The organism is Bradyrhizobium sp. AZCC 2176 (assembly GCF_036924645.1).
In the GTDB taxonomy this organism is placed as follows: Bacteria; Pseudomonadota; Alphaproteobacteria; order Rhizobiales; family Xanthobacteraceae; genus Bradyrhizobium.
In genome coordinates, this window is record NZ_JAZHRX010000001.1 from 4,222,322 (window position 1) to 4,279,863 (window position 57,542).

The 57,542-nt window shown below is 57.5% G+C and carries 53 protein-coding genes and 1 riboswitch (1 of these 54 cut by a window edge); of the genes, 25 read left to right on the plus strand and 28 right to left on the minus strand.

What is annotated here, in order from left to right; translation table 11 throughout:
• Positions 1-883, plus strand: partial view of an O-antigen ligase family protein gene (locus tag V1288_RS19950; RefSeq protein ID WP_334358659.1) — the 3' portion only. Its footprint begins 566 nt before the window's first position; the window shows 883 of its 1,449 coding nt (coding positions 567-1,449); its start codon lies beyond the left edge, outside the window; its stop codon occupies positions 881-883.
• 38 nt (positions 884-921) lie between these two features.
• Here the strand turns inward: V1288_RS19950 and V1288_RS19955 are convergent, their stop codons facing one another.
• The 6 genes from V1288_RS19955 to V1288_RS19980 form a co-directional block, all read right to left on the minus strand.
• Positions 922-1,554: a transglutaminase-like cysteine peptidase gene (locus V1288_RS19955; protein ID WP_334358660.1), complete on the minus strand. Its 633-nt coding sequence runs from the start codon at positions 1,552-1,554 to the stop codon at positions 922-924.
• 280 nt (positions 1,555-1,834) lie between these two features.
• Positions 1,835-2,041, minus strand: a complete 207-nt coding sequence (locus tag V1288_RS19960; RefSeq protein ID WP_334358661.1) for a hypothetical protein — start codon at positions 2,039-2,041, stop codon at positions 1,835-1,837.
• Between the two features lie 183 nt (positions 2,042-2,224).
• The gene (locus tag V1288_RS19965) at positions 2,225-2,896 is read right to left on the minus strand and encodes a sugar transferase (protein ID WP_334358662.1); all 672 of its coding nucleotides are present in this window, start codon (positions 2,894-2,896) and stop codon (positions 2,225-2,227) included.
• A 776-nt stretch (positions 2,897-3,672) separates the two neighbouring features.
• Complete coding sequence (locus V1288_RS19970) at positions 3,673-4,419, minus strand: hypothetical protein (RefSeq protein WP_334358663.1); 747 nt, start codon at positions 4,417-4,419, stop codon at positions 3,673-3,675.
• A gap of 11 nt (positions 4,420-4,430) precedes the next feature.
• Positions 4,431-6,689, minus strand: a complete 2,259-nt coding sequence (locus V1288_RS19975; RefSeq protein WP_334358664.1) for a polysaccharide biosynthesis tyrosine autokinase — start codon at positions 6,687-6,689, stop codon at positions 4,431-4,433.
• Between the two features lie 29 nt (positions 6,690-6,718).
• Complete coding sequence (locus tag V1288_RS19980) at positions 6,719-7,324, minus strand: hypothetical protein (protein ID WP_334358665.1); 606 nt, start codon at positions 7,322-7,324, stop codon at positions 6,719-6,721.
• Positions 7,325-7,615: 291 nt separating this feature from the next.
• Here V1288_RS19980 and V1288_RS19985 point away from each other — a divergent pair, with 291 nt between their 5' ends.
• The 6 genes from V1288_RS19985 to V1288_RS20010 all read left to right on the plus strand — a co-directional run bounded on the left by V1288_RS19985 (position 7,616) and on the right by V1288_RS20010 (position 15,292).
• Positions 7,616-8,419: a metallophosphoesterase family protein gene (locus tag V1288_RS19985; RefSeq protein ID WP_334358666.1), complete on the plus strand. Its 804-nt coding sequence runs from the start codon at positions 7,616-7,618 to the stop codon at positions 8,417-8,419.
• Positions 8,420-8,722: 303 nt separating this feature from the next.
• Positions 8,723-9,880, plus strand: coding sequence for a glycosyl transferase family 1 (locus V1288_RS19990; RefSeq protein ID WP_334358667.1), 1,158 nt, complete (start codon positions 8,723-8,725; stop codon positions 9,878-9,880).
• A gap of 3 nt (positions 9,881-9,883) precedes the next feature.
• Positions 9,884-10,924 carry a glycosyltransferase family 2 protein gene (locus V1288_RS19995; protein WP_334358668.1) on the plus strand — a complete coding sequence of 347 codons (1,041 nt, stop codon included), beginning with the start codon at positions 9,884-9,886 and terminating at the stop codon, positions 10,922-10,924.
• Positions 10,925-10,936: 12 nt separating this feature from the next.
• Positions 10,937-13,174, plus strand: a complete 2,238-nt coding sequence (locus tag V1288_RS20000; RefSeq protein WP_334358669.1) for a glycosyltransferase — start codon at positions 10,937-10,939, stop codon at positions 13,172-13,174.
• 41 nt (positions 13,175-13,215) lie between these two features.
• The gene (locus tag V1288_RS20005; RefSeq protein ID WP_334358670.1) at positions 13,216-14,349 is read left to right on the plus strand and encodes a glycoside hydrolase family 16 protein; all 1,134 of its coding nucleotides are present in this window, start codon (positions 13,216-13,218) and stop codon (positions 14,347-14,349) included.
• Positions 14,327-15,292, plus strand: a complete 966-nt coding sequence (locus tag V1288_RS20010) for a glycosyltransferase family 2 protein (RefSeq protein ID WP_334358671.1) — start codon at positions 14,327-14,329, stop codon at positions 15,290-15,292. The genes V1288_RS20005 and V1288_RS20010 overlap by 23 nt, the downstream gene beginning before the upstream one ends.
• Positions 15,293-15,330: 38 nt before the next feature.
• Here the strand turns inward: V1288_RS20010 and V1288_RS20015 are convergent, their stop codons facing one another.
• From V1288_RS20015 to V1288_RS20025, 3 genes are all read right to left on the minus strand, one after another.
• On the minus strand, positions 15,331-16,548 hold the full coding sequence (locus V1288_RS20015) for an O-antigen ligase family protein (protein ID WP_334358672.1): 1,218 nt from the start codon (positions 16,546-16,548) through the stop codon (positions 15,331-15,333).
• Positions 16,549-16,847: 299 nt separating this feature from the next.
• Complete coding sequence (locus V1288_RS20020; RefSeq protein ID WP_334358673.1) at positions 16,848-17,996, minus strand: glycosyltransferase family 2 protein; 1,149 nt, start codon at positions 17,994-17,996, stop codon at positions 16,848-16,850.
• Between the two features lie 152 nt (positions 17,997-18,148).
• Positions 18,149-19,753, minus strand: coding sequence for a glycosyltransferase family 39 protein (locus V1288_RS20025; RefSeq protein WP_334358674.1), 1,605 nt, complete (start codon positions 19,751-19,753; stop codon positions 18,149-18,151).
• A gap of 709 nt (positions 19,754-20,462) precedes the next feature.
• Between V1288_RS20025 and V1288_RS20030 the strand changes: the two genes are divergently transcribed.
• The 3 genes from V1288_RS20030 to V1288_RS20040 are packed head-to-tail and all read left to right on the plus strand — an operon-like array spanning position 20,463 to position 23,554.
• The gene (locus V1288_RS20030; protein ID WP_334358675.1) at positions 20,463-21,023 is read left to right on the plus strand and encodes a polysaccharide deacetylase family protein; all 561 of its coding nucleotides are present in this window, start codon (positions 20,463-20,465) and stop codon (positions 21,021-21,023) included.
• A gap of 6 nt (positions 21,024-21,029) precedes the next feature.
• Positions 21,030-21,986: a glycosyltransferase family 2 protein gene (locus tag V1288_RS20035; RefSeq protein WP_334358676.1), complete on the plus strand. Its 957-nt coding sequence runs from the start codon at positions 21,030-21,032 to the stop codon at positions 21,984-21,986.
• 8 nt (positions 21,987-21,994) lie between these two features.
• Positions 21,995-23,554: a lipopolysaccharide biosynthesis protein gene (locus tag V1288_RS20040; protein ID WP_334358677.1), complete on the plus strand. Its 1,560-nt coding sequence runs from the start codon at positions 21,995-21,997 to the stop codon at positions 23,552-23,554.
• Positions 23,555-23,653: 99 nt separating this feature from the next.
• On the opposite strand, the gene V1288_RS20045 is transcribed toward V1288_RS20040, so the two are convergent.
• The 6 genes from V1288_RS20045 to V1288_RS20070 form a co-directional block, all read right to left on the minus strand.
• Positions 23,654-25,294: a glycosyltransferase gene (locus V1288_RS20045; protein WP_334358678.1), complete on the minus strand. Its 1,641-nt coding sequence runs from the start codon at positions 25,292-25,294 to the stop codon at positions 23,654-23,656.
• A gap of 15 nt (positions 25,295-25,309) precedes the next feature.
• Positions 25,310-26,470 carry a DegT/DnrJ/EryC1/StrS family aminotransferase gene (locus V1288_RS20050; protein ID WP_334358679.1) on the minus strand — a complete coding sequence of 387 codons (1,161 nt, stop codon included), beginning with the start codon at positions 26,468-26,470 and terminating at the stop codon, positions 25,310-25,312.
• Positions 26,467-27,432 (minus strand): NAD-dependent epimerase/dehydratase family protein, encoded by a 966-nt coding sequence (locus tag V1288_RS20055; protein WP_334361354.1) that lies wholly within the window; start codon positions 27,430-27,432, stop codon positions 26,467-26,469. Before V1288_RS20055 ends, V1288_RS20050 begins: the two co-directional genes overlap by 4 nt.
• Before the next feature lie 25 nt (positions 27,433-27,457).
• Positions 27,458-28,573, minus strand: a complete 1,116-nt coding sequence (locus V1288_RS20060; RefSeq protein ID WP_334358680.1) for a DegT/DnrJ/EryC1/StrS family aminotransferase — start codon at positions 28,571-28,573, stop codon at positions 27,458-27,460.
• Positions 28,570-29,598, minus strand: coding sequence for a Gfo/Idh/MocA family protein (locus V1288_RS20065; protein ID WP_334361355.1), 1,029 nt, complete (start codon positions 29,596-29,598; stop codon positions 28,570-28,572). The genes V1288_RS20060 and V1288_RS20065 overlap by 4 nt, the downstream gene beginning before the upstream one ends.
• 101 nt (positions 29,599-29,699) lie before the next feature.
• The gene (locus V1288_RS20070) at positions 29,700-30,203 is read right to left on the minus strand and encodes an acyltransferase (protein WP_334358681.1); all 504 of its coding nucleotides are present in this window, start codon (positions 30,201-30,203) and stop codon (positions 29,700-29,702) included.
• Between the two features lie 235 nt (positions 30,204-30,438).
• Here V1288_RS20070 and V1288_RS20075 point away from each other — a divergent pair, with 235 nt between their 5' ends.
• Positions 30,439-31,386, plus strand: a complete 948-nt coding sequence (locus tag V1288_RS20075) for an FkbM family methyltransferase (protein ID WP_334358682.1) — start codon at positions 30,439-30,441, stop codon at positions 31,384-31,386.
• A 218-nt stretch (positions 31,387-31,604) separates the two neighbouring features.
• A complete protein-coding gene (locus V1288_RS20080; RefSeq protein ID WP_334358683.1) occupies positions 31,605-32,162 on the plus strand; it encodes a cold-shock protein in 558 nt (185 codons plus the stop codon).
• A gap of 820 nt (positions 32,163-32,982) precedes the next feature.
• Here the strand turns inward: V1288_RS20080 and V1288_RS20085 are convergent.
• The 3 genes from V1288_RS20085 to V1288_RS20095 all read right to left on the minus strand — a co-directional run bounded on the left by V1288_RS20085 (position 32,983) and on the right by V1288_RS20095 (position 35,079).
• Positions 32,983-33,333: a hypothetical protein gene (locus V1288_RS20085; RefSeq protein ID WP_334358684.1), complete on the minus strand. Its 351-nt coding sequence runs from the start codon at positions 33,331-33,333 to the stop codon at positions 32,983-32,985.
• A gap of 184 nt (positions 33,334-33,517) precedes the next feature.
• Positions 33,518-34,219: a PEPxxWA-CTERM sorting domain-containing protein gene (locus tag V1288_RS20090; protein WP_334358685.1), complete on the minus strand. Its 702-nt coding sequence runs from the start codon at positions 34,217-34,219 to the stop codon at positions 33,518-33,520.
• A 452-nt stretch (positions 34,220-34,671) separates the two neighbouring features.
• Complete coding sequence (locus V1288_RS20095; protein WP_334358686.1) at positions 34,672-35,079, minus strand: hypothetical protein; 408 nt, start codon at positions 35,077-35,079, stop codon at positions 34,672-34,674.
• Positions 35,080-35,352: 273 nt separating this feature from the next.
• On the opposite strand from V1288_RS20095, the gene V1288_RS20100 reads away from it, so the two are divergent.
• Positions 35,353-35,700 (plus strand): hypothetical protein, encoded by a 348-nt coding sequence (locus V1288_RS20100; protein WP_334358687.1) that lies wholly within the window; start codon positions 35,353-35,355, stop codon positions 35,698-35,700.
• 47 nt (positions 35,701-35,747) lie between these two features.
• On the opposite strand, the gene V1288_RS20105 is transcribed toward V1288_RS20100, so the two are convergent.
• Entirely contained in the window at positions 35,748-36,011 is a 264-nt protein-coding gene (locus V1288_RS20105; protein WP_334358688.1) for a hypothetical protein, read from the minus strand.
• 193 nt (positions 36,012-36,204) lie between these two features.
• Here V1288_RS20105 and V1288_RS20110 point away from each other — a divergent pair, with 193 nt between their 5' ends.
• The 3 genes from V1288_RS20110 to V1288_RS20120 all read left to right on the plus strand — a co-directional run bounded on the left by V1288_RS20110 (position 36,205) and on the right by V1288_RS20120 (position 38,625).
• Positions 36,205-37,668, plus strand: a complete 1,464-nt coding sequence (locus V1288_RS20110; RefSeq protein ID WP_334358689.1) for an undecaprenyl-phosphate glucose phosphotransferase — start codon at positions 36,205-36,207, stop codon at positions 37,666-37,668.
• A 298-nt stretch (positions 37,669-37,966) separates the two neighbouring features.
• Positions 37,967-38,341: an H-NS histone family protein gene (locus V1288_RS20115; RefSeq protein ID WP_334358690.1), complete on the plus strand. Its 375-nt coding sequence runs from the start codon at positions 37,967-37,969 to the stop codon at positions 38,339-38,341.
• Between the two features lie 41 nt (positions 38,342-38,382).
• Positions 38,383-38,625 (plus strand): hypothetical protein, encoded by a 243-nt coding sequence (locus tag V1288_RS20120; RefSeq protein ID WP_334358691.1) that lies wholly within the window; start codon positions 38,383-38,385, stop codon positions 38,623-38,625.
• 49 nt (positions 38,626-38,674) lie between these two features.
• Here V1288_RS20120 and V1288_RS20125 read toward each other — a convergent pair whose 3' ends face one another.
• The 4 genes from V1288_RS20125 to rfbF are packed head-to-tail and all read right to left on the minus strand — an operon-like array spanning position 38,675 to position 42,012.
• On the minus strand, positions 38,675-39,601 hold the full coding sequence (locus tag V1288_RS20125; protein WP_334358692.1) for an NAD-dependent epimerase/dehydratase family protein: 927 nt from the start codon (positions 39,599-39,601) through the stop codon (positions 38,675-38,677).
• Complete coding sequence (rfbC, locus tag V1288_RS20130) at positions 39,598-40,164, minus strand: dTDP-4-dehydrorhamnose 3,5-epimerase (protein ID WP_334358693.1); 567 nt, start codon at positions 40,162-40,164, stop codon at positions 39,598-39,600. Before rfbC ends, V1288_RS20125 begins: the two co-directional genes overlap by 4 nt.
• A gap of 19 nt (positions 40,165-40,183) precedes the next feature.
• Positions 40,184-41,227 carry an NAD-dependent epimerase/dehydratase family protein gene (locus V1288_RS20135; RefSeq protein WP_334358694.1) on the minus strand — a complete coding sequence of 348 codons (1,044 nt, stop codon included), beginning with the start codon at positions 41,225-41,227 and terminating at the stop codon, positions 40,184-40,186.
• 14 nt (positions 41,228-41,241) lie between these two features.
• A complete protein-coding gene (rfbF, locus tag V1288_RS20140) occupies positions 41,242-42,012 on the minus strand; it encodes a glucose-1-phosphate cytidylyltransferase (protein WP_334361356.1) in 771 nt (256 codons plus the stop codon).
• 492 nt (positions 42,013-42,504) lie between these two features.
• Between rfbF and V1288_RS20145 the strand changes: the two genes are divergently transcribed.
• Positions 42,505-42,705: a hypothetical protein gene (locus V1288_RS20145; RefSeq protein WP_334358695.1), complete on the plus strand. Its 201-nt coding sequence runs from the start codon at positions 42,505-42,507 to the stop codon at positions 42,703-42,705.
• Between the two features lie 17 nt (positions 42,706-42,722).
• Here V1288_RS20145 and V1288_RS20150 read toward each other — a convergent pair whose 3' ends face one another.
• On the minus strand, positions 42,723-42,890 hold the full coding sequence (locus V1288_RS20150; protein ID WP_334358696.1) for a hypothetical protein: 168 nt from the start codon (positions 42,888-42,890) through the stop codon (positions 42,723-42,725).
• Positions 42,891-43,316: 426 nt separating this feature from the next.
• Here V1288_RS20150 and gspD point away from each other — a divergent pair, with 426 nt between their 5' ends.
• From gspD to V1288_RS20165, 3 genes are all read left to right on the plus strand, one after another.
• Positions 43,317-45,479, plus strand: a complete 2,163-nt coding sequence (gene gspD / locus V1288_RS20155) for a type II secretion system secretin GspD (protein WP_334358697.1) — start codon at positions 43,317-43,319, stop codon at positions 45,477-45,479.
• The gene (locus V1288_RS20160; RefSeq protein WP_334358698.1) at positions 45,476-45,913 is read left to right on the plus strand and encodes a hypothetical protein; all 438 of its coding nucleotides are present in this window, start codon (positions 45,476-45,478) and stop codon (positions 45,911-45,913) included. The genes gspD and V1288_RS20160 overlap by 4 nt, the downstream gene beginning before the upstream one ends.
• A 339-nt stretch (positions 45,914-46,252) precedes the next feature.
• Positions 46,253-47,512, plus strand: a complete 1,260-nt coding sequence (locus V1288_RS20165) for an alpha/beta hydrolase family protein (RefSeq protein ID WP_334358699.1) — start codon at positions 46,253-46,255, stop codon at positions 47,510-47,512.
• 284 nt (positions 47,513-47,796) lie between these two features.
• Here the strand turns inward: V1288_RS20165 and V1288_RS20170 are convergent, their stop codons facing one another.
• The 3 genes from V1288_RS20170 to V1288_RS20180 all read right to left on the minus strand — a co-directional run bounded on the left by V1288_RS20170 (position 47,797) and on the right by V1288_RS20180 (position 51,172).
• Positions 47,797-49,011, minus strand: coding sequence for a Bcr/CflA family efflux MFS transporter (locus tag V1288_RS20170; RefSeq protein ID WP_334358700.1), 1,215 nt, complete (start codon positions 49,009-49,011; stop codon positions 47,797-47,799).
• 221 nt (positions 49,012-49,232) lie between these two features.
• Positions 49,233-49,907, minus strand: coding sequence for an O-methyltransferase (locus V1288_RS20175; protein WP_334358701.1), 675 nt, complete (start codon positions 49,905-49,907; stop codon positions 49,233-49,235).
• Positions 49,898-49,993: riboswitch (TPP riboswitch) on the minus strand. It overlaps the preceding gene by 10 nt.
• Positions 49,994-50,323: 330 nt before the next feature.
• A complete protein-coding gene (locus tag V1288_RS20180) occupies positions 50,324-51,172 on the minus strand; it encodes a hypothetical protein (protein WP_334358702.1) in 849 nt (282 codons plus the stop codon).
• Between the two features lie 224 nt (positions 51,173-51,396).
• On the opposite strand from V1288_RS20180, the gene V1288_RS20185 reads away from it, so the two are divergent.
• Genes V1288_RS20185 through V1288_RS20205 form a run of 5 tightly spaced genes read left to right on the plus strand, consistent with a single transcriptional unit; the run spans position 51,397 to position 55,981 of the window.
• Positions 51,397-53,178 (plus strand): GspE/PulE family protein, encoded by a 1,782-nt coding sequence (locus tag V1288_RS20185; RefSeq protein WP_334358703.1) that lies wholly within the window; start codon positions 51,397-51,399, stop codon positions 53,176-53,178.
• Positions 53,179-53,194: 16 nt separating this feature from the next.
• Positions 53,195-54,460, plus strand: coding sequence for a type II secretion system F family protein (locus tag V1288_RS20190; protein WP_334358704.1), 1,266 nt, complete (start codon positions 53,195-53,197; stop codon positions 54,458-54,460).
• The gene (locus V1288_RS20195; protein WP_334358705.1) at positions 54,457-54,897 is read left to right on the plus strand and encodes a GspH/FimT family pseudopilin; all 441 of its coding nucleotides are present in this window, start codon (positions 54,457-54,459) and stop codon (positions 54,895-54,897) included. The genes V1288_RS20190 and V1288_RS20195 overlap by 4 nt, the downstream gene beginning before the upstream one ends.
• The gene (locus tag V1288_RS20200) at positions 54,894-55,340 is read left to right on the plus strand and encodes a type IV pilus modification PilV family protein (protein WP_334358706.1); all 447 of its coding nucleotides are present in this window, start codon (positions 54,894-54,896) and stop codon (positions 55,338-55,340) included. Before V1288_RS20195 ends, V1288_RS20200 begins: the two co-directional genes overlap by 4 nt.
• Positions 55,337-55,981 carry a prepilin-type N-terminal cleavage/methylation domain-containing protein gene (locus V1288_RS20205; RefSeq protein WP_334358707.1) on the plus strand — a complete coding sequence of 215 codons (645 nt, stop codon included), beginning with the start codon at positions 55,337-55,339 and terminating at the stop codon, positions 55,979-55,981. The genes V1288_RS20200 and V1288_RS20205 overlap by 4 nt, the downstream gene beginning before the upstream one ends.
• Positions 55,982-56,118: 137 nt before the next feature.
• Here V1288_RS20205 and V1288_RS20210 read toward each other — a convergent pair whose 3' ends face one another.
• Positions 56,119-57,156: an acyltransferase family protein gene (locus V1288_RS20210; protein ID WP_334358708.1), complete on the minus strand. Its 1,038-nt coding sequence runs from the start codon at positions 57,154-57,156 to the stop codon at positions 56,119-56,121.
• Positions 57,157-57,542: the final 386 nt, after the last annotated feature.

Sequence of the window (57,542 nt, forward strand, 5' to 3'; positions counted from 1 at the left end):
CACGGCGACCTTTGTCAATAAGAATACCGCTGCAGCCTTCTTTGGCTGCGGGGCGATTCTTTGGTCGTGCTGGACATATTTTGCCGTGCAATCGATCGAGAAGTCTTCGCTTCGGGTATTGCTGCTCAACTCGCTCAATGAGCGGGTCGCGATTAGCCTCATACTCCGGGCGTCGGCCGCGCTTACCTGTTTCTTTGCTTTGCTGCTGACCAACTCGCGCGGAGGCTTGATCTCATCGTCAGTTGGTTTGCTCGTTGCTCTAGGCGTTCTGGAGATCGACAGATTCAAGCGCCGAACTGGCTATGCGATTGCTTTGAGCATATGCGCGCTGATTGCTCTTGCCGCCTGGCTCACGCAAATGGGTCGGATTGCAAGCGAAGGTGTCATCGATGACGGAAGATGGCATGTTTACAGTCTTGCGGCAGAAGCAATTGGGCGCCGACCCTTGCTTGGCGCGGGGGCAGGAAGCTTCGAAATCCTGTTTCCGTCCCTGCGGACGACGGATCTCAGCAACTGGGGAGTTTGGGATTACGCACATTCCACGATTTTGGAGATAGCCTTCGAGATGGGTCTCCCGGTTGCCGGAATGGTTACGCTGGCCGCGCTCGCTTCGATTTTCCTTTTGGTGCGGCGCGCGCTTAAGGCGGATCAGCGCTATCGGGTATCCCTTGCCGCGATCGTTGGCGTCGCCGTGATGACTTACCTTCATTCATTGATCGACTTTTCCCTCCAGATACCGGGCTACTCTATTCCCTTTGGCATTCTCATTGGCTGTGGTTTGGCAGGCGCCACGGCCGATCGATCCAGCCGCAGGAGGAAGCCATCTGGAGTAACGCGCGACAACGGGTCAACGTCCGCCGAGAAGGCAGGGGAGGCGGGCTGAGCACGCGTAAGCAAGCTAACGCGCCAAACCGTTATCTATCAGCCGATCCCGATCTTTCGATCGATCTGCGACAGCACCAATCCAGGCGGCTTGATCTCAAACCAATATCGGGCGTCGCTGCTCGACTGTATTTTCACCCAATGATATTTGGTGAGCTGCCAAGGCAGAATTGTCTCAGAGAGATTGTCGAGCACCAGATTGCCCTTATTCGTGGAGACTACCAGAACGAGGTGGCCGATGCCTGATGGAGTCTTCACAACGGCTAGCCGCACCGCTTTTGCAGGAAACCCGTTCTGCACGAGTTCGTGACGCTTGGTAACTGCGTAATCATTGCAGTCCCCAGAGGCAGGAGAAATTGTCCACCCGCCATCGGCAATCGCGTTGCTCCTGGCTACGGGCATAATCGATGCGTTAACGTCGCGATTGACGCGATGCATCGTTTCGAGTGTCTCTGCAGTGAGTTCAACCGTCGCGGTCTCTGTCGGGTCGGACTTGCAGTCGGCTGGATAACGCAAACAGAAACGAACGTGCTGAAACGGAGAAAGCGTCGGTGATGCTTCGGTAATTGGCATTACGACGCTAGTTTCGTTCAACGAACGACCTTGCGCCGGAGCAAGCAAAATGAGGAGGACCATCGAGGAAAGCGAAATTGCAGAAGCGCTTCGCGCCATAACACAGCCACCCCAAGGGAATGATGGGGCTGCACGACGCCCCATCGACCGGTGAAGTGTGTCATCACGAGGTTAAGTCTTCATTCTCACTCAAAGTTAACAGGTATTTATGTTCTTGCGTGAATAGACCATGGGTCCACAGAGGGTGATCTCACGCCTGCAGCCAATGGGTATGCTTTCCAATAGATCGGGGATCAGAGCGGTTTGGTCGCGAACGGAGCCGAGCGATGCAGCGATGCGCAAGAGATTGTCGTTGCCGCCAAAGCCGCTGCGAAGTGGCCTAAATTATCGACCAAAGATGTCTGACGAAGCCGACCAGCGACAGCAGGAGTTCGATCAATCCCCATCCAAGGAAGCCGAACCATGCGGTCATTACGGACACAATAAATGCTGCAAGGAGCGCAATAGCCAGCCCGCGTCTTGTGTCAGTGAGCGAGTAGCGCGCCTTCGCTTGCTTGTGCGGCTCTGCTTGTTGATGACCGTTCATTGGCTCACCTGGTCGGTAAGCCTATGACTAGCTGCCATCAATTAGCCAAGCAATCTCAAGCCCAAATTAACGTAAAGGACATCTGTCGCTTTACAAACAATTCAGCACTTGCTTGACGAGGTTAATTCAGTCGCCGTTCATATTTCGGCCTGCTGGACCCGGCCCCGAGGCATCGTGCGCAGGCTAGAATGCCGTCTCGGACAACAACGAGGGGAACGTCACGATCAAGATCTTGACGTCGAGAGCAATCGACCAATTCTGCGCGTAAAACGCATCGCATGCCACACGCTTGTCATACGTCGTCGTGCTTCGGCCGCTGACCTGCCACAAGCCCGTGATTCCGGGCCGGCACGCAAGATAAGCGCCCACGGAGGCCGTATACAGCCCCAGTTCTTCGTCGGTTATCGGCCGCGGTCCTACGATGCTCATGTCGCCCTTGAGGACATTGAACAACTGCGGCAGTTCGTCCAGGCTAGACTTGCGAAGAATAGCACCAATTGCGGTTACGCGGGGGTCTCGCCGCAATTTCCGGGTCTCTGCCCACTCTCTCGCCGCTGTGGGATCGGACTCAAGCAGATGATGGAGGCGCTCTGGCGCATCGACCAACATCGTGCGGAATTTCAAGCAATCGAAATGCTTGTTGTTAAAGCCGACCCTGCGATGACGAAACAGTGCGGGCCCCGGCGACGTCGTAATCGTCAGGAGGTAACATATCACCAGCAAGGGCGCGAGGAGGATGATTCCCGACAGGGCCAACGCGATGTCGATTATCCGCTTAGGCAGGGCTCCGATAGGCGCTGACAGATCACTTTGAGCAATTTTTAGTTCGCTATTGAGGTCAGCCAAGCCGTCCATTTCGGCACTCCGAAAAACATACATTTAAAATATCTACCACTTTTTCTTTTATATTCCGGTCGGTTCTTTATTGTTCTTTAACCCACTTTATGGAGGAGCTGCGATCAAGGCAAGCGCAGTGTATTGAAAACCGCTCGTTAAGCTGAATTTCGCGCGGCGAGACGGCTTTTGTATTATTTTGGAAAGATTCGCGCGCCGTTAAGGTTACCGCTGCTGGCGGCCGTATACGCGCAAGGTATGGAGCCAGAAAATCCGACTAATCTATTTAATATATTGAAGTTTAAACGAGTACGCCGGGCTCGACCTGTGAGCCAGGTGCGTCATATTCCGATACGCGGCGTTCTATTTCGAGCTTGGTACCGGGACAAAATCGCCCGGCTGACGGCTCTCTGAGTTACCTACAAACATTTCGAAGCCCCTATCGGTAGCCACGATATCCCCTTGTCGCAAGGTGGGGTCGCGCGTGGCACGCTCTATCGCCTCCTTTTTCCGATCGCTCGCCGAGAAAGGGTCCCCCTTCCGGCTGCGCGCATTTGCGATGAAGTCATCGCTCCGACGACGCGCTTCGTTTACCCGTTGGCGCCACTCTTCTCGCGACAGGTTCGCGCCAGCAGAATCCGCCGACTCTTGCCCCAGGCAACGGGCAGAAGCTGCGAGGAAGCAAACGAGAAGCAGAGCTGCGACAGGAGCATTCATCTTCCACTGCCATGACAGGTCAAGTCGCCTAGCTGGGCTAGCAATAGACGCGCTGGATTGACGAGGCAAGACAGGGACAGTTAAGAGAGTCTCTTCAACGCGGCTGCGAAGGCTTCCTTGTCCTTGGCACCAAGTTGATCGATGCTGGCCTGTAGCAAGGAACGCACAGCTGGCGGCGAGTTGAGATAGGCGCGCACCGGCATTTCAATAAAACGCTTTTGTATCAGATATTGAAACTCCGCCAGAATTCGCTCTCGAAGCGTTTCGGGTGCGGACAGGATGACCGGTACCGCGACAGTCACGCGGCGGACGGCAATCCATGCTTCGTACGGCGAGGTCTCATAGGACATCCTCAGCAGATCGAATGAGCTCTCGTCGACCTGCCCACGACCTGTATGTAGACCAAACAGCACCAGCCAAACAAATGAATCGCGTGGGCTGCAGCCCAGCGTCTGCCGAGCGCGTGCTTCGAGCGAGCGGCTACGCCGGTCAAATTCCTGAACGGCACCCGATTGCAGAGCGGCGTACGCAAGCGGAATTTCCAGCAGCAGGAGCGCGCGCTGGGCATGAGCGTCACAGGCGCTCAGCTTCTGCGCCGCGGCACCGTCCAGCGTGGCGGCCGCGGTCGCCGGGCTGAACGTTTCGAACTTCAGGAGGTGAGTCTCGATATCCAGAAAGACGTCGGAGGCCGCGCCGCGCTTCGCATTCAGTGCTCCCCAAGCCAGGCCCGCGCAGACAACGACAAGGATCAGACTGGTGCGGGCCAGCCTGCCGATAAGAGGCTCGGGCTTCGAGAGTGTTGCGACGCAAGGTCTCGAGCCCGGCATGGCAGACCAGATCAGACCGTTTCGCTGTGTGGCTTCTCATCGCTGTAGTAACCGTAGCTTCGATCCGAATAACCCTCGAAACGTCGCATAACGGCTTCGTCTGCCTTGTTTAGAACCGCGCCTAACAAACGCTCCGACACGATCGAGGAAGTGCCCACGGCCTTGATCACTTCGTCTGTGGAAGTTGCTCCCCATTCGACAATCAACAGGAATGCTTCGAAAAGGTGCGCGGTGGCCTTAACGTCCACGACCGGCAGAATAGGCGGCAGATCGATCAGTACATAGTCATAGTTGCTTTTTACCGACTTCAGCAGCTGCTTCATCGCAGGCGAACTCAGGATATCCGAGCTGTTGGATGGCTTGATGCGCGTTGCGGATGGCAGGAAGTCGAACTTGTGTTTCGAGTCAGTGATGACAAGATCGTCAAAAGACGTTTGATTTGCGACCACATCGAGAAGACCCGGCGCATCCGCATAACCGAGCATTTTGCTCAAAGACGGGTTTCGCAAGTCTGCGTCGATCAACAGCGTGCGATTGCCGCTCTTTGCCAGAAAATCGGCGAGGCTCGCGGCAACAGTAGTCTTTCCTTCACCAGGAAGAGCCGAGATCATTCCAACGACCTTGCCCCCCTTGGGATGCAAGTCGATAGCAACCTTCAAGTAGCGCAATGCTTCGGCGGTCGCAGAGAAGGGGGCAACGCTCGTGATCTGTTGGAATGCTGCAGAGCTCACCGCAGATGCGGCCTTTCCGGCAGGCGACCGTTTCTTGGCAAGTGCCGGAAAAACGGCCAGGCAACTGGTTCCAAGCAGCTCTTCCAGCTGTGCACGAGTATGAACCTGGCGACTCATCCGTTCACGAGCTACTGCCATTGCCGTCCCAAGGCTCAGACCGCAGAGCGTGGCCAGTGCAAGGGTCAAGCTCTTCTTGGGCGCACTAGGCCCTGCAGGCGCCGAGGCATAAGTAACTACACGCGCTTCGGTAGAAGGGAACGATTGCTGCTGGACTGATTGGGTAAATCGCGACAGGAAGGTCTCATAGATGTTGCGGTAGGTGTTTGACGCCGTTTCGAGTTCCCGCAACCGCACCTGCGACTGCCGCAGTGAACCGGACTGTTGGAAGACTTCATTCATGCGCCGTTCGATGGAGTCTTCTTGAGCCCTCGCAATCTGGACCTCGCTTTTGTAGCTTTCGGCGATGCGGGAAATTTCGTCCCAGATCGCACGCTGCAAGGCGGCCATTTCTGCTCTAAGGTTCCGGGCAGCCTGGTGGTCTACCCCGTAACGGGCGCGCCATTCCGATTCCTTGTTCTGGTCATCAAGGAATTGCTGTCGAAGCTTGGTAATTACCGGATTACTCAGTGCGTCGGTGACGATGGGGTCAGGTATGTGGAGGCTTTCCTGGCTCGGATCCGGTCGCAATGTGAGCACGTGTTGGATACGATCCAATTTTGCCTTCGCCTGGCTTGTTTCCGCTCGCGCCTTCGCCAATGCTACCCCAAGCTGATCCAACTCCACGTCACTGGCCAACTTGCCGTCGACGCCAATGATAATGCCGTGCTGCGATTTGAAGTCCTGCACTTCCTTGAACGCGTCGCTAGCCTGTTTGCGCAGCTCACCGATCCGCTGCTCAAGCCAAATGCTGGCGCGCCGGGTGGCTTCGAACTTCGCCTCCAGCTGATCCTCGATGTAGGCATCGGCGAAAGCGTTGGCGATTCTCGCGGCCTTGTTCGGATCAAGAGAAGTGTAGGAAATCTGCTCGATGTAACTGCGCCCAAGACGGCTAACCCTCAGGTTACCCCTGAGCTGGCCAATCACACCGCGGAGGATTTCCTCGCTCGAGGGTTCTGGTGCTGGAGCGGTTGACCAAATCAACGAAAAGATGCGCTGCTTGAGGCTTTCGCCGGAGCCCACAAATTCAGGATCTGTGGCAAGTTGCAGCCGCTTGGCGACAACGCTCGCGACCTTTTCGGACTTGGTGGTTTCGATTTCACTTTCGACCGATGCGTCCTCGACTATGCGGTTCTCCGTCGCAAGTTCCGACTGCGAGAAGCTCACCCGCTTGGTGTCTATGATCATATCGGCCTGAGCCGTATACTTGCGCGGAGTGAGCGCCAGATAGGCGATTCCCACGATGATGGCTAAAGCCGTGACCAGCGCGACGAGCCGCCATTGCCTGGTGACAAAATCGCGAATCTGCAGAAGCGAAAGCCCCCCGGCATGCGGCGCGGTGATCGAGGCGGCATAACGCGGAAATTGCCCTGACACGTTCATCGATAGTCCTCGAACTCGATCCGCGACATCTAGCGTGTCGGGCTGACCGGATCGGCCGCAGTTGTGGTGCCGGCGTCGGGGGTACCCGCCGCGTTGATGACGATAGTGCCCGACGTGATCTGGACCACTGCCGACCTGCCGCCACCGCCTCCCGGATTCGATGTCAACCTGGTGGATCTGTTCGGATTTACGATAACAACGCTGCCCGCATTGCCTGAAGCCGAATAGGCAGCCGCGGCGGTTGCCGAAGTCGATAGGTCGCCTGCCACAGCAGCAAAAGAAGCCTGGAATTGCCCATTCTCAAAGCTCGCCACGGCTTGCTGAATTTGAAGCGCAGCCTGCTGGTCAACGTTACTGCAAGCCACGGCCGCTTGAGCGAGACCAGCAGCAATCGCCGTGCGATGTCGGGGCGTCGCCCCCTGGGCTAGATTTACCAAGTCGGGCGCAAGGCTCGCAGACGTTCCTGCAAGTTCGCGCACGCGGGCCTCGATCGAGCGGGTATCGGCGTTGGGTGCGACAAGGGCGTCCGGATTTAATTTAAATTCTGCAATCGAATCAGGGGAAGCCGGTGGAGCAACGCAGGGCGCGGCCCACGCCATACCCGCCCAAGATGCCAAAACAATCTGTGCGAACAAGAGCCTTGTTACACAACCATAACGCATTTTACACTCCGACCTGAACGGCCTTTAAAATTCGAGAAAAATCCACCCCTTACGGTATCGTATGCTTATGACGGTATCAACCGAACAGGGTTGGTATGGTTGACGGTTAAGTGCCTATCCGGGCCATGGCAATAAGGTTAATAGATTGAAAATGTTGCGATTTCCAGTCCACCATTAAATATCTGCCGGCTTGGTTGTTATCGTCACCTGAAATGTGATCGGCTGGCACAGGTCCCAATGCAGAACGTGGCTAAGGTAGTATATGTGCGCAGCAATTTCCCCTTTTGTCGTTACGAGAGTACGTTAAGTATGCGAGCCTCCTTAGCGGGTGCCGAGCAACTCGTGGTGCAGGGGCGCCGTCCTTCGTTGCCAGCAGGGATACGGATCTACGCGATCGGTGACGTTCATGGGCGGCTCGACCTCCTCGATGAACTTTTGAGCGAGGTCGATGCGGACCTGGCCGGGCGTCCAGCGGACCGGGCACTTTTCGTGTTTCTTGGCGACTACATCGATCGCGGAAATCGCTCGCGCGAGACGATCGATCGATTGATCGCGCGCCGCGAAATGAGCGAACATGTATTCCTGAAAGGAAACCATGAGCAACTCGCGCTGAGATGTTTGAGCGATCCTGGCTTATTTGATCGATGGCTGCGTCTTGGGGGGGCAGAAACGCTGGCTTCATATGGGGTCGACTTGGGCAGCAAAATCAAGATTGCCGAATTGCAAGCAGCCTTTCATCGAGCATTGCCAAAGACACACATTAAGTTTTTCCGAGGCTTGCAGTCGTCATTCGCATGCGGCGACTTTTTTTTCGCCCATGCCGGAGTAAAGCCGCGCACGCCGCTGGCGCGCCAAGCGGAAAAAGACCTGCTCTGGATTCGCGAGGAATTTCTCGATTCAAACGAGGATTTCGGCAAGACAATCATACATGGTCACACGCCTTGCCACGAAATCGAGGTGAGACGGAACCGCATCAATATCGATACTGGCGCCTATGCAACAGGCAGATTGACGTGTCTGGTGATAGAGGGCTCGTCCCTGTCGTACATGAATACGCCGCAGCCTTGAGCTCATCGGACGCTCAGATCCATTGATTTGGGTACGGCCGCCATGTGGGATTGCCGGGCGTGCGATCGCGATCAGCTTCGTGACCGGATCCGGGGCCTTCTGTTCAGAAAGTTTCGTTGGCGAATAGCCGAGTTTCGTCTTCGCTGAATTCGCGGAGAACTGTGCGCGGCTTATTCCGACCGCAAGTCTTATGCGTGGCACATCTATTAGTGTTAAGAAATTATAAGGGTCGAACAGTTGCGGCATTTATTCTATTTTGGGCGGCCTCGCCCGGCACGTACGGCGATCCGCAGCGCATTTCAAATGGAGCAGATTCTGAAGATCGCCTACCTCGTTCACGATCTTTCGGATCCTGCCGTTCACCGACGCGTCAGGATGCTGAAGGCCGGCTCCGGTCAGATCAAGGTTGCCGGATTCACCCGGGTAACCGCGCCACCGAAACACATTGAAGGATGCGAAGCCATAAGTCTTGGTCTGACCAAGGATGGACATCTCCTGGAGCGGATCGGTTCGGTAGCGGTGGCGGTCCTGCGGCTGGAGCGCCTAAAAGAGATTCTAGGCGGTTGCCAACTGGTGCTGGCAAGAAATCTTGAAATGCTGTTTCTGGCTAGCGCGGCGCGGAGACGACACGCCGCGGATGCGGCACTGGTGTTCGAGTGTCTTGACATTCATCGTCTGCTTCTGCGTGACACATATCTGGGTCGACTTTTGCGCAAGACGGAAAGCAGGCTCGTCGGGGGCGCCGATTTGATCATGACGAGTTCACCTCGTTTCATTTCTGAATATTTCAAGCCTCGCAACTTGACTGCGCCGATCAAAATTATCGAGAACAAGGTTCTGCTTCCGGACTATGGGAGCGTCCGTCCCGATCGTCCGAGGTGTCGCAACGGCCCGCCCTGGAAAATCGGCTGGTTCGGAATGATAAGATGCCGGCGAAGCTTTGATATCTTGAGCTCTGTGGCCCGCAGCTGCGGCGGCGACTTGCAGGTTGTGATCGCTGGTCGTCCGTCCGTAAAAGAGTTTCCTGACTTCGAGGGGCTCGTAGCCCGGTCGCCTCACGTCACGTTCACCGGATCGTATCGTTTTGATGAGTTGCCTGCTCTTTATGACAGCGTGGATTTTTGCTGGGCCGTGGACTATTTCGAGAAAGGCCTGAACTCCTCGTGGTTGCTGCCCAATCGGATCTACGAGAGCGCGTTTTTTGGTGCTGTCCCAATTGCGGTCGAAGGCGTCGAAACAGCTCGCTGGCTGGCGGAAAAGCATATTGGACTCGCCTTGAACGGCGAGCCCGAAGCAGCGCTCATCACCATTGTGATGGCCATGACCGATGGACATTATCAAGAGTTGTCCGACGCGCTGAAGAGGATCCCGACGCCAGAGCTGGCCGACACCGTGGACAGTTGTCGCCAGTTGATCGGGGATCTCGCGGCACTCAACACCTCCAGCCGACAGAGGCAGTGATACATGCCGATCGCTTCAGCTGAGCTTGCGAGCTTGCCATCGTCTGCCGTCGTCGTCATTCCTTGTCTGAACGAGGAAGGCTACATTCAAAGAGTCATAGATCATTTCGCGGCGGAGTGTCCGCGTACGGTTCGAAAGATCGTCGTTGCGGATGGTGGGAGTACCGATCGAACGATAAAAATAGTTGAGGAGTGTTCTCGCCGCGATGGCCGAATTGTTCTTCTCAACAACACTCGACGGATACAGAGCAGCGGGATCAACAGGGCCGTTCAGCAATATGGTGATCTGGCTCCCTTCATAATCCGGGTCGATGCGCATGCCGATTATCCTGCCGGCTTTTGTGGAACATTGCTTGCTGCGCAGGAAAAGACAGGCGCCGAGTCGGTCGTTGTAAGCATGACCGCAGGGGGCGTGACATGTTTCCAGAAAGCAGCGGCTGCGGCACAGAATTCCAAGCTGGGCAACGGAGGGGCGGCCCATCGCAGGTTGGCAGAGGGACGATTTGTGGATCATGGCCATCACGCCTTAATGAACATAAATGCCTTTCGCTCTGTCGGAGGATACGACGAAACTTTCTCGCACAACGAGGACGCCGAACTCGACTTCCGGCTGATCGCGGCCGGATATCGCATCTATTTGTGTCCAGGCGCCGACATCACCTATTACCCGAGGACGAGCCTTACTTCGCTCTTCCGCCAATATCGAAATTTTGGCAGGGGACGAGCCATGACCATTCTGAAGCATCGAATGAAGCCGAAGTTGCGACAGACGATCCCCGTTATGATTGGTCCTGCCGTTGCGCTTTCGGCTTTGGGGGCCGTCGCACCCCCGCTTTCGATACCAGCCGCACTTTGGGCTGCGGCCAGTTTGTTCTATGGGGTCTTTCTGGGCGTCCGCAGCAGGAATGGTTGTGCATGCGGCTCAGGGGTTGCCGCGATGGCCATGCATCTAGGGTTTTCGGTTGGCTTTATTTCTCACCTTGTGACCCGAAAAGTTCTCGGCAAGCCTGCGGCACGGTGCCGCGCGCATGTGGACATGGGCTGAGCTGGAAGCGGCATGGCCGAGGTGCAAAACGGCGGACAGGCGGTAGTCGAAGCTAGTGTGATTATCGCAAATCATAACGGCGAGAAGTTTATTGCCGACGCGATTCGCTCTGCATGTCGCCAAACTCTTCGCAACATCGAGATCATCGTTTCAGATGACGCATCGACGGACTCGAGCGTTAGAATCGTCGAAAGCTTGATCGCTGAAGATGATCGCATTCGTCTCATTGGGTCGGATGTAAACGGCGGACCGGCAGCGGCGCGCAATCGAGCACTCGGTATTGCCAGAGGTGAATGGATCAGCGTACTCGACAGTGACGACCTTATGCACCCAGGGCGGCTCCAATCGATAATCGAGGAGGCCATAAAGAGCCAGGCTGATATCGTAGCCGACGATCTGCTGCTGTTCGACGCAAGCAGGCAGATATCTCCACAGACGTTATTCTCAAATCGGTGGGCCAAAAGTCCGCAATGGGTATCACCCGAAGAATACGTGCTCACCAACAATCCATACGGCAGAGGGCCGGCGCTGGGTTATCTCAAACCGGTCATCCGAAGCTCTACAATTTCGCAACACAAGGTCCGCTATGACGAGCGATTGACCATCGCGGAGGACTATGACTTCGTTTTCCGGCTGCTAATAGCCGGCGCAAAGTTTCGTACGCTTCCGCAAATCGGTTATTTCTATCGCAGGCACAGCGGGTCGATATCTCATCGTCTGAGCTCCGACGCCCTGCAGCGGATTGTGGACGCTGAAAGGGGGTGGCCGAAGCGATGTCCGCAGCCTTTGTTGCAAAGCGCACTTCGTGCTCGGGAGCGCTCCATCAGGCGTGCCATCTCGTTCGACAAGCTGGTCCAATACATCAAGTCGGGTCAGATGGTGACTGCGGTGCGGAAGGCAATGACCGACCCTGCAGCAGCGTTCCTGCTGTATCTGCCTGCCTGGCAGTTCATCAAAAGACTTGTTCGAACGCACGAGAACAATTCCAACGAACGGCGTCGTCAGATCTGTATACTCACGCGTCAGCGCATCAGTGGACGAACCAACGGAAGCTCTCGGTACTTGTTGGATATTGCCGCTTATCTGATGGAGCAAGGAGCCGATGTGCACCTTGTCGTTCCGTCGCCAATCACCATGGGACGATTGCCATTCCTAAGGCTTTCCGATGATATGGCGATCTTCAAGTCCATAAGGTTCCGTGGCACAGTCCGTATCGGCCGCTACATTGTCGCGTGCGATCCTCGGATCGCAGTAAAAAGCGTGATGGGGGTTGTGGACCGATTTTTGTATCGCAGAGGGCTGACTGCCCGCCTAATTTTTAGCCCGGCTCCGTATGCGATCGCGCAGCCGTTGGCTCGAAAAGACCAGCTGTTCATCGCGCAGGTAGCGCCATCCGTCGGCGACGTTCTGATCGCGGACTACTGCTTTCTGACTGACGCGTATCCTTACGCTCTGAGGTCGGACGCGCGGCGCCTGGTGATCATGCATGACCTGTTTTCCAGCCGCTCGTCCCAGTTTGACCGCCTGAATGCGTCGGACTCTGTTGCATCCGTTTCTCTGGCCGAGGAGGTGCAAATGCTGTCTGCAGCCGATACCATCGTGGCCATACAGCGCGATGAGGCGGCGGTGCTTCAGCAAAAACTGCCAAGGCACGAAATACTGGTTGCTCCGATCGCGGCGCTGCCGGTGAACAAAGCTCAGCCAGGGAACGCTGATATTGTCTTGTTTGTTGGCAGTTCAGCTGCTCCAAATGTCGACGGGATAAAGTGGTTCATCGACTTTTGCTGGTCGACAATCCGGCAGCGCCGGCCTAATGCGGTGCTCCACATTGCCGGCAGCGTTTGCAGCGGGCTGGCGCGAGTACCTCCCGGGACGAGGCTGCTGAACGTCGTAGAAAATCTGGACGATCTGTATGCGGAGGCTTCGGTTGTCATTTCACCGCTGCGTGCTGGATCCGGACTAAAGATCAAGTTCATCGAAGCCCTGTCAAAGGGGAAGGCCGTCGTCGCAACTACGACGACGTTGCAAGGCGTCTCAGATATCATGGACGGCTGCGCAGTGATCAGCGATAGTGCACCGGACTTCGCCACAAAGGTCGTCGAGTTGCTGGCAGACGACGGAATGCGTGTGGAACTGGGGGCCAAAGGACTTTCAGTCATCTCAGCGCATTTTGCGCCAGACCGCGCGTATGGCGGAATTGTAGCCGCCGCCGGGGCGGGGATTGAGGTTTTCCACGCTTCCCAGGTATGAAGCGAGCGGGCATGGTTCCGTCCTGATGGAGGAGCAAGTTAATGCGAAAGGCAGTCCGGGCGCTCACGCTCTTGGCCTTGGCCACAGCATCCCTGCAGATGCCAGGTCCTTATGGCGCCCGTGCTGAAGACGCTGCGGTGGAGACGCTCTTCAGCCAGCAGAAGGATTTCGTCTTTGAGGTGCGCAAGGGGCAAGGCAGCAAGGTCATCAAGGGTTTCGACGCGCGTGCCGGCCAAAAAATTCGACTCGTCGGATTCGGATCAATGAGCCTGGACCAACTTCGAGCAGAACTGAGAGTGGACGCAGGCGACACGTTGCTGGATCTAGGCAGTCGACAGCAACTTCGGATCGCCGGTGCCAACGCTGATGTTGTCTCCGCGATCCAGATACAGCTCGACCGGTCGCAATACTCGCTGACATTTACCGATGAATTCGATGCACTCAGTCTGGATCTTGAAGACGGTCAATCGAAGGGAGTGTGGCGAACCAGTTTTGGGTACGGAGGCGTTCACAGCAGAACGTTAGTCAATAATGGCGAGCTGCAGGTCTATACGGATCACCTCTTTTCCGGAACAGGCGCGACGAGCCTGAAGCTGGATCCGTTCAGGATCGCTGATGGCAAGCTCGAAATCGTGGCGGAGCCGCTGAACGATGATTTGCGTCAGTTTACCTGGGGGCGCTCGTATTCTTCAGGCTTACTGACCAGCAAAGCATCGTTTTCGCAGATCTACGGGTTGTTCGAGATCAGAGCAAGAATGCCCAAGGGCAAAGGTTTATGGCCTGCGTTCTGGTTGTTACCGGTGAACCGAGCCTGGCCGCCAGAACTCGACGTTCTGGAGATTCTCGGAGATAATACAAGGAAGCTGTATGTCTCCTGGCATAGTAATGTGGGCGGAAAGCACACGGCGGATTCAAAGGCGATCGAAGTCCCCGATACGTCCGCAGACTTCCATACATATTCTGTGGTGTGGGAGAAGGATACGCTTATGTGGTTCTTCGATGATGTGCAGATCGCGAGTAGGCCTACTCCAGCGGACTTTCATCTGCCGATGTACATGCTGATCAACCTCGCAGTCGGAGGCGGGTGGCCCGGCGCACCGGACAAGACAACGCAATTTCCAGCCAAGTACACCATCGATTGGGTTCGGGCATATGCACGAAGAGATGCGAAGTAAAGCCTGTGTGGATGTGCTTATCGCTGTCTGGAACAACGCAGGCACGATCGAAAGGGCGGCACGTTCGGCGTTATCCGACGCCCACGTCAACAATGTTATCGTGATCGACGACGGATCTACGGATGACACGGCCTCAGTTGTAAGTTCGTTGAAGGATCAAGCTGGAGACCGACTGATCCTCCGCCGAGTGGAGCGAAATGGCGGGCCTGCAGTGGCGCGTAACCACGGCCTCGAATTATCCACGGCGCCCTGGGTCGCAATCCTCGATGGCGACGACTATTTCTTGCCGAACCGAATGAAAGCGCTGCTGGATGCTTCAGAAGGAGCCGACTTCATCGCCGACGATCAGGTTCAAATCAAGGAGGAAGGGGGGAATGCTGAATTCTTGATCGGACACAGTGCCACGATGACAATCGACTTGGCGACGTTTGTGACCGAGAATCTAAGCAATGGGCCGCGGTTGCGAAAGGAATTTGGTTTTCTCAAGCCTATCATGCGAAGGTCGTTCCTGGATTCGCATCAATTGCGCTATGATGAACAATTGCGCTTGGGCGAAGACTTTGCGCTTTATACCAGGGCGCTGGCCGCGGGCGCGATCTTCAGGATTGTTCCCGCCCGGACATATGCTTCCATTGTTCGATCGGGTTCAATCAGCGGTCATCACACGAAAGTGGATCTGGAGCGCCTGCGTGATAGCAGCAGATCTTTAGGACAGCTGCCGCGTCTCACAGACCGGGAGAGGGTGTTGCTTCGAATGCACTATGAAGCAATCGACGCACGTATTCAGTGGCTCAACGTCATCGATGCGGTCAAATGCCGGAGCATAGCGGCCTTTCTGCCGCCCTTCTTTGTTCGGAGGACGACGTCTATCTATCTTGCAGGCCGACTTTGGGAGCAAGTCGTTCTGCGAAGCAAGAAATCGCTGGGGCTGGTCGGCAGTTAGTCGCACTGAATGAAACTTCCCTCGATGGTGTTGTTCGCTCAACGTGTTTGAGGGAAGGAATCCCCCTGAACATGCGGGTTGGTTCGTGCGCCATCGGCATAGCAATAAGCAGACATAAAGATGAGTGATGTCAGGTTGAATTGAGTAAATAATTCGACCTCACCGACGGTTCTCAGCGTGATAAGCGTGACGAATCCGACAAAAAAGCAGCTTTCCGGTCCCGGGTCGCGAAGTGCCCATCTCCAAACGCTGAAGACCACAATGATCGTTGTTGCGGCAGCGATAAATATTCCGATAAGTCCCAGTTCGACTCCGATTTCCAGCCAGAGATCATGAAAATGAAATCCGGCGTGGCCATAGATGTAGAACATCTCCCAAAAGCGTGTCGCTTCCGCGTTACTCTCGACCCAGAACGCTTGAAGTCCGACACCCCCCCAAGGGTGATCTGCAACGATGCTGGCGGCGCGCGACCATAGAACCGTGCGCCCGGTGAGGCTGGTATCCTTGCCGATTGACATCAGAAACATGTCGAACAAATTGTCAATTGACAGGAACGCAATACCTAGCGCGATGAGAGAGACAATAATGCCGAGCCAAAACAGAAATATTCGCGCCTCGGTATGCAGCCGGCGCAACAGAAAGATCGCTACGGATCCCACGATCGCCATCGTGCCAGTCAGCAGGGCTCCTTCTGAACCTGCGGAAAGCAGCATGTAGGGAGCACCGAGCAAGGCTGAGAGCGCGATTGCTCTTGCGTATTTCGGCTGATTTCCGTCGAGCAGGACCCACACACTGGACAGCAACGTCAGGGCAAGTTGAAGCCCGAGGCTATTCTTTGCGCCAAATATGCCGGGTATGAAGAAGCTCGCGACTATCGAAGAAATTTGAGCATACATCAGCGCCGCTATGAAGGCTCGGGCAGGCAATCCCTGCGCGAACATGATCGCTGCGAGTACCGTAATCCCGATTTGCGGTGCCGCGCGGGCTGATTGCATTGGCTCCATGGACCAGAGAACGGAAAGCATTCCGTACGCCACAATTGCCCACGGAACAAAATTCCAGGTAGCCGCTAAGTAGGCGCGACGCGGGAAGAGGGCGCAGTAAGCTAAAGCAGCTCCCAAGAAAGTAATCGCAGGTATCGTTGGTACGGACTGAATGAACGCGAGTGAAACCGCACAGCACAGCCATAACAGCCATGTTGCGCCGTGTACCCAGCTAGCTTCGTGTGAACTGGAGCCAATGGTGGCAGAGATCATGGCCCGCTGACCCTGGTCATTTCGTCATAGCGAACGGCTTCGGTGCTTGGCAGGTCATGTCGAAAAATGTCCGGGCGAGGACGGATCGCAAGCCCGCGCTTCCGGATCAGGTCCTTGACCGGTCGTTCTCGGCCGGGATGCCGCCAATCCTCCATTTTTCATTGGGGACCGTCAAGAGAGGAAAGCCGCGGATGCAGCGTCGCCGGCATAACGCCGGCTGACCTGCCGAACCCTCAAATCTCGCGCGCAAAGTTTCAAGCGGCACAACTTCCATCCGATGTGTCGTCGATCGGGTTCCATCACCGCTTGCGCCAGACGAAAAGGCCAGACATCGCGTAATTCCAAACGACGCCCATCAGTGCGCCGGCGGCTCCCGCGACCCACCAAATCGGCTCATGGTCATAGATTGAGAACGCGACGCCTACATTGGCAAGCAGGCCGACGCTGCACACGAAATAGAAAGCTAGAAGCCCGCGAAGAATGGCAAATCCTTTCAGTCGCTGGTCGCGATAGGTGAGAAAATTGTTCAGGATGAAATTTGTGGTCATTGCGACGAGCGCACCACAGCCTTGCGCTTCCGCAAACGGCAAGTTGAATAGCTTGAGCGCGATAAATAGCGTGGCAAGGTGCACGACGAGGCCGGTCGAACCTACCAGCGCAAACAAGAGAAAGCGCAGCGATACCGCGTCGTTTGTCAGCTTCGCTAGCACGAGTCCGAGAAAGTCGAGAGCCACCATGGAATCGAGCTTGCTCTCGCCATGCAAGCGCGAACCGAAACTGTATGGGATTTCTACGGTGCGAAGATTTCCTTGAGCGGTGGCGACGATGTCGAGCAGGATCTTGAAGCCTTGTGTGGAGAGCTGGGGAGCCAGCTGCTCGAAGCGATCCCGGCGGATCATAAAGAAGCCGCTCATGGGATCGGAGATGCTAACGCGCAGCAGGCGCTTGGAGATTTCGGTTGCAAGGGCGCTGGCGCCGGCCCGCTGCTTGTTGAAACTGTCCGCGTTGCCACCCTCGACATAGCGGCTGCCAACAGCGAGCTCTGTTTGCCCATCCTGCAGCAAGGCAAGCATCTTCGGGAGCTGTGTTTCATCGTGCTGCAGGTCGGCATCCATCACGGCCACGAAGGGGGCGCTCGATGCCAAAATGCCTTCAATGCACGCCCCGGAAAGTCCACGGCGTCCAATTCGCCTGAGACAGCGGACACGAGCATCCTGTCCGGCGAGACGGCGCACAACATCCGAGGTTCCATCCGGAGAATTATCGTCAACGAATATGACTTCCCAATCGATGCCGGTCAGTGCGGTCTGAAGCTTTTCGAACAACTTCGTTACGTTCACACGCTCGTTGAACGTGGGCACTATGACCGAAAGCCGAGGAATGTACTGCGCAGCCTCAGCAGACGTCTCAAGGTCGTTTTCGAGAACTGAAATAGTATGCTTGTTCATGGGATGGAGAATATGCGAGAGCCGCCTGGCAAGCCAGCCTCGAATGATTTCAGAGTTAAGTGTCAGAACCCCGCATTAACGATATCGCGAGCAGATCGTAAAAAGTCGTTAACTCTCATGTCCGAGACGAGATCAATGATGCCGGCTCGGTATCATTGCTTGCTAGGGCGCTTCCAGAGAGAAATATTGGTCGAGAGCGGTTGAAAGATAAGCTGTCGGGGGCTCGTGAGTGGTGGCGTATCGACTTCGGTGAATCCGAGCGACGCTAGTAACCGCTTCTCACGCAAATCCTTGCTCGCGCTGATCAGGGCAACCTGCTGGACCGAAGTCCAATCTTTCTCTGGATCGACGACCAATCCATTGTCAATCAACATGCGTCGCATCTGACCGTCTTCGATATGGACGCGTTCGGCAGCTGACAGTGAATAGGCAGCCAACATTCTGTCGTTGAATCGAATTAGTTCACGATCCACGCCAGGAAACAGGATTTCCCTGTTCGGCGCATAAAAATAGGCTGTCCCGGCCGTCCAGAAGTTGCTGCAAAGGATGGGTGCCTTTCCGAAGCCATGTGCGTCTATGAGGGCGAGCGCTTGCGGCGTATCTTCTGTCTTCACCTGCAAGTGTTTGGCCTCAATTGCCGACCAGGCGGCGAGCAACAGTGTGGCCGAGAGTAGCGCGGTTCGGGTCAGTGGCTGTTTAAGCATCGCTACACAGCAACCGAACAGCATGGCCGCGGGAACCAGGTTGGGAATGAAGATGCGGTTCGCAAGGATTGGAGTGTTGAGGTTAAGGAGGGCAATTGCTGCCGGGTAAATGAGGAGGGCGCCCGCGCTCAGAGTTGCAAACGCTCTTCGGCCGCTATTCCAGAGGAGTACGGCGCCCAGCGCATAGGCAAGCAGTAGCAGCGTGTCGGCCAATTGCTTGATCGGAAAGGGCAGGCCGGGAAATCCCACAATGTTACGAAAGAACCATTGCACCAGAAGCGAGCTGTCGGTGGGTAGGCCTTGAAAGCTCTGAGTCGCTTCGTAGAGCGAGACGAGCCACGGCAGGCTGATGACGAATAGCAGCAGGTTGGCTACCAGCCAGTTGCGGAGAAAGTTGGCTCTCTGCTTGGGCATTAGGCAGCAGCAGGCGAGCGCAAGTCCATTCAGTATTGCGAGGTAAATCAGGGCGACTGCCTGAGAATAGACTGAAATACTGGCTCCGACCAGGTAAACTGCAGCATAGAGTCTCTTCCTGTCCCGGTCCATGAGCCCGAGAAGGCCCCATGTGGCGATGGCCAAGCCGAAACAAAGAAGCGTATACATTCTTGCTTCTTGGCTGAAATAGACGTGGCCGGTTGAAAGTGCGAACAGCGCCCCTGCAGCCAAGCCAGAAACGCGATTGAGCAGATCGCTGGTTGCAAGCGCGACGACCAGGACGGTAAGGCTGCCGATTGCTGCGGCCGGAAAGCGAATTAGTTCTGCATTCGAATTCAGTTCGTTCCAGAAATGCTGCAGAACGTAAAACAGCGGAGGGTGATTATCGATCTTGTTGAATGCGATATGGCCGAGGGGTTGCGTCGATACAAAGTAAGAGTAAGCCTCATCCATCCAGATCGGGGTGTGATCCAATTGATAGAAGCGTGCGATGCATCCGACCAAGAATACTGTCAGCAGTCCAATGATGAACGGCCCATCGGCCAAGTCATGCCGAGAGCCGACGTCGTCGGCTGTTGCGTTGGTACCCTCAGATGGCGTCAATATTGCCGTAAGCAACCAGAATTCCCTTATGATCTTCCGCAAGCGCGAGCCCAACGATTGACATCCGGTGTGCCCGGTGGGCAATTCGTCTCCACAGGCGCAACATGCTCAACCTTTCGTTGCCGCATGCAGGCCATTTATCTCGCCAGCTGCCAAGCCCGAAAGCTCATCTTCATGATACCGCCCGGATATGGGCGAGGCTAGTGCAAGGGTGATGGTAGACTCTTGAAGCGCACGATCGTGGGCGAAATGATAAATTTGGCTCGGCGCAAGAACTCAGTGCCCGCAAGTCGGCCCGCAGGGCGCGAATTTGCTGCGCAGGGATCGGGTTTTTTGTGCTGTTCAACATGTTTGAGAACGTTAGGCTTAATACGCGGCGGTTGACGGGGCGGCGAAATATCTGAGCGCTTTTCTCGTCTGAAACATAGTTCACTTATCGTTTTCGTCGATTACCACGACTATGATCAGTCGTAGGCCAAGACTTGACAGTTGGTTAAGGACAATGGGATTTGTAGATAGACTGAGGCTGCGTGAACGCCTCGCGAAGGCGCGAATGTACTGCGAGAGGCAGGCAATTGCGTCCTTCGGTCCTCACCATGCGAAGTCGCATGGCCGTTTGCTTTGCTATCACTCGGTCGGGCAGCCAGATCTCGGCGTGAACGATTGCTCACCGTCGCGGTTTCGGCGACACATTGATCTGGCAAGGCAACTGGGATTTCGATTTGTGCCTGCCGCCCAGATTGCGAGCGGTATCGGAACGTCCCGCGATCTTGCGATTACTTTCGACGACGGTTGGAAGAGCGTTCTTACCGTGGCCGCACCGCTCCTTGGCGAGTACAAAATTCCATCCACTTTGTTCGCTACAACAGGCTTGATCGAAAGTTCTTCAACGTGGCATCGGCCACGCATGCTCGACTGGGGAGAACTCGCTCAACTTCACAAGATGGGCGTTGAGATTGGCAGCCATTCCGTCACGCATCCGGATTTTGGGGTAATTGACAAGCCTAGGGCCGTCGATGAGCTGAACAGGTCGCGAGAGGCGCTGAAATCGCGGCTTGGCATTAACCCTGATTGCTTTGCAATTCCATTTGGGCAGTCCAGGAACTGGACTTCCGTCGCTCACGAAGCTGCCAGTGAAGCCGGTTACAGGTTCGTCTATGCTCAGGCGGAAAATACCAGGCCGCCGGGCACCATTCCCCGGACGTTCGTTACCTGGATGGACGACGAGCGGATCTTTACCGCATTATTAAACGGGGCTTTCGATAATTGGGAGGAGTGGTATTAAGGGATTATGACAGAGGCAAAACTGGTTTCGGTGGTGGTCCCCACTCGGGACCGCCCGGAATTGCTGCGGGAAGCCCTCCAGAGCATCCGTGCTCTCGAGAGTGATGGCGTGCGCTTCGAGATTATTGTCGGAGACAACGGAACATCGTCAGACACGCAAAAGGTCGCGGAGGCATTCGACGCAATTTACCTGCATACATCCACGTTCGGAGCGGCAGCCGCCCGCAATATTGCGATGCGTGCCGCGACAGCTGATTATATCGCTTTCTTGGACGATGATGATGTTTGGACTTCAAATCATATCCATGGCCACTTGGCCTTGCTGGCCGCCAATCCGCGTCTGGATATGGTGTTCGGTCAGATCATAAACACTGATCCCGAACGGCGTCCAATCTACGGTCCCTGGCCGGAACAATTGCCGGATGAGCGACGAGACCTTCTGAAATTCATGTTGAATGGGTACTTCCCGCAGATCGGAGCGACGGTCGTGCGAGCTCGGGTGCGTGAAACGGTCGGGTTTTTCGACGAGAGTTTCATCGGCGGTCAGGATTGGGACTGGCAGTTGAGGATCGCCCGCCAGCACGGTGTTGGTTTCGTCAGGCAACCGTGTGTCCTGTTTTCTCAAAGGGAAACCGGTACCTACGATAGCCTGCAGTTACGGCGCGCCAAGTTCACCAGACGAATCTTTCTGAGAAATGCAATTCCTGAATGGCGCGTGTGGGCCTCGCCAATCGCATTTGCGAGATCGTACTTTGAGGTAACGGATCACTATTTCTTCTATTTTGCAGAGACCGCACTTGATCACGCCAATAAAGGCGAACGCTGGCTTGCGATTTGTGCAATCTGGCGGGCGTTCACGATGTTTCCGTCGCGCGCGTTGCGGAAGCTGCTCTCGGACAGCTCGTTGAGGGAAGCTTTGATGATGACTTTGCGCAGCGCGAGGGCCGGCAGGTCGTCCGGCTGACAGTCAAAATGAACAGCCAGGAACGTAATCGCCGAGTTCTGAACACCGATCATCTCAACAGAGATATTGGCCGGCATGCTGCGCGGGGAGGAATTATTGCGATCGCTGCGCAGCCGATCCGCATGTTCATTCAGTTTTTTATTACCGCCGTGCTGGCGCGCCTGCTCGAGCCGGACGCTTTCGGCCTTGTGGCGATGGCGGCTGCGGTGACAGGATTTGTAGCGCTGTTCTCCGAGTTGGGCCTGACGTCCGCAACGGTTCAGCGTCATCAGATCGACCAGGATATGGTGAGCGGGCTGTTCTTCATTGGTTTCGGAGTAAGCATTGTTCTGGTGCCGATTGTTTGTGCCGTCGCTCCAATCGCTGCCTGGTTCTTTAACGATCCGCGCGTTTCTGGCCTGATCATCTTGATGTCTCTCTCCTTTCCACTGGCCGCCCTCGGTTCGCAACATACTGCACTGTTGCTCCGCTCGATGCGCTGGATGGTCCTGCAATGGACAGGTCTGGTGGGACATGCGGTGGGTGGATTGGCAGGGATCCTGGTGGCGTGGAAGACCGATCTTGGCTATTGGTCGCTCGCGGTTACAACTCTCGTTGCACAAATCGTCACATTGTCATTGATATGGACGGTATGTCCCTGGCGGCCAAGTCTGGTTGTCGACTGGCGCGGAGCTCGTAGCAGTCTCCACTTCGGCGCATATTTGGCGGGCTTCAGTATCGTCAATTTCTTCCACCGACAATTGGACAACATCATCGTCGGCTGGCGCTTCGGAGCTACCGAACTGGGATTCTACTCGCGCGGCTATCAGTTGATGTTGTTGCCGCTCAATCTCTTCAATGGCCCCCTTAGTGCGGCGATCGAACCGTCGTTGAGCCGATTGCAGCACGAGCCGGACCGTTGGCGTCAGGCGTTTTTGGATGCCTTGGGACTGCTCATGTTCCTCGGAGCTGGAACGGCCGCTTGCTTAATTGCGGTTTCTGATCCTCTGATCGCCATTATTTACGGACCGGGCTGGGAGAAATCAGCAACCATCTTCCGGTGGCTGGCGGTGTCTCTTTTCGCCGGGATCCCAATGAATGCGTCCGGATGGATCTATATTTCCTTGGGTAAGACCCGCCGAATGTTCGTTTGGAGTCTGATCTTTGTGCCCATCATCGGTCTCGGCTTTTTGCTGGCCATTCCGTATGGCGCAGTCGGGATAGCAGCCTCCTATGCCATTACCATGAACCTGCTGTTGCTTCCTTGCTTTGCATTTGCATGCAGAGGGAGCCCCGTGAGCTTCTCCGACACCATAAAGGTAATCCTGCCGCTGGCCGGGTGCGGGGTGGTTGCTGCCCTGGCCGGAGTATCAATTTCGGATCGCAGCCATCATAACCTTGTGCAGTTGTTGCTGGGAGCATCAGTTTCGGGCGGCGTCTTCCTCCTGCTCGCAAGTTGCGTGATCATAAGGGCGAATATCTATCGAGAACTCCGTACCCGCGTTGTGACCCTGTCGCGCGGTCTTGCCGAAGAGGTGAGGGTAAGAGCGATACCCTACCTTGCTCGTCTGCAATCTACAAAAAAATGATCCGCCCTTCGAGCGGCGTGTGAAAAGGTGAGGTTGGCGGTGCGTGTGAGCCGCGAGCTGGAATTGGTGAGGCGGCAGGTAAAGGTTTGTTCGCGCCTGTCACGGTTTGATGGTGCGCTTTAGCCATTCAGGCAGCAGAAGTCGAAGCATTTTTGCCGGCCCGGAAATCTCTCCCTGTCTGCGCATCCTGGACCACAGCGCAATGCGCTGGCGAAGGGGCAGGGCGCCCATGTAGATCATTTTAACTTCCGGCAACAGAGGCTCCGCTCCGACAATATCCTGATGCATGTCGTCGGGCGGGCCCATGTAGGGACGTTCTACGATATCGTTCGTGACCGCGCTATTCACGCGCGCGGGAAGACTTCTGACACATTGGAAGGCAGCTTCGAGGTGAGAGCGCCAGCCCGAGGAAACGTGGAACCGCTCGATTGCCCGGCGCGCAGCCTCGCCCTTCTCAATGCGAAAGGGAGCATCGACGACGAGCCGGTCGAGCATGGCCTCGTACTCTTCAGTCGTCCTGGCGACGAGGCACGTTCCAACCAGACCCACGTGGTTGATGCCGAAAATCCTGGCTTCATCAGGCAACGTGAAAATGGTGACAGCCGGCAAGCCGTATCCCGCAGCTTCCATCATGGAAGTGGACGATACGAACGGATATGAGTCGACGTAGACATCTGCAGCTTCAAAATAGCGTTTGGGATCAGGCACCTCAGACAGACCTGTTATGCGACCACCGACTCGCGTCTTGGCTGCCTGCCAATCGTCGGGCTCGCCAGAACCGACGACGACCAAGTGAGCTTGAGGATGCTTCTCGAGCAACTTGATGTGCCGGTCGGCGAAGCTCATGCCGTCAATCGACCGGTATTTCGGCCTTCGAGCCACAGAGAGAAGCAGAACCGTGTCCGGGTGCAACCCAAGGCTCGACTTTGCATCATTGCGAGATTGTAGTCGTGTCGTTGAATCAACGATGGTCGGCAGCAGAAAATTGCGATCGGCTTCCACGCCGCGACGAGAAATCGAGATGTCAGTGGCGGCGTCCCGGAGGTTGAGAACAAGGTCGGCAACGCTTGTTCCCAGCCAGAACAAGTGATCGGCATGATTTAAAAACAGAACTGGCGGCAGTCCGTTCTCGTCGGCAAAAGCCAGAACCGGGATTACATCTTCGCAGTGAATGTGCAGAATAATCACATCGTACGCACTCGCAATCCGGCGGAGCGCGCGAACCCAGTCAAATCGGCTACCGATGGATTGATTCAGCCTGACTAACTCACCGCCGCTACGCCGTACCGACTCCGTCAGATGTTCGGGAATTTCACCGCGGTGCTGCGTGAGTACCACGGAACTCATTCGATCGCTGTCGGCATTGATCCAGCGGCCGATCATCCGTGTCAGGCCGCCGACTGACGAGAGCTCACTTCCGACATGAAGGACTCGCTTGAACTCGCCCCTTTCCCTCGGCTTTACGCCATTGCTGCCCGGCGCGATCTGTCGGCCTATCGCGTTTAGAATTGCCTCGAGCCGGGGGCTGTTGAATATTCCGCAATGAGTGTGTGTCGCAATGGTTGCAGCGGTGGCGGCATAGAATGCCGCCATTTCCAGCTCGCCCTCCGCGTAGGCGCTCTCCGCCAGCTTAACCTCAGCGTCGAAGCGGGCAAAGTTTGAAAGTATCCGCTCTGAGGCAGATTGCGAACTTGCTGCGCCGTTCGCTTCAGGTCGAAGAACCGTTGTATCGATCGTCATCGATCGCCTATTCAGCTATTGGGCCGGAACAACGCTCACTTGTGCGAGAATGGCAGACTTGAGCTCGTTCACCACGGTGTTCTGCTCTTCCTCACTCATCTGGGGATATAGAGGCAGGATAATGCAGTGATCCTGAGCGGCCTCCGAATGAACCAGCGATGCGTGTCCAGTCCCCTCATAGCAAGCTTCGCGATGCGCGCACATGATTCCGCGGCGGGTGGAAACTCCTGCATCCAGCATGGCCTGCATCGTGGTTCTCTGATCAACGCGATCAGGCAGCCGTATGCAATAGCTTTGGAAGTTGCTGCGCGCCCAGTCTGGTTCGTACGGAGTGCCGATCCCAAGGTTATCCTGGAGTAGTTGGGTGTAGCGGGCCGCCAGGCGCCGGCGGGCTGCAATGATTTCCGGCATTCTCTTCAGCTGTGCGCGTCCCACAGCCGCCTGAATGTCGGTCATGCGATAATTGTAGCCAACTTCAGGATGGCTCTCGAAGATAACTTGGGGTGAGGTATGTCGGACTGTGTCTGGAACGCTCATTCCATGCTGCCGCAATCGTCGGAATCGCGCATCCCAAGCCGGATTGCGGGTCGTGAGCATGCCACCATCACCAGTGCTCATCACTTTCCTGGGATGAAACGAGAAACAGACGATATCGCCAATAGGCTGACCGATTTTCTGCCATTGACGATCAATGTGTATTTCACTGCCTATTGCGCAGGCTGCGTCCTCGACAACAGGAAGACCGTGCCGTCGTGCGATCTCCATGACAGTCTTCATGTCGCACGGCATGCCCATTTGATGGACGCACAAGATCGCTCGCGTGCGAGGGGTTATTGCGGACTCAATCGCGGATGGGTCGATGTTGTAGGTCGCCGGATCAACGTCGACGAATACGGGCGTCGCATTGCAATACCTGATCACATTCGCGGTGGCGATATAAGAATGACTGACCGTGATTACTTCATCTTCCGGCTTGATGCCTATCGCCAGCAGCGCAAGATGGAGGGCAGTAGTGCAATTTGAAACAGCGCAGGCATGCGTGGCGCCGACAAAGTCTGCAAACTCCCGCTCGAAAGCCGCGACTTCCGGACCCTGCGTGATCCATCCGCTGAGAATGACTCGGGCAGCCGCGTCCGCCTCACGGTTGTCCATCACAGGTTTGATGATGGGAATCATTGGATATTGTGCCTGTTCTCGTGCCACCAAGCGACCAAACGCTGCAATCCTTCCTGCAATCCTACAGTTGCCTTGAAACCCAGCATGTCCTCGGCTTTGGCGATATCTGCAAGTCGACGCGAAACTGGATTGACCTTGCGTTCGGGGCCGTATTCCGGTGCAAGGTTGGACCCCATCACGCGAAGCAATGCCGTGGCAAGTTCATTGAGGCTTGTCTCAGTGCCGCTCGCCACATTGAACACCTCGTCGCTGATGTCGGATTGGAGTGCCAGGATATTGGCGCGGGCAATGTCATCAATGTAGACAAAATCCATCGTCGTGCTGCCGTCACCTAAAATTAGTGGCGGTTCGCCTGAAGCGATCCGATCCATCCATCGGATTAAGACTTCGGTGTATTTTCCGTGGAGGTCCATGCGAGGGCCGTACACGTTGAAGTACCGCAGCGCGACATACGGCAGGCCGTACATGTCGTTGAAGGAACGCAGCAGGCCTTCAAGCATCACCTTGCTGGCGCCGTACCAGGTCCGGTTATTGTATGGATGGTGATGTTCTGCCGTCGGGAAAACATCCGCCAGGCCGTAAATCGAGGCGGAGGATGCAGTTACAACTTTTTTGACATTGGCAGCCTGAGCAGCCTCGAGGACGTTGTAGCTGCCGACGCACATCACTTCGAGCGCTTCACGAGGCTCCGCGGCGCAAGCGGTGATGCGCAGCGTGGCCATATGGATCACGGCATCCATGCCCTGTGTCACTTCATTGAGGCGATCGATGTCCCGGATGTCTCCCTGCACGAGTTCGACCCTCGGGTCGCGCAATGCCGCTTCCACGTTCGCGGTCGAACCACGAACGAGATTGTCGAAGATGGTGATCTTGGCAGGGTCGTGATCGCGGAGCAGAAGGTCAATGGTCGTCGACCCAATCAGACCGCATCCGCCGGTCACCAGTATTTTCGAGCCACGGATTTTCATGATCCGTTTGTCCTCTCAGTTAACGAATTGGAACTAATTGCTTTGCTGTATGCAGAACAGCTGCGACGACTTCATCTTGCTGAACCCTGGTGAGTTCGGGATACATCGGCAATGAAAGAACTTCGTCAGCAGCCCTTTCCGAATGAGGGAAATCTCCCCGACGCCACCTTGCGTCCTCATAAGCGGGCTGAAGGTGAACAGGTATCGGGTAGTGAATTCCTGTCTGGACGCCTTTCCCTGTCAGCTCCTGCTGCCATTTTGACCGTTCCGAGCTGCGGATCGCATAGACATGATAAACATGGCGGCTAGCGTCGGACCATTGGGGTGTTTCAATCCCGCTGCCAGCAAAGGCTTGGTCGTAATAGCGGGCCGCGGCCCGACGGGCCTCCGTCCACTTCTCGATATAACGCATCTTCACACGCAGGACAGCGCCCTGGATACCTTCCATGCGGAAGTTATAGCCCTTGAGCACGTGATGATATTTCTGCTCTGCGCCCCAATCCCGCAACATCCTGATCTGTTTTGAGTAGCCAGGATTGTCGGTCGTCACCATGCCGGCTTCGCCATACGCTCCCAGATTTTTACCGGGATAGAAACTAAAGCAGGCCATGTCACCGAGGCTGCCAACGCGACGTTTGTTGTACTCTGCGCCATGCGCTTGGGCCGCGTCTTCAATCACGATCAGTTTGTGTCGCCGCGCAACCTCGACGATTGCATCCATGTCTGCCGGCAGGCCGTACAGATGAACTGGAATCACGGCTCGCGTTCTTGCGGTGATCGCCGCCTCGAGCTTTGTTGGGTCCATCGTGAATGTCTTCGGGTCGATGTCCACGTAAACCGGTGTGGCGCCGGTATAATGGATCGCCGCCGCTGTCGCCACGAACGTGAACGGGACGGTGATGACTTCATCACCCGGACCGATGCCCGCCGCTAGCAGGGCCAGATGCAAGGCGCTGGTACCCGAGTTGACGCCTACGGCATCTCCAGCACCACAGTACGCGGCAAATTCCTTCTCGAGAGCGACAACCTCGCTTCCCAATGTGAACTGACAGCTATCGAGGACGCCTTGAATAGCGACGGCAACCTCGTCCTTTATGCTGGTGTACTGCGCCTTGAGATCGACGAACGGAATCACCGGAAGCTTCCCTTACGCTGGACGTGAACGGTTTCGCCGCGGCCTCGCATTGAACTGGTGGCGGCTTCCACCAGTTCGACGATGCGAAGTCCCATTCTGCCATCGGTCACGGGTGGCTGTGACTTCTCGATGCAGTCGACGAAATGCTCGACTGCGACGCGCAGCGCTTCACCTTCATTGAGCTTTGGCGCCCACATATCACCAGTGCGATAGCCGACCCGCATTTCGTAGATCTTCTTGGGGTCGTCAGTGAAGCTAACCCCCTTGTCGTAAACTTTGATCTTTTCGCTGGGCTCAAGGTCGTCGTACGTGATCATCTTGTTGCTTCCGCCCAGCAAAATTTGCCGGACCTTTACTGGCGCAAGCCAACTTACGTTTATGTGAGCAATAGTCCCACTGTCATAGAACATCGTTATATAGGCCAGGTTCTCCGGCGTTCCCGGGAAGTGATTGATGCCAGCCGCAGACACGGCGTTGGGATGTTCCTTCAACAGATGATCTAGAATCGAGAAGTCATGGACTCCCAAATCTGAAATGACATTAACGTCATGCTGAAACAGACCAAGATTCACCCGGCTACTGTCGTAGTATAGAAGTTTTCCAAGTTCGCCGCTGGCTACAATTTCCTGCATTTTGCGAACCGCACCCGTGTAAACAAAAGTATGATCTACGAAAAGGATCAGGTTGCGCTTTTCCGCCTCGTCCAGGAGCTGACGTGCTTGCAATGACGTTTCTGTCATAGGCTTTTCAAGCCAAAGATGCTTGCCGGCCTTGAGGACGGCCATGCCGAGTTCAAAGTGAGTGTTGACTGGTGTGGCGATAGCTATCGCATCGATCGTAGGATCGCGTATGAGATCCTGAAAGTCGGCTGTAGTCTTGACCGCGGGATAGCGGCGCTGGACGAGCGCGAGCTTTTCGGGATTGGAGTCCACAACAGCGGTGAGCGTGACGCGCGTCACCTCCGCGAGATTTCTAACGAGGTTGGGGCCCCAGTATCCGTAACCGATTACGCCTATGTTGATCACTAGCTTCAAAGCCTTTCATAGCTGAGCTGATTTAAACATCGTTGCGTCGATGGAGTGGCACCATTGACAAGATTTCCAGACAGGAAAGTTGTCGTTCTACGTTAAGAAGCGTTCGCAACGGCAGATTTTGATCCGTGCCTCGTGTCCCCGACGATTTTTGCGGGTACTCCGGCCACGATTGCGAAATCGGGCACATTCTTCGTCACCACAGCACCCGCGCCAACTAATGCAGATTCTCCGACCGTGACGCCTGGCAAAATGGTAACATTCGATCCAATCGAGGCTCGGCGCTTCACTCGGGTGAATTCGAGCTTCCAGTCTTCCTCAGTCATGGGAGAGCCGTCGGGATTGGTCGCCCGTGGCAATCGATCGTTGGTAAACATCACGCCATGGCCAATGAAGACTTCGTCTTCAATAACGACTCCCTCGCAAATAAAGCTATGGGAGGAGATTTTACAACGGGCGCCGATCGCAGCATTTTTCTGGATTTCCACAAAGGACCCTACGCGGCTGTCATCCCCAATGGTGCAACCGTAAAGGTTCACTTGATCTGGATGATAAATCGTGACGTTGGTTCCCAGTTTACTCGTGTCCGATATTGGCATACCATTTTACTTTCTATCCGAAGTGATAGTGCGCGGCCCGGAGCGCATCAAGGCAGGGCAAGTGATAGCATTTATCTCAAGTGGCGGAAGCCCGGCGCCAACTGAAATATCGTTTTCGACCGGTCTAGTTCTTTCGAAGGTTAAGGTCGCGAAGGGAAGATGGCGCTGACTTCGCTTTCGCAAGCGACTGTCGAGGCCTTGTTGGATTAAACGTGACTCGTTAGCGTTAATAGTGGTGAGCGGTACGGTCTCCGGCAACATCGCTGCATTAACCAAGGATTTTGTGTATGACTGCTGGTCGGTTGGCATGGACAGCGAGACTGCGCGAGGTTGCTGTCCTGCGGTCAGCCGGTGGCTGAATGCGCGGGCCGCGGGCGGTCAGGCCAACTCTACCGATGCACTTGATGATATTAAGCTCATTTCGATCGTTGCCCGCTCAGCCCTCGAGTTGTTGTCAATGAATAAGCTATCGGCGAGTCTCCGCAGCATTTCTCCTTCGCTGTGGCAGTACCTGAAGTACAAGCAATATATGTTGTCGAATGACTCTGAGCGCGAGATACATTTCGTTGAGAGATACATCAGTGCAGATCGAGCCGCGGTCGACATCGGTGTTCACCTTGGGTTTTACACGCGGCACTTCACAAGGTTTGCGAAGTCGGTGATTGGATTCGAAGCTAATCCAGCCAGCGCAAAATTTGCTCAAAGTGTTTTTGGAAAATCCGTTCGAATAGAATGGAGCGCGGTCTCGTCCGATGGCGGCTCTGCGACATTGCGAATACCCGTCAGGGTGGGAGACGTTGCGGCATTGGGCACGATCTCCGACGCAAACCGGCTTGAAGGGCATGAATTTACGGAGGTTGTTGTCCCAAAAAAGAGGTTGGACGACTTCGATCTACCTCAGATCGGTTTCATTAAGATCGACGTCGAGGGCCATGAAGAGTCGGTACTCCGCGGCGCCGAGGGGATTCTTGAGAGGGATCGCCCAAACCTCATGATCGAGATTGAGGAGCGGCATAACCCCGGCGCAATCGAGCGTACCGCTGCTTGGTTCGAACGCAGAGGCTACAAGGGACAGTACTTCGATGGCGCTGAAATGCGCTCAATCGATCAATTCCGCCATGCTGAACTGCAGTCGGGAAAATCCGGACTGCCCTACATCAATAATTTCTTTTTCGTGCCCTGAGCTTGCTCGCGATGTTCGAGCGCGACCGTCTCGAATTACAAGCTTGGGCACGCTTGGCCGCTGAACTGAGTGGCTGCTGACACAAGGCTGCACGGAAGCCGGTCGTTCATGCTCATCGCCAAGGCAGTCGGAGCGCGACAAATTCGCGACGGCAGATCGGCTCGTCAAGTCGACCCAAAAAGGGTAGAGCAGGGTGACTGGAGGTCCTTCGAGAAGGAATGGGCATGCCGACCGGCATCGTTAAGGTGTTTCATCGTTCCAGAGGGTATGGCTTCATTCGTCCTGAAACGGGCGGCGAAGACATTTTCGTTCATCGCAGGGCGCTCGAAGCAGCTGGTATCAAGCACCTGCGAAAAGGCCAGAGGGTGAGCTTTGATAAGGCGAATGATCTGGGTAGACCGTTTGCGACTAGTCTGCGCTTGGCAAACAAAGCGGGCTCCAAAGAGGGCAACGGAGTCTCACTCGGTTTTCAGGCCGTGCAAAATACAGATGTGGCTGACGAAAAGCCGGACAAGCCCATTCGAAAGCCGATCATCCGCGCGGCTCTTGAGCAATCGCTGGCGGATGCGGTTCGTGCTGTCGCCCCTGAGTGCCAGGCCTTTATAGGGGTCATTATTGAACGCGTGGTTCCGGAAACGTCGGTCGGTGCAAATTGGGCAGTTAAAGGTGTGAGGTACGGAAGGGCCGATCGAGACCGGTGCGAAGCAGCGTTAGGCATGTCCCTTCATGAAAAGCAACTTGAATACACGCTATCGGATGAGCAAAAGCGAAGTTAGCGGTGCTTAGATATTAATAGGGAAGCAACGAAGTGCTTACTGCCCGTGTATTGGAACGGTATCTCTTTCTTCATCACCTCAAGTCGGGACGCATGCAGGGTCGGGCGGCAGCAACAAGTTCTCGCGGCCCAATCCCTGTTCCCTCGCAATCGCCGTTCCCAGCCACTTTGGGCCCCATGGGGGCGCGACCACGGAAGTTTATATTCGCGCCGGAGGCGCCCGTTTCCGTTCACGACATAGTGACGCCCTATGTTGATCTCCGGGCCACCCATGCTGCGACTAAGTAGCGAGAGGCGCTATTGGCATCCCGCTTGCTTTGATGGATTTGAGCTGGGTAGGGCAATTCAATATGACACGGCGACATATCATTTTAGGTCGAGATCAGGGACATCTTGCAGCAGAACGGGACAGGTGGCTCTCCGAGCACCCCGATTTCGAGCTACTTCGAGAGTATCCAGCAAAAGCCGAACAAAGCCTGCTTGCTCGAATTGGCGGAAAGAGTGTTCCGCAAGTCTCGATCGAACTGGAATATGCCTATCGTCCGCGATTGACTTGATTTCCAGCGATTTAATTCAGCGGTGGAGGCGATAGAAAAAAAAAGTAGCCATCACGACTGCACTCAACACCGCCGCACCCAATAGTGCATTTGTGCGGATGTCTTCGCCCAATAGACCGCCATAGTCGTGAAGGACATAACGAAGCACGGCCGCAACTGAAATTGTGGCCAAGACCACCCATAGCACACTTCGTAGCCGAAAATCTCTCGGATCCGGCATGGAACGTCCCTAAAAAATAAATCATTATCATTCGTTCGGGAGGTTCACAACCCGCTGCAAACCTCGCGAGGCGAGGGAAGCAGGACGCGTTCGCCGTTCTGGGCAAGGCGTAATTCGTCAAATTGTGCAGTGCGGCATGTGCGAAGGCAAGTCGGATCAAAGAGCTTCGTGCCAGCAAATATCGAAATATCTGGCCATCCGAATGACAAAAAGCACGAGATATTAATTGGATATGAGGGTTTAATCTTCAAGAAGCGCTCAATGCTCGCTTCCGTTACGTTGTCGCGTTTGCGATCGTGGCCGTCGCCATCGCTGTTTTGTTGCGACATACCGTCCATGTTTACGGTGGATACTCGCCGGCCGATATTCGCGCTTAAGCGCTGGAGCGCGTTCACCCGCTTCCTCGAAGACGACCGTTCGCCTGCTCTTTGGCATGATGAGCCCCGCCCCGGCGTCCTGATGGGCCCGATAGCGTGACGCACCGAGGTTGATGCCTGCTTTGCTTGCCGAGCGGCGTACTTGCCCGGCTAAAAAAGAAGCCGCCTTGCAGGCGGCTTCGGAATCCAATCGGAGCGCTGATCAGGCCGCGAGCGTTGCGCCGTTGCGACGGCGATAAGCCATAAAGCCTACACCCGCAAAGCCGAGGATCAACATCGCCCAGGTTGAGGGCTCCGGAACGGCGGCTACCACATTGAGCGATACGTTGTCGAAGTATTGCGAGGTAACGCCACCACCGGGTGCGAAAATGCGCGTGGCCTGTAGCTGGATGGTATGCTGGCCCGCCGTAAGGCTGGTAGTGAAATCCAGCGTGTCGCGCAGTGTCGTCGACGTGCCAGGGCCGACGAAGTCAAAGCTATCCAACACGACGCCATCCAGCAGGACACTCATCAATCCGAACGCCGTGAGACCGTTCACGCGGGTAAATCCCGCAATATCGGCCGAGAACGTCGCCAGACCACCCGTCGTCGTGAACATCTGCAAGACGCCACCACCTTCCCCGGGGGCGGAACCATAGATCGGATTGATCTTGCCCGCGTTCAGGAACAACGCGTTCGAGGTGCCGGAACCCGTCACGTTGAAAGAAACGACCGAAGCGTTCTGTGGCTGCGGAGCACCTGGCAAGCTCGGAGTGGCCGCGATGGTTCCGTTCGCGGTAGTGTACGAGGTCCACCCCGTCAGACCCGATTGAAAGTCGCCGTTCGTGATCACCTCGACAGCTTTGGCCGGCACAGCGGACACAAGAAGAACAGCGCAAGACAGTTTAGCGATAGTACCAACCATTTAATTGTGCTCCGTTGAGAACCAGCGCCGAAACACTGAATGTTCCCCGCCAGGCTCGCTCGATGACTGCATCCCAAGGCTGGCCCAGGTGTTTATTTAAAGTTCGCCAGCTCCAAATTATCTAACGTGGTAGTATGACGTGCGAATGATACTCTACTGCGTTGATCGCCATGCCATCTCTCAGGCAAGCAGGTCCTCTGCTCGCGCAGCACGGCCGTCGCGCAAAGGTCTTGTCACTTTGGACTGTCCGCAGTTTTGACCCTTCCTCGCAAGGTTAAGGGCATTCCTGAATGCAGGCGGCAGATTTAAAATTTTCTGGCCGGTATTTTTGGCGCTCGTTCATTGCATTCTGTGGCAGCTGAAGCGCTGCGGTGCCAGCGCAGCCGTCGCTCGATCAGGCGCATGCACGGCCCGTAACCTCGGTGGCCCACTCTCTTTGGCGGCGACTGCCGTCAGGCCGATGGCGGCTTTCCGTCCGCATTGTCGACAACGGGCCCGAGGGCCGATATCGCCGCGGCCTTCAGGCGGATCGGATCGCGCTCGCCGTCGCCAGCCACCTTCAAAATAGTCGCGGCGATCAATCGAAGCTGCTGGTCCGATGCCGGCCCGGGCAAGTAGGCTTCGGCAGCTTCCAGGGCCTTTGACATCAACTCGATCGTTTGCGGACCGAACGAGGGACCGCCAAATTGGGCATGGTCCAACTCCTCGATAATCCGGCGGGCCTTTCCGCCCTGTGCTGCTTTCTCAGACTCGAGACTTGTCGTGCCGTTCTGGGAAGTTTCGGGCTTTGGATCGGACACAGGACTCCCGCCTGGGGGCATAAGCTTTTCAGGCACAAACAGCTCAAGAACAAATTTCAAGGTATCTCGAAATCTCATCTTGCTTCTGTCCGGTCGCCACCTCGGGCTATGCTTGGAAAACCTTTACGCTTGCACGGACGTTGCTATGGCGGAAAATCCGAATCATCCGGTAATCCAGCCTTTCGTTTTTTCAAAAAAATGCAACGTTGTTGATCGGGCAGCGGTTCGATAGGCTTTACAAAACTTGCTTTTCCAACGGTGGTCTGCCGGTCCAGCGAAGCAGTGCAGCGAAGACAGGTACCCAGGAAGACCGCTACCCCAAGGAGACTCGATATGGCACGGGCTTTCAAGGTTCGTTCCGCGGAGCGCGATGCTCAGACCGACAGCGAACGGCTCGGCTCCATTTCGGCCGCCGTCGAGGCCGCCGTCGTGTCGATCCAGAAAGAAAGGGACGCTCTGCGCGCGCGGGTCGATGCGGCGCGCGATCAGGCTGCCTTTGCCACCGGCACTGATTATGATGAATATCTGACGCGCGACGCCAAGGATGCGGCCAGGATCAAGGAATACGAGCAGCAAATGGCAAGCGGCGAAAAACGCATACAGGAGCTCGAGCGTCAGCTTGGCGGTCTGGATGCAATTCAGGAAGTCTTCGGCCGGTATTTCGCCGACAAGGTGCGGTAGGAACCATCAGCCGCGGAAATGGTGGATAATCCGCGTTTAAATCGGGATTATACCGGCTCTGAGTGCCGAACATTGAGCCGGGATCGCAAGTGCAAATAAGCCGGCCGGGTCGTCAGCCCCAGGAAATAGCCTACCTGAACGGTAATGATTGGAAGGGCCACGACGGCCAGGCCGTCCAGCAATCCCTGGCCGTTGGCCCAGGCCGAGACAAGGTACGCGCCGACGCCCAGCACTGAAAGCGGGAGCAACGCCAAAATATTAAAATGGAGGCCCACATAGATGCCGGCACCGCAGGCGAGGATGGGCAGCATGCGTCAGCTCGCTCCATAATACGGTTAAAAGCGCAATCAAACTGATTAAATATTGCGTCGCACTCCGGCCGAGTGTATGGTCACCGGTATTAACGAAGAGTTACTTAGGCCTTTGAAGGTCTGTCGGATTTATGGCTCTCTGGGCCAATAATCAGACAGTTCGTATCAGCGATACTGCGCGGGCATTTTTCTTATGTCGATCGGAGCGGATATTGGCAACAAGGTAGGCCAACTCGACCAATCCGCTGGCGGTTCTCCCGCTCGTTTCTCCAGCAACGCAGTCCCCTATCTCCTATCGACCGCAGATGCCTTCGTGATCCTGCTGTCCAGTGTGGCGGGGGGAATCGGATATCAGCTATCCATTGGCGCTGCCATGCACAACATTCTCCCGCATTGCGCGGTCGGCTTGTTGGCAAGCTTCATTCACATCCTGCGGATGAGCGGCAGCGGTTATTACGATTTTCCCGACAGCGCCAAACCGCGCGTCGAGATCGGCGAAATACTGATCTGCTGGTTTACGACAGGGTTGCTGCTCGCCTTCTTCGCGTTTCTGCTCAAGATCGGCGTCGATTATTCGCGCGGCGCCTTTGTGATGTTTTATTTTGTTGCGCCGGTGGGACTGCTCGCCGTCAGGAAGGGTACCAAAGTGGCCCTGGCGACTGCCGTTTCGCGCGGCGTGATCGGCCGGCGGGACATCGTGCTGATCGGCGATTTCCACGAGATCGCCGCGCTCGAGCCCCGGGATCTCCTGGTCTTCTTCGGCACTTCCGAAGTCAGCCGCTTCACGCTCAGTTCGGAAGACGATCCCGTGAAGCGCGACTCGACCGACGTCAGCGTCATCAACTCAGCGGCAAACTTTGTCAGGCGGAACAATTGCCGGGAAGTCTTGCTTGCGATGCCGTGGGAAGATGCGCCCCGGCTGGAGTTCATCCGCGAGCACGTCAAGACGCTGCCGGTAGCGGTGCGGCTTTTGCCAGACATGCGGGTCCGGACGTTGTCGAATTATGCGTCATCGGCGCGTCAGCGCGTTCTCGCCATCGAAATTCAACGTGCGCCTCTCAGTGCTGCGGAACGCTTCGTCAAGCGCGTGATGGACGTTGTCATTGCGGCCCTGGCGCTGGTGTTCTTTCTGCCGATCATGGCGCTCACGGCTATCGCCATCAAGCTTGACAGTCCCGGGCCGGTTATTTTCCGGCAGTTCCGCAAGGGATTTAATGGCAAGCAGTTCATGATGTTCAAATTCCGCACCATGACCGTGCAGGAAAACGGGCCCGCCGTGGTGCAGGCGACGCGCGACGATCCGCGGGTCACGTCCATCGGCCGTCTGTTGCGATCGGCAAGCATCGATGAATTGCCGCAGTTGCTGAATGTTTTCAGGGGAGATATGTCGCTGATCGGTCCGCGCCCGCATGCGCTGGCCCACGACAATTATTTCGAGACGGTGTTGAGCGAGTATGCGTTCCGGCATCACGTCAAGCCCGGCATGACCGGTTGGGCGCAATGCAACGGCGCGCGCGGCGGCACACCCACGATTGAGCACATCTCCGAACGCGTAAAACTTGATCTCTGGTACATCAACAACTGGAGCCTGTGGTTGGACATCCAGATATTGATCAAGACCTTTTTCGAGGTTCTGCGTAAGCGCAACGCTTACTGATCCAGCTGTGGACGTTGCGGCGCTCGTGATCTGCCGGCTGTCGGCTTCTCTCAACCCGTGGGTGTGGGGAACCTTGCCATCGGCGGTGTAGTGACACTTGTTGGTTCGCGCAGTCTCGAGCAGGCCGCCCGGAAGGGTTCGAAGCTGATCGAAATTTGATCGATATTTGAACCACTTAGCTTCGATGCTATGCAGACCCCGGGTTTTTGCGGAGATTTGTTGCCAAATCTACAATTTTGCTGGAAAGGGCCGCCGCTGGACTTATAGTTTGTTACGAATCGTGATGGTCACAGGCGGGATGAACAAGAAGCCAAATTTCGACGGAATGTCAGTAGACGAGTTATGGCAGCTCCATGAGGAGCTCAGTCAGGTCTTGTCGGTTCGATTGACGTCGGAAAAGCGTGAGCTTGAGAAGCGGTTGGCGCAACTTCGGCGTGAGAAAGAGATGCGCCAATCGGAGACCGCGGAAGCCCGAAGTGCGCCGCGTGAGCGCCGGAAGTACCCGCGCGTATTCCCGAAATATCGAAACCCCGAGGAGCCTTCCGAAACCTGGTCGGGTCGTGGCAAGCAGCCGCGTTGGCTCACGGCCGCGCTAAAGACCGGTCACAAGATCGAGGAGTTCGTGATTGGCAAGCAGGAAGCCAGCGAAAGTACCCGCCGCCGCCGCGCATAGGGTCTTGGCAGCCGCGACGGCGGTGTAACCGGAGGTTCTCCATGAGGCTCGCGCTCAGTGCAGCATTGTCCCTGCTGCTGATCGGAACCGCCGCTGCAGGCCAAAACAACGTGTCGATCGGCAAATTGCGCCTGGCCGATGCCGCTACCGATGCCTGTTTTGCCAACTGCGCCAGCCAGAACGATGCTTGCAAGCGCGTGTGTCCCACCACGCTCGGCGCTCCCTGCCAGAGCGCATGCGACAGCCAGGCCCAAACCTGCAGGCAAAGCTGTCAGACCAGATAGCGGTTTGCGGTCGCGACGCCCATCGCTTGGACGGATGCGACCTCCATAGTTACTTTGCGGCCTGCCGATAAAATTCAGCTTCTGAGTCCCAGGCCGATGGCTCGCTCCAGCCCAATTCCGCCCCGTCAATTCGGTCGGTGTTGATCCGGACCATCGGTTCGGTGAAGTCCTCCTGCTGCAGCAACGTGACGGGGCAGGCAACGCCAACGCGGGATGACATTTCAACGGCGAAGCGTTGAGCAAAGGCGCCCTGGCTCTCGACATAGAAGCTCGGATTGAGCTTCGTTACGCCGCGCTGCGAAGGCACTCGCTCGGCAAAAGTTGCATAGGCTGCGGCCAAGAGATCAACATGAATGTTGTCCCGCACGTAGAGCGGTGTCCGTACCGCCGGAACTTCACCCTTGAACCAGGAACGTATCAGATAGTTGCAAAACCGCGGCTCCTCGAATGGTCCAATAGGATTCGCGATCACGAACTTCCCGAGATTGAAATGCAGGGTCTCGCTCAGGAAACGATAATATTGCCAGGCGAGGCCTTTCGACAGTCCGTAGGGTGAAAAAGCCCTGAGCGGCGCATCGCCTGCGCCTTCGTCCTGCTCGAATACCGAGCCGGTGAGCACGACGCCCTTCAGGCCGCGGTCCATCATCTTCTTCAGGACGGCGACAAGATTCTTCGTATTGTCGGCGACGGCGCCAATGACGTCGAAGTCCGGATTGCGGTAATCGCCGGTTTGGGCCGCATGCTGGCACAGCAGATCCCAAGAGCCCGTGCCGGCGAGATCGAGAAAGCGAGCCGAGCCGAACGGGCAGTCCTCGACGACTTCAGCAACACGGCGAAGCTCGGCCACGCGGCTGCCGCGCAAGCCCGAATAATCGCTGCCCCTGAGGGGGGCAACGACGGTATGGCCTCTCGCGGCGAGGCCGCGCGCAAACCACAGACCGGTAAACGAACTGCCTCCGGTCAGAAGGATTCTCACGTCAGGCCCCGCAGGGATTCGATGCCATGGAAGACAGGATCGAAGTCCGGCCAACTGCTGTCCTTGGGCGAAACTTCGACGGGCTGTCGCGGCCACTCGATGCCAAATCGCGGATCGTCGAAGCGCAAGCCGCGCTCCTGCTCGGGGGCGTAGAACGCATTCACCAGATAGAACGCTTCGGTATCGTCGGTGAGCGTCATGATGCCGTGCGCAAAACCCTGCGGAACGAAAATCATCGTTCGGTTTTCTGCGGTGAGTTCAACGCCGAACCATTTGCCGAAGGTCGGGGAGTCCGGTCGCAGATCGACGATGGCGTCATAAAGGGCGCCGCGGATGCAGCGCACCACCTTGATTTCTGCGGCGGGCACCAATTGATAATGCATCCCGCGCAGGGTGCCGGCTTTTGCACTCAGGGAATTGTTGATCTGAACGATCGACATCGGCACACCGGCCGCCTCGAACTCCTTCTGACAGAAGAAGCGTGCGAAAAACCCCCGGTCATCGCCGCGCTTTTCGAGTTCGATGGTGTAGGCGCCATGAAGCGGCGTAGGATGAAACTTCACGATGTAAGCCCTTCAACGATTATTGCCAGCGGAGGTCGGCAGACAGGCGACCCACCGCAATGTGGTCCTTGAGCGTCTTCAATCGCATCAGCGAGGATGTACGAAATTCCTTGTCCGAGAATCCCATTCCGTTCAGCCCGGCTGAGAGGTTTCGGACGGACTGGACGAGCGGGACCGCAGGGAGATGCGCAGGCGCCAATTCGGCAAAAAGCGAGAAATCAACCTGATAAGAGCGCAGGTCCGGCGGCGCCGCCGTATTGATGCTGACCCGGGTTCCCGGCAGTTCAGCGGCCACAACCTCAGCCAGATCGCGGACCTGATAATTTCCCGTGTTGCTGCCGGCATTCACCACAAGAACCCGTCCGCCACGGTCGGCATCACGTCCGATGGCCCATTCAACGGCCCGCGCCATATCGGCCACGTCGATCAGCGGTCGCCACGGCGTTCCGTCGCTGAGCACGGTGATTTCGCCTGTGGCCAGCGCGCTCGCGACAAAGTCGTTCAAGACCAGGTCGAGCCGCAGGCGATCCGACATGCCGCAAGCCGTCGCAAATCTCAGGCAAGTGACCGTCATTTCGCCCGCGTTGCTGGCGCGAAGCGCGTTTTCCATCGCGACTTTGGACCGGGCATAGGCGGTGAGGGGATTGAGCGAATCGCTTTCGCGCTTGGGGCGACCTTCCGCGGCGCCGTAAATGCTGCAACTCGAAGCGAATACGAAGCGGCCGACACCGCGCTGCTCCGCCATCTGCGCAAGTGCAACGCTGGCCTTTTCGTTGATCGCTTCGGTGACGCCTTCGAATTCCTTGCCCATCGGGTCGTTGGAGATCGCCGCGAGATGGACGACGACATCGACGCCATCGAGCAGTTCCGGCGGAAAGTTTCTGATATCGCCGAAATGCGCGCGATCCAGCAGCGACTCGGGCAATTTGGTCGCGCCAGTAAGATTGTGGGCAAAGAATGCGGTATCGAAGCCGATCAATTCGGCGTCTGGAAATTTCTGCCGGAGGTGACGCGTAAGAATCGGGCCGACATAGCCCATCGAACCGGTAATAAGGATACGCATGGAATCTTTCTTCTTTACCATTTTTTCCAGGGAGCCTTATTGCTTGACCAAAGATCTTCCAAATATCGCTTGTCCCGCAACGTATCCATCGGGTGCCAGAATCCGTCGTGGAGGAACACGCTGAGCTGGCCATCATTCGCCAGATTCGTCATCGGTTCTTTTTCCCAGACGGTCGCATCGCCTTCGATGTAGTCGCCGACCTTGGGTGAAAGCACGAAGAAGCCGCCATTGATCCAGTTGCCGTCGCCGCGCGGCTTTTCCTGAAAGCCGGTGACGCGGCTGCCCTGATGGTTGATGGCGCCGAAGCGGCCGGGCGGCTGCGTGCCGGTCACGGTCGCCAGGCGGCCCTCGCGGCGATGGAAGGCGATGCTTTCGGTGATGTCGATATCGGCCACGCCGTCGCCATAGGTCAGGCAGAAGGCGTCGTCATCGCCGATATAGGGGAGGATTCGCTTGATGCGCCCGCCGATCATGGTCTCTTCGCCGGTGTCGATCAGCGTCACCCGCCACGGCTCGGCGTGCTTCTGCAGAACCTCCATCCTGTTTTCGCGAAGGTCGAAAGTGACGTTCGATTGATGCAGGAAGTAGTTGGAAAAATATTCCTTGATCACGTAGCCCTTGTAGCCAAGGCAGATGATGAAGTCGTTGATGCCGTGGCTAGAGTAGATCTTCATGATGTGCCACAGGATGGGCTTGCCGCCGATCTCGATCATCGGTTTGGGACGAACATCGGTTTCCTCGGCAAACCGGGTTCCCAGGCCACCCGCCAGCAATACTGCGCGCATTAACTTGCCACTCAATACGTTGAGATTAATAGGTTTACCGGTAATCACTACATGAAATGGCCAAGCCGCGCGAGGCCGCGCCGTCATTTCGTGACGAATGGTTTATTTGATTTCGCCCGCCGATTTACGGGTTCCCCTGCAGCAATGGTCCCTAAAATCGATTCCCGCGGCCATGCCCGCGCGCGTTGAGGTTGAGTGCCGCCGAGTAAGGTTGACGGGTTAGCTTAATGCACGGCTTTGATTGAGCGGTTCGCGAGTCAAGCTAAAATGCAGCATGAAACAAAATCGCCAGCGTCGGAAGGTTGTCACAAAGCGCAAATCGCGGGCCAGACCGGTAGATCTCGCGCGGAGATATAGGGAAGTGTGCGAGCTCCGGCGCAAGCTCGAATGCGTTACAGCCGCGGTGGCTTCCCTTCGTCCAGACAACATTGAGGTGTGAATCCGCCGACATTTATTTCGGCGGATTTGCCTTCAATGCCGGAGTTCGATCCGATGAGCCGTTACAACCTGTTTCAAGTCACATCGCTCAGCCCGGAACGGGCGTGGGCGGACACCTGGCATCTCTGGACGGTCATGATGCCGAGGCGCTCGATCACCGGCCGGCTGTTGTGGGGCAAGGTGTGGCGCCGGCACGATGGCAGGCGCTGGATCTACAAAAAGTTCGTCGAATACGAACCCGACGATCTCGTCTGATAGATAGACCGCTTCGCTCAGGCGTTGCGCGACGCGCCGTTGCGGCGTTCTGAGCGAAAGGCCAGCGCAACGCCGATGGCGATGAGGGTCATCGTTGCCAGCAGGCTGGCCGAAGCGGTGCAATTAATGCACGTTCCAACGATCGAGAAGGTCTCGCTCGCGGGAGCTGCGACAAGGTTCGTCATACCGTCATCCTGACATTCAGGTCCGAGGGCATAGGGCCGGAATTAAATATAGCAGCCCTTTCCAGATCCAGCCAGCAGCAGCAGCGCGTTGCAGTCAGATCCGAGGCTCATCCGCTCGTCGCAGGTATATTAAATGGCCCGAAACGGACCTATCGTCCCTTCGGCTATTTTCGGCACCAGTTTTTCCCGGGCCGTCAGTCCGCGCGCCTGCCGGGTTCCGGCCGATTTACTGTCGATTAACTATGATGTTTTACCAAATATTTACGCGCCAAAAATTGCCCACGGTGCGAAGCTGTTTGGGGATTTTATTTGTTACTTTCTCGCAGCCTTGCGACGAGATTAGCCGCCAGTTGGGCGGCAATACTCGTTGTGTCGGGCTGCACCACCTCCACCACGACGCCTTTAACGACGGTGTCGCAACCCAGATTGACGGCGGGACAGCCGGTCTCCCTCGAACAGACCTACGCGTATGACGGCGGCCCCACCGGCGCCGTGCCGCTTCCGTCCCCCTCGTCACCGGCAGTTGCCGTCATGGATGGCGGCAATGGCAGCATGATCGGCGGGACATATTCGAAGCGGAAGTCCGCCGGCACCGACGGGAACGTGGTTCTCAATCTGGCGAGCGTTCCGCTTCAGCAAGCCGCCAAGACCGTTCTCGGCGACATGATCGGCGTGAACTACGTCGTCGACCCGCGCGTCGACGGAGTCATTTCCGTGCAAACGACGCGTCCGGTCAGCAAGGCCGAAGCGATGGAGATGTTCCAGACCGCGCTGGTGCCGATCGGCGCGGTGCTGGTGCAAAGCCGCGGCACCTACCGGATCGCGCCGGCCGACCAGGCGGCCACGGGCGTGATCGCGACCGGCGATGGTCCGGCCGAGAGCGCCATTGCCGGCAACGGCATTCGCGTCGTTTCCCTGAAATATGTTTCCGCCACCGAAGTCGCCCGCGTGCTGGAGCCAATGGTGCCGAAGGGCGCCATCGTCCAGGCCGACGACGCGCGCAACATTCTCGCGCTCAAGGGCTCGCCGGCGGAAATCGAAAGCATGCTCGACTCGATTTCGGTATTCGATGTCGATGTCATGAAGGGCATGTCGTTTGCCGTCGTTCCGGTGAAAACGCCCCAGCCGGAAAAAATGGTCGACGAACTGAAGGCGATATTCGCGGCCGAGAAAGAGGGGCCGCTCAAGGGCCGCGTCAGGTTCATCGCAAACACGCGGCTTGGTGCCATCCTGGTTGTGACCTCGCAGCCGAGCTATCTGCCGAGGGCGCAGACCTGGATCAGGCGGCTCGACGCCAAGGCGGCCGGCTCCGAGCGTCAGCTTCACGTCTATCAGGTCCAGAACCGGCCCGTGGCGGAGCTCGCAAGCGTCCTGCAGTCGATGTTTGCGAATGAAATGAAAGTAGTGAAGCCGCCGACGCGCAGCGTTTCCCCGCGGTCGAAGCAGGCGAGCTTTTCCGGAAGCTCGGCAAGATCGCCCGGAACGGGCGGCGCGACTCCGGATATCGATCAAGGCGCGGCTATCGGGCTTCGCGGTGTAAGTCCCGGCAACGATCTGCAAAGCCTGCAGCGTGCGCTGAACAACGAGCCGGATGCATTGACGCCGGATTCGATGGAGCCGTCTTCGTCGCCTTCGTCATCCAACGGGGCGGTCGGCGAGCCGCCGCTCAAGATCGTGGCGGATGAAACGAAAAACTCGCTCCTCATCATGGCCAATGACCGGGACTACCAGCGCGTGCTTCGCGTCATTCAGGGGCTCGATGTCGTCGCAAGCCAGGTGTTGATCGAGGCTGTCATCGCGGAAGTGGTGCTTAACGACAAGCTGCAATATGGCGTGCAATGGCAACTGTCGAAAAAGGGAACGCCGACCGCTTCGTTCTCAAACGCGCTGACCGGCGGCGTGGCTTCGGTGTTTCCCGGTTTCAACTATGCCGTCAACGCCGCGAGCATCGCGTCGACGCTCAGCGCGCTGAACGCGCTGACACGCGTCAACGTCATTTCGACGCCGTCGCTGATGGTGCTGGACAACAAGACGGCGAGGCTGCAGATCGGCGATCAGGTGCCGATCACCACGCAGACCGCCACCAGCACGGTGACGGCCCAGACGGCGATCGTCAATTCAATCACCATGCAGGACACCGGCGTGATCCTGTCAGTGACGCCGCGCATCAATGAAAGCGGCAGGGTGCAGCTCGAGATCGAGCAGGAAGTCAGCGCCGTGGTGAAAACCACGTCATCCGGGATCGACTCGCCGACCATTCAGCAGCGGCGTGTGAAGACCACCGTCGTCGTCAACGACGGCGAGGTGCTGGCGCTTGGCGGCATGATCCAGGAACAGGCCAACAAGACCAGTAACCAGATCCCGCTGCTCGGCGACATACCCGGGCTTGGCGCTGCGTTCTCCAACCGGGGCGACCAGGTCCAGAAGACCGAGCTCGTCATCCTGATCACGCCCAAGGTCGTCCGCGACGGCACGGAAAGCCGTCTCGTGACGGAAGAATACCGGCGCAAGATGCATGTCTACATGCCGCACACGACCTCGCGCGAGCGTTCGCCGGCCAATACGATGCAGCGGATGATTTCACAGTGAAGCGCCGAGCGGCCATAAGAAATTTCTGGCTGATGTCGAGCATGGCGTGCTCGCTGGCGGGCTGTGTGACCTATGCCTATCCGATCGAACCGCCGCCGCCCTATGCGGTCTTGCCGGTCGATGAATCGATGAGTTGCAACGGCATCGCCGCTTCTTTCCGTTACGCGGCGCGGCGTGCCGCCCGGCTGGAGTATTGGCTGGCGGTGGGGCCGCTGGCGGGCTACGGCTATGAACGATACCCGCTGGATGCGCCCAAGCAGCTCATCGATGAACGCAGGCGGCTCGACGCACTGGCGGATCTGCAGCGCTACAAGGGTTGCACCGTGATGGAGCCGGGGCCTGCCGTTGTCGAGGAACGTTTGAAGCTCGAAGGCTCGGTCCGTCCGCCGGCACCACCTCTGCCGCCCCCGGTCGTGCTCAATTCAAAAGGCTAGTTGCGGCGCCCGGCCGAGGAAGATGGGCACAATTGTCTCGGCATAGCGCTATGATGTGGCATTCCGCTCTACGCTGGCACCGCACGCCGTTCGCCTGAGTGGCCGCGAGCGCTGCCACGTTCGCAGAGACCTCAGAGAACACAGGTTCGCTCCTCCTGTGGCCCGGGCGGTCGATGGCGCACGAGGGCAGTCTGAACAACGGAAAGTGGCAACGGAAACGCCGGATATCGCGGCATCGCGCGCTGGCGGACGGGGCACGTTTCGCCTAGTGTTGACCTCGGTGCACCCGAGGTTCACGGCGCCGTCGCGCAGCGGGATTTCGACTGGGCTTTGGACAGAATGCGCAGACTCTTGATTGTATTTTCGACGCTATTCTCGATTTTCATGCAAAACGCTCAGGCCCAGCCGCTAATTGTCGATCCGGAGTCCATAGTCCCGCTGCCGGACAAGTTCGATATGGAGATGCCGGCGCCTGACGTGCCGCCCGAGATTGCTCGCTTTCAGGGCGCGTGGATCGGAACCTGGCATGACGACAGACATATCCTCGTAGTCGAGCGCGTCACGCCCGACGGGCATGCGAACGTGGTTTTCGCACAATCAGACTCGGCGTTTTACGGCATGAATCGAGAATGGTGGCGGGACAAAGCAACTATCGCCGACGGCGTGCTTACCATGACGGGATTTCGCACCTTCCGATACGCCTTCGATGGTCCGGACCGGTTGTACATGACCGCGACCCTCAAAAACGGCGGCGTCACCTCCGGAACGTTGGTCCGCACCGATGCGATACGCCTTGCGGCGGGTGATCGACCGATCGAGTGGCCGTGGCCCGGCGAGCGCGTATCGATTCCGCACCTTGCGGTTCGGACTCCCGATGGCGCACGGCCGATCAAGCTCGAAGCGACGTTCTATCCGCCGGTCGGCCCTAGGCCGGCGCCGCTCGCGATCTATACCCACGGATCCGACGTCGGCCGGAATCAACTGAGGACCTGGTCGTTCTCGACCGAGGCGCATTGGCTTCGCGACAACGGTTTTGCTGTAATGGCGCTGATGCGTCGTGGACGCGGCAGGTCCGAGGGAATCAATGGCGAGGAAGACTTTGGGCGTGGTCACGACGGCAGCCTCATTGATGTTTCGGCAGGCGTCGCACAAGCAGTCGAAGACTTCGAATCGGCGATTGCCTATGGCCGCAAACTGCCTGGCGTGTGGCCGGGGCCCGTTCTACTCGCTGGCCAGTCACGCGGCGGGTTTCTCGCCATGCACTATGCCGGCCTCAAGCCCGGCGAAGTGATGGGCGTGGTGAATTTCTCCGGCGGCTGGTACCCCTACGGACCGGTTACCACGCCGTACTATGCGAATGCTGGCCGCGGCGCGGCTGACAAGGTCCCGCAACTCTGGTTGTATGCAGACAACGACCGTCTCTACGACGAAGCCCTGATCCGCGAATACTATCAAGCATTCGTCGCAGCCGGCGGCAGCGTGCGCTTCGAGCTTATCCACGGCGTTCCGGGCGACGGCCACTTGCTGAGGCTTTTTGCTGATCGGTGGCGACCGATCGCCGACAAATTCCTGGCCTCACTCAATCGACAACGCCACTGACCCACTTCGGAGCGTGATGCACTTACAGAGCGTCCGTTTGGAGTGCCTAGTTTTGTACCGAAGTGGCGCCGCAGTGCCATCCAAAACAATGTGCAGACAAACACTTACGACCCTCGACGGCACGGAGCGACACCGTCGCTTTTATCTTGCCCTCGGTCGGTCGACGGTCTCGTCCTCGCCGACCCCACGCGAATCTTCCCCAAAATGCGATCAGACAAAACGCACGGGCGCCGCCGACCCATGTCAGAAAATCCCGGACGAGCCCGCAATAGGCAAAAATTCGTTCAAGCATCGAGCTCTCGCTCCAGCGGGTTCTCTTGCACGTCGAGCCGCATTACGTACAGCGTTGCAAGCAAGGCCATTCCCGAGGACAGGAGCATCATTGCTAACAGGGTTGGGGCCGCATTCGCTTCGGTCAGAACCGCGCCCGTGATTGCCGACAGGAGTGCCCCGCCGCCCATCGTCAGCGCAGCCGACAGCCCCGACGCGCTGCCTGCAAGTTCTGACCGAACAGAGACGACACCGGCATTGCTGCTCGGGATCGCCAATCCGTTGCCGAGACCAACGCAGGCACAGGCGCCGAAATACATCGGCAAATTCACCGCGTCATAGAAGCAAAGCAGGATTCCCAAAACCAGGCCCACACACGCCACCAATCCGCCCATCAGCATCATCGTCGTGAGCCCATAACGTTCGGAGAAGCGGCCGCACAGAAAGCTGCCGAGAACAAAACCGACCGTGATGGTTCCCATATAGAAACCGAGCTCCGCGGTGGAAATCCGGAACGTGGAGACAGCGACAAGCGACGCTCCGCCAATGAAGATGAAGAACGCCCCCCGGGAAAACGTCATGCACAGCGCGTAACCCCAAAAACGCCCAGATCCCACGAGCTTCGCATATGATCGAAATTGCCGCGCAAACGTAGCCGCGGGTGTTTTGTTGGTTTCCCGCAGATCGAGCCAGCACAGCGCGAGGGTCGCGCCGCCCATGACGAGAAAGGCCCAGAAACTGGCCCGCCATCCGTACAGCTCATCGAGTGTACCACCCAGCATCGGGGCCAGCATGGGAGCGACGGCCGAGGCCATTGCCACGTAGCCGATGGAGCTTGCAGCTTTGTTGCCTGCGGAGAAATCCCGAATAATGGCGACCGAAACGGCGTAAGCAGGGGCGATGACCGCCTGCATCATGCGGAAGGCGAGAAACACCCAGACGTTGGCCGCCAACAGGCAGCCCAGCGAGGCGACGAGGAAAAGCAGCAGGGCGGCAAGGATCACAGGTCGCCTGCCGAAGCGATCCGACAACGGCCCCATCACGAGCTGCAGCAAGGCGCTCACGGCCGCGTATACGGCGATGCATAGATTGACGAGCGCATAGTCCGCCTGAAACTCATGGGCGATGTTTGCCAATGAGGGCAGGAACATGTTGAGAGATACCACCGACAGACCGCTCAGCGCGATCAAGGTCATCAGGGCCGGCGGGTCTGCGGCTTTCCCTGGCATGGGTTTCCTCTTCTCAATCTGACAAGCCGGACAGAAACTTGCTCAAAAAAAAGCCCCCGAACTTGTCGGGGGCGCACGGGGTACCGGCATGGATGCCGTTACCGGTCCATGCGCCAGCGCCCTACTACGACGGTTGCGATCGTCATCTCAAATATCTCTAATGATCTACGCCCAGTGTAGAAACTCGCTCCGTGAGTGTCAACGATCGGCTAGCGCCACGTCTAACACCGAACTGATATTTCCAAGCCACCTTGGAAGGGCAGTGTCATTGTGGTGAAGCTGTTGGCTGGATCATGTAGAAACGCGAAATAGTCAGCATAAAACCCCCGATGTTGTTTGGTGTTGTCGCACACCACAACCGCGCCTTGTGAAAGATGTGGCGAAATCAATTCTAATGCAGGTCGCGCCATCGCGATCCAAACATCCATTAGGACGAAGTCGATTGGCCCATCGATCTGCTTTAGGGTTTCGCGAAGATCGCCTACTCGCAGTTCGATAAAACTACTCAATCCGGCTTGCGCGAAATGTGCCCGTGCAGCCGCCGCTTTGCTTGGCTCATATTCGGTCCCAATGACCACTCCGTTGCCACCGAATGCATTAACATTGTCGCGCACGGCTGCAGCGAGGTAGATGGTCGACACACCGTACGACGTGCCAACCTCGATGATCTTGGAGACTTTTTTCGCGCGGCATAGCTGGTAACAGAACTCCGCCTTGTCGCGATCAAGTGCAACGAGCTTGTCGCTCCGAAAGGCCCTAATTTCTTCTGCGCTTGGAGAAAGCTCGCTGCTGTCCCGTTTTGCCTCGAATGCCTGGATCAGTGCGGCCTGCTCGTCGCTCTTCGCGTGAAGAGCATCAAGGAAGTCCTGCAATGCCTGATTGGCAAGTACGGTCATGGTCTGCTCCCTTCGCTGGCATTACCCAGACAGGTTCAACGGGTGTGATCTCAGCCCGCGTCAAACGGGCACCCCGGACGCGCCAACGTTTCAGGTCAACGTATAGCCGTCAAGCATCGCGGTCAGAATGTCTCTTGTGGGTCAAACGCGTCATTTTGGCACCTTGCCTTCAACTTCCGGGTCGCCCCCTGGAACGCACATGGCACCGATACCCAGGGTGGTTCGGTGCCATGTCCATGGAAGCACATCGAGACGCCCGCGACATCGGAAACAGCTCCTTTGAGCGCAGTGCCAAATCGTAGGCAGTCGAATATTCTCGGGTTACGGCATGAGATAGGTTGCGACTTCATAGCGCCACGGCGAAGCAGTAGTGCCCATCTTCGTCGGCCGTGGCGCCCTACTGTCGATGCGGAAGCTCAGCTTGCGGCTGCTTCGCGAACGCGCAGGCACGCGCGCGACGTGTCTTGCGGGCGTTCCGGCCGCGAGCTTGATGGATCGATATCCCCGCGCCGCCATTCGCGAATGACGTAGGGGCGACCGTTTCCGCCCTCCAGCGAGACCAATGCCTCCCGGATGAAGCGCGTGCCGTCCAAGGCGCTGATATCCGCGCGGATGGTCATGCTGCCGCCCAAGGGCAGCCCTCGTTTGGCGTTCGTCTGCTTCAGTTCGACGTTGAGCAGTCTCAGCAAGGCGGGGGAGGCGGCTTCCATGTCCGGCTCCGGCCGCCCGGAGCGAACGGTGACGTGGCGAAGCGCTGCCCGAAACAATCGGGGCGACATGCCGTCGAGCTGATCCAGTTGCATCACGGTGGTGAAGCGTGCCTCGGCAGGCGCTGCGCTCGGCGTGCCCTGCGCCTTCGGTATGCGGAATTCGGTGATCTGCGCGGCGATGCGCATGCCCCTCGACTGATCGCCGGTGAGCGCGGTGAAGAGGCGGGTCAAGGCGGCCGGGCTCGCCGTGTTCAGGTCGATTTTTCCGGTCTCTTCCTCGACCGTGATCGTGGCGCGTTCGCCGCCGGGCAATTGGCACCGCAACGGAAAATTGACGGCTTGTTCGGGTGTTGTGGCCAGCGCCGCGGCGATTGCCAGGTTGACGGCGCTCTCTGCCGCCATCTCGGCTGCCGCGACCGAGGCGTAGTTCGACGATGTCTTGGTGCGGTAACGCGCGCCGACGATGACCGCCATTCCAAGCAGCGTAATCAGGCCCAATGTCCAGATCACGGCAACCAGTGCGAAGCCCGATTGTCTGGCCCTAGCGCGGGGCAAAGAAGGGCATTCCGGCCGGCCAGGGACGGCAAATCGGTTCGTTCGAGCCTTTCGCCGGTTTGCCACGTCGATAAGCCTTGCTGGGACGGCCAGGCGGCCTGACCTCGCGTCATCAGCCGATATTTACGCAGGAATGGCAAACAAAGCGTCAAACAGCTTGTGTTAATCAAAACCCCCTAGAATCGCGCCGACGGAGAAGCCCCGCGAGACCGCCGAGCGCGCGAATGTCATTCGATATCCAGCAATTGTTGCGCCCGGCCGCGCCTTCGAGCCGGGGAACGGAATTGCCGAGGCCACGGGACGCCGGCTTCGCGCAGGCGTTCTCCGACCTTCTGGTCGGCAAGGACATGGTCGATCCCGCCGCGATCGGCCGGGCCCGGCGGGCCGCAGAAGCTGCTTCCGAGCGTTTCGATCTTGTGCTGGTCAAACTGGGCCTGATTTCCGAGGCCGACCTCTGTCTGGCCTATGCCACCTATTGCGGTCTGCCACTGATCGAACCTGTGGATCTCCCGGCCAAGCCCGTCCTGGCGGACCGCTTGCAATTCTCTTTCCTCAAGACCAACCGGATCCTGCCGATCTCGTTCGACGGCCGGCGCCTGTTGATCGCAACCGCCGATCCCTTTGTCGATGAGTCCGTACAGGCCATCAGCTACATGCTCGACGTGCCCGTCGATCTCGCCGTGATCGCGCCGGCGGAAATCGAGCGCGCCTTGCGGACGCTGTATCAGGACGCAGCGTCCGAGACGCACGCCGAGGAGACTGACGGCATCGCGATTGCCGGCAACGACGGCAGCGAATTCGACGTCGAGCGCCTGCGCGATATCGCCAACGAAGCGCCGGTCATCCGGCTGGTCAACCAGATCATCGCGCGAGCCGTCGAGCGCGGCGCGTCCGACGTGCACATTGAACCCGGACGCGATGCTGTCGCCGTTCGCTACCGCATCGACGGCTTCCTGCAGCAGGAGCGCCTCGTGCCGGCGACGCTGCGGGCCGCGCTGACGACGCGCATGAAGATCATGGCCAAGCTTGATATTGCCGAGCGGCGGCTGCCGCAGGATGGCCGCATCAAGACCGTGGTGCGCGGCGTCGAGATCGACATCCGTGTCTCGACCTTGCCGACGGTATTCGGTGAAAGCGTCGTGATGAGAATTCTCGACCGAACCCGGGTGGAGCTCGACTTCACCAAGCTCGGGCTAGACGGCAGGACGCAGGAATGCCTTCAGCGCCTGATGGCGCTTCCGAACGGCATCATCCTCGTCACCGGCCCAACCGGCAGCGGAAAGACGACGACGCTCTACACCGCCCTGAAGGATCTCAACCGCCCCGAGCTAAAACTGTTCACCGTGGAAGATCCGATCGAATATCAGCTCTCCGGAATCAACCAGATCCAGGTTCAGCCGCAGATCGGTCTCGACTTCCCAACGGCGCTTCGCTCGATCCTGCGCCAGGATCCGGACATCGTTATGATCGGCGAAATCCGCGACCTCGAAACCGCGCGCATCGCCATCCAGGCGGCGCTGACCGGCCATCTGGTGTTCTCGACCCTGCACACCAACAGCGCGATTGCCGCGATAACGCGCCTGATCGATATCGGACTGGAACGTTATTTGCTCGCCTCGACGATTGCGGGCGTGATGGCGCAGCGTCTGGTCAGGAAGCTTTGTCCCGTCTGCGCGCGATCGCATAGCAACAGCGAGCGGGCGCATGGCAAGCTCAAGATGGCGATAGCAGGCAATCCGCGAATAGATTGGTCGCACAGCCGGGAGCCGGTCGGCTGCGATGCGTGCGGCAACACCGGTTATAGCGGCCGCACCACGATATCGGAGCTGCTGGTCATCGATGACAGCGTCCGCGAGGCGATCGGACGCAGAAGCCAGGACCAGCGCGCGGTCGAGCAGTTGGCGCGCGAAGCAGGCTTTCACACGCTCTACGAGGATGGCCTGCTGAAGGTCGGGGCCGGCGAGACTTCGCTCGAAGAAGTTCTTCGCGTCACCCGCGCGTCCTAAAGGGAGCACCGAGCCCTTGGCAACTTTTCACTACAAGGCGTACACGGAACGAGGCGCGGTCACGGCAGGGACGATTGTTGCCGAAGGGCTCGATGCGGCCGTCGACGCGCTCTATGGCTCGGGGCTGACGCCGTTCGAAACCTACGGCGTGGCCGACCGGACGGCGGAACGACCGAACCTTTCATCGATTTCGTCGCGAGACGCCGAAACGTCGATCTGGAAACGCGAACTCGTTCAGTCAAACCGCTTCAGCCTGAAGGAGCTGACAGCGTTTACAGTTGAACTGGCTTCGCTAACCAATTCCGGGCTGACGCTCGATGCCGCATTCCGGATCATCGCAGGGCCGGGCGCTGCGCCGAAAACCGCCCGTCTTGCCAACGGGCTTCTCAAGGACGTGCTGGCCGGATTGCAACTTTCGGAAGCGATGGCGCAACGGCCGGATGTGTTTCCATCGGACTATCGGGCCATTCTGGCCGCCGGCGAAGCCGGAGGGGTTACCGGGCAGGTCCTCAAGCAGATCGCCGAATTGCTGGCGCGCCGGCTCGAGATCCGCAACAAGATTGCGTCGGCGCTCGTCTATCCCATGATCCTGATCCTGATGTCGCTGGTATCGGTCGTGGTCATCGTGTTCGTGCTGATACCCAGCATCTCGCCCATCTTCGTCGATGCGGGCCTGCCGCTTCCCGGTATCCTGCATTTCTTCGAGGAGATTCAGGATAACTGGCTGATGGTCCTGCTGGCGATTGCTCTTTGCGGCGCAGCCGGTTTCGTATTGTGGGGCAAGGCGAAGCAAAATCCGGAAGTCATGCTCGGCGCCGATCGTTTGAAATGCTCGCTGCCGGTGATTGGTGCGCTGATTCGAAACCGCGAGGCCGGAGGCTTTGCGCGGGCGCTCGGCACGCTGCTCGTCGCAAGGGTGCCGTTGATGTCCGCGATGCAAACCGCGCGGGCGCTGGTTACCAACCGGCACCTGAATGCGCTCTACGAGGCCGCCATCAAGCGTGTTCCGGAAGGCACGCCGCTGCACCGCGCCTTCGAGGGGGACGGTCTGTTGCCGCCCGCATCGCTTCGTCTCGTGGCCGTCGGAGAGGAGTCCGGTCAGCTCGGCCTCATGCTCATTCAGGTGGCCAGCGTGATCGAGGCCGACCTGCAGCGCCGCATCGAACGCATGGTCGGCCTGCTGACGCCGGCTTTGACGCTTCTCATCGGCGGAAGCATCGGTGGGCTCATCATGCATGTGATGAGCGCCGTGCTGTCGATCAACAATCTCGCATTCCAATGAAACGCCCCGCACGATCGTCAGCCGGGTTCACGCTGGCCGAATTGCTGGTGGTCATCGGGATCATCGCGCTCGTCCTTGCCGGCACGCTGTCCGCCAAACCGAAGGCCGTGGCCACGCGTGTCGCCGTTACTGCCCGCTCTGTTACGGCGACGCTTCAGCTTGCTCGTGCGCAGGCGATGTCGAGCAATGCCGAAACGCTGTTCCGGCTCGACGTGGAGAAAGGCCGCTTCGGCTTGCCGAATTCCATGCACAGTATGCCGCGCGGAATGATTGCCGCGGTGGTAGTTGCCGAGACGGAGCGCTCAGGCGAGCTTGGCGGTATCAGATTTTACCCGGACGGCCAGTCTTCCGGCGGCGAGATCGCGCTGATGCTGGAGGGGCGATCGGCGCGCATCGCCGTCAACTGGCTGACCGGCGAACCACGGTTGATCCAATGATGCGCGCGCGTTCCAGGCGAGTGTTTGTCAGGCGCAGCGGCGAACGCGGATTTGCGCTCATCGAGATCCTCGTTGCCTTCGTCATCCTGGCGCTGGGGCTCGGTGCCATATCGACCGGCGTGGCGGTGGCGATGCGTTCCGATGCACGCACGCAGGCCAATCGCGCCGCGCTGCGCGTTGCGCAGTCCCGTCTCGAAGCCGCCGGCATTTCCGAGGTGCTTGCGACGGGCTACCGCGAAGGCGTGATCGCGAACAGATTCCGGTGGCGGCAGACCGTCACCGAACTTCGTCCCGCCAGCGACACGCGCCCGGAGCAAGGCGCGCGGCCGGCGCCCGCAAATGGCGCATTGAGGTCCTTCTGGGTCGAAATAGCCGTTGAGGCGCCGGACGGCACCGCCACCAGGCTCGCAGCGTTGAAGCTTGCGTCAGGGACGAAGCAATGACGCGCGTGGTCCGCAACCGGTTAATTGCCCGGGTTGGCGCCCGCCGGAGCGGCGAGCAGGGGTTGACGCTGATCGAGTTGCTGTTGTCGCTCGCCATTCTGGCGATCCTGACGGGCTTTCTGGCCGGCGGCTTGTCGATGGGCCGGCGGGCATTTGCCGTCGACCGTGCCAGCGAGATCGGAAGCGAGACCAGTGCTGCGATCCAGACCATAGCTGCGCTCGTGGGGGCGGCGCTCCCGGTCCGGTTTGACGGGGCAGGCACAAAAGACGCCATCGGGTTCGACGGTCGCGGCGAGGCGATCGTCTTCGTAGGCTTGAGCGAGGGACGGTCACTGCGCGGCGGGCCGCACAAGATCGTCTTGCGGCGGAGTGGAGGGGATATCGTCGCGGACTTCGTACCGCTTACCGGGGCGCGTTCGAAGGATAGCCTTGAGCCGGCACCGGCCCGGGTCGTGGTGCTCAGCGGCGTGCGTGAAATCCGTATTGGGTATTTTGGTACCGTCGACCCCAAGGTCAAGCCGGCTTGGCGCTCCGATTGGATTCGCGCCGAGCGGCTGCCCGATCTGGTTTCGATCCGGATCGAATTTGAGGACGAGCGGCGTAACGAGCCTGCCACCATCGTGGCGCTGCGTCAGGGCTAAAGCCTTCCGACTTCACGCGCTCGCGGGTGGTGGCTCAATTGCCGCCAAAACCAGCGCAGGAACATCGCCCGAGTTGGTCGTCTTCAATCCTGATATTTCATTACACCTGATTCATTGTGATGGGGACGGTCAAGCGTTCAACCAGTAACGGCTGCCGGATGAGGCCGAGCAGGTGCCAAACGCCGAAGTGGTGTTTCCACAAAATAGTAGGACAACGACGCCAAGAAAAACGAGATGCCCAAGACCGCCGACCCGGTTATCACAGGGTTCGTGTGCGGGGCTAGTTTGGGTGTCACGAAGGCGAGAATGGGGAAGTGCCAAAGGTAAAGTGAATAGCTGATTTTTCCGATCCATGTCGCTGCCGGGGTCTCAAGCAGGGTCCTGAAAACGGATTGACGATAGAGTATGAAGTAAAACAACGGGAAGAAGGCAAGTCCCTGGATTGAATAGCGTGCCGTCTCTCGAAAGGTCGGGTTGCGGATGACCAGCGTGGCGAGGAGCAGAATAAGGCTGACGGTAACGGCCATTCTGCTGGCTAGCCAATCCAGATTGAGCTTCAACCTGATGCCTATCGCCAGCAGCGCACCAAAGAGGATTGAATCGATCCTCGTGTCGGTGCCTACATAGGTGCGAATTTCTGGCATTCCACTCGACACGAGGAAAATGCGCCAAACCAGGACGGCGCAACACACGACAGCGAGGCCGATCAGAAACCGCTCTCCGAACTTCCAAAGGTTCGCAACCAGAATTGGAAAGACGAGATAAAAGTGTTCTTCAATGGCGAGCGACCATAGAGGGCCCAGCGGCAGCGCCATAGCTCCTTTCGATATCACGTAGAAATTCATGAAGTAAAAGACGGCCGCGATGACTTCATTGGCTGAAGAAACGCCAAAGGCAAGGAAATAGGTCAAACTCACGACGGCGACCATGGTCAGCAGCGCCGGAGCCAGCCGCATGAACCGGCGGATATAGAATCCCTTGATATCGATCGAACTAGATCGATCCAGTTCGTCGATAAGCAGTCCAGTGATCAAAAATCCGCTAATGAAAAAGAAGAACGTGACGCCGAGGCCGCCCGGGACGACACCATCTTTCAACAAATGCGAGAATAGAACGAGCAAGATGGCAACCGCGCGCATCCCGTCAATGCTTGAAATATACTTTTCAGAACTCATTGAAATACGTGTACCCGCCCCGCCGGAGAAATAAGCTTACCCGACGCTCGCTCTAACCATCATTGCCGCCGCCGAGAATGTCCCAACGCCGCCTATAATTACTATATAATCCACCAAAGCGGCTTCTCAAATAATTCATTAAATCAGCACGTCTTCGCAGTTGGCCTATTCAACGTGGCGCTGCGTATGTCATCGCGTTCTGCCTCCGTTCTACTCGACGCCAGCCGGGATCATCAGATCAGTGATCTCTGAAATAGAACGGCAGATTGAGGCATACGGGCGCGATATTGGTCACGTCCATTCAGTCGCGAGCCCGTCGATTGCCGCCACGCCGACGCCTTCGCAATCTGCGTTGCGTCCACCCCGGAGGCCGGGGTGTTGAGTCA

What these genes read in the sequence shown, in the direction of transcription:
- V1288_RS19955 (WP_334358660.1), bottom strand. Translation starts at nt 1,554, where the DNA reads ATGGCGCGAAGCGCTTCTGCAATTTCGCTTTCCTCGATGGTCCTCCTC.
- V1288_RS19960 (WP_334358661.1), bottom strand. Translation starts at nt 2,041, where the DNA reads ATGAACGGTCATCAACAAGCAGAGCCGCACAAGCAAGCGAAGGCGCGC.
- V1288_RS19965 (WP_334358662.1), bottom strand. Translation starts at nt 2,896, where the DNA reads ATGGACGGCTTGGCTGACCTCAATAGCGAACTAAAAATTGCTCAAAGT.
- V1288_RS19970 (WP_334358663.1), bottom strand. Translation starts at nt 4,419, where the DNA reads ATGCCGGGCTCGAGACCTTGCGTCGCAACACTCTCGAAGCCCGAGCCT.
- V1288_RS19975 (WP_334358664.1), bottom strand. Translation starts at nt 6,689, where the DNA reads ATGAACGTGTCAGGGCAATTTCCGCGTTATGCCGCCTCGATCACCGCG.
- V1288_RS19990 (WP_334358667.1), top strand. Translation starts at nt 8,723, where the DNA reads ATGGAGCAGATTCTGAAGATCGCCTACCTCGTTCACGATCTTTCGGAT.
- V1288_RS19995 (WP_334358668.1), top strand. Translation starts at nt 9,884, where the DNA reads ATGCCGATCGCTTCAGCTGAGCTTGCGAGCTTGCCATCGTCTGCCGTC.
- V1288_RS20000 (WP_334358669.1), top strand. Translation starts at nt 10,937, where the DNA reads ATGGCCGAGGTGCAAAACGGCGGACAGGCGGTAGTCGAAGCTAGTGTG.
- V1288_RS20005 (WP_334358670.1), top strand. Translation starts at nt 13,216, where the DNA reads ATGCGAAAGGCAGTCCGGGCGCTCACGCTCTTGGCCTTGGCCACAGCA.
- V1288_RS20010 (WP_334358671.1), top strand. Translation starts at nt 14,327, where the DNA reads ATGCACGAAGAGATGCGAAGTAAAGCCTGTGTGGATGTGCTTATCGCT.
- V1288_RS20015 (WP_334358672.1), bottom strand. Translation starts at nt 16,548, where the DNA reads ATGATCTCTGCCACCATTGGCTCCAGTTCACACGAAGCTAGCTGGGTA.
- V1288_RS20020 (WP_334358673.1), bottom strand. Translation starts at nt 17,996, where the DNA reads ATGAACAAGCATACTATTTCAGTTCTCGAAAACGACCTTGAGACGTCT.
- V1288_RS20035 (WP_334358676.1), top strand. Translation starts at nt 21,030, where the DNA reads ATGACAGAGGCAAAACTGGTTTCGGTGGTGGTCCCCACTCGGGACCGC.
- V1288_RS20040 (WP_334358677.1), top strand. Translation starts at nt 21,995, where the DNA reads ATGAACAGCCAGGAACGTAATCGCCGAGTTCTGAACACCGATCATCTC.
- V1288_RS20045 (WP_334358678.1), bottom strand. Translation starts at nt 25,294, where the DNA reads ATGACGATCGATACAACGGTTCTTCGACCTGAAGCGAACGGCGCAGCA.
- V1288_RS20050 (WP_334358679.1), bottom strand. Translation starts at nt 26,470, where the DNA reads ATGATTCCCATCATCAAACCTGTGATGGACAACCGTGAGGCGGACGCG.
- V1288_RS20070 (WP_334358681.1), bottom strand. Translation starts at nt 30,203, where the DNA reads ATGCCAATATCGGACACGAGTAAACTGGGAACCAACGTCACGATTTAT.
- V1288_RS20080 (WP_334358683.1), top strand. Translation starts at nt 31,605, where the DNA reads ATGGGCATGCCGACCGGCATCGTTAAGGTGTTTCATCGTTCCAGAGGG.
- V1288_RS20090 (WP_334358685.1), bottom strand. Translation starts at nt 34,219, where the DNA reads ATGGTTGGTACTATCGCTAAACTGTCTTGCGCTGTTCTTCTTGTGTCC.
- V1288_RS20100 (WP_334358687.1), top strand. Translation starts at nt 35,353, where the DNA reads ATGGCACGGGCTTTCAAGGTTCGTTCCGCGGAGCGCGATGCTCAGACC.
- V1288_RS20105 (WP_334358688.1), bottom strand. Translation starts at nt 36,011, where the DNA reads ATGCTGCCCATCCTCGCCTGCGGTGCCGGCATCTATGTGGGCCTCCAT.
- V1288_RS20110 (WP_334358689.1), top strand. Translation starts at nt 36,205, where the DNA reads ATGTCGATCGGAGCGGATATTGGCAACAAGGTAGGCCAACTCGACCAA.
- V1288_RS20115 (WP_334358690.1), top strand. Translation starts at nt 37,967, where the DNA reads ATGAACAAGAAGCCAAATTTCGACGGAATGTCAGTAGACGAGTTATGG.
- V1288_RS20120 (WP_334358691.1), top strand. Translation starts at nt 38,383, where the DNA reads ATGAGGCTCGCGCTCAGTGCAGCATTGTCCCTGCTGCTGATCGGAACC.
- V1288_RS20135 (WP_334358694.1), bottom strand. Translation starts at nt 41,227, where the DNA reads ATGCGTATCCTTATTACCGGTTCGATGGGCTATGTCGGCCCGATTCTT.
- rfbF (WP_334361356.1), bottom strand. Translation starts at nt 42,012, where the DNA reads ATGCGCGCAGTATTGCTGGCGGGTGGCCTGGGAACCCGGTTTGCCGAG.
- V1288_RS20145 (WP_334358695.1), top strand. Translation starts at nt 42,505, where the DNA reads ATGAGCCGTTACAACCTGTTTCAAGTCACATCGCTCAGCCCGGAACGG.
- V1288_RS20150 (WP_334358696.1), bottom strand. Translation starts at nt 42,890, where the DNA reads ATGACGAACCTTGTCGCAGCTCCCGCGAGCGAGACCTTCTCGATCGTT.
- V1288_RS20165 (WP_334358699.1), top strand. Translation starts at nt 46,253, where the DNA reads ATGCGCAGACTCTTGATTGTATTTTCGACGCTATTCTCGATTTTCATG.
- V1288_RS20170 (WP_334358700.1), bottom strand. Translation starts at nt 49,011, where the DNA reads ATGCCAGGGAAAGCCGCAGACCCGCCGGCCCTGATGACCTTGATCGCG.
- V1288_RS20175 (WP_334358701.1), bottom strand. Translation starts at nt 49,907, where the DNA reads ATGACCGTACTTGCCAATCAGGCATTGCAGGACTTCCTTGATGCTCTT.
- V1288_RS20185 (WP_334358703.1), top strand. Translation starts at nt 51,397, where the DNA reads ATGTCATTCGATATCCAGCAATTGTTGCGCCCGGCCGCGCCTTCGAGC.
- V1288_RS20195 (WP_334358705.1), top strand. Translation starts at nt 54,457, where the DNA reads ATGAAACGCCCCGCACGATCGTCAGCCGGGTTCACGCTGGCCGAATTG.
- V1288_RS20200 (WP_334358706.1), top strand. Translation starts at nt 54,894, where the DNA reads ATGATGCGCGCGCGTTCCAGGCGAGTGTTTGTCAGGCGCAGCGGCGAA.
- V1288_RS20205 (WP_334358707.1), top strand. Translation starts at nt 55,337, where the DNA reads ATGACGCGCGTGGTCCGCAACCGGTTAATTGCCCGGGTTGGCGCCCGC.
- V1288_RS20210 (WP_334358708.1), bottom strand. Translation starts at nt 57,156, where the DNA reads ATGAGTTCTGAAAAGTATATTTCAAGCATTGACGGGATGCGCGCGGTT.